The sequence below is a fragment of the Halobacteriovorax sp. XZX-3 genome, from assembly GCF_043196495.1.
In the GTDB taxonomy this organism is placed as follows: Bacteria; Bdellovibrionota; Bacteriovoracia; order Bacteriovoracales; family Bacteriovoracaceae; genus Halobacteriovorax_A.
The window spans coordinates 403701-461371 of record NZ_JBEBMO010000001.1; the positions used below are offsets into that span (position 1 = coordinate 403701).

Here is a 57671-nt window from a genome sequence, read left to right on the forward strand (position 1 = left end):
GCTCATTACAAGCATTGCTGTCATCTCAAAAGAAAAGCAAGTGATTGAGACTGTCGTCTCTAAAATGAAGATGAAACCATTAACAGATGAACAGATCAAGCGCTATATCGAAATTGATGAGCCACTATGGAGCTGTGGTGCTTATAAACTTGAAACACTTGGAATCGCGCTTTTTGATGAAGTCGAATGTCCAGATCACTCTTCAATAATCGGGCTACCACTTATATCACTCTCAAAAATCTTAGAAGATTTCGGTATCAAGGTTCTATAAATAACTGAAAAAACTAGTAAAACAAATATCTGACTAAATAACTCCCTCAACATTACCGATGAATAATTGGTATTGATAAATATGAGGGAGTTATCATGATGAGAAAGAGTGCAATAGTTGCTCTTATGGCAACCAGCTTATTCGTTTCGAGTTGTACGAAAGACTATGCAGACATAAATAGAAAAATATCATCAGTAAGTCTCTACGGCCCAGAGGTCGAAACCTATTATGATCATGAAGAATTAGAAAATTATCAAAATAGAATCGAAGAAATTCTAGTCTGGCGCCACAACGCTATTGATTTCATTATCGACATACAAGAACAGAAAGTCTTAAAGAGTAGTCAAATCACTACAATGCACGAAGAAGGAACTGAAACCTACAAACGATTTAGAGATTCGGTATGGCCAAAAATTGATGAAACCAAATGGATTGTTGATCGCTATAACGAAGTAATTATCACAACAGATCGTCCATCAGAAATTTTAAAGAAGAAAAAGAAAGTAAGAACGAATCATAATCAAAAAAGAGATGCCCACGAAAATTATCGTTGGCAGAAATACAAAGAGATTACAATTAACCCAACTGATGAATTAGGTAAGGCCCTTATCTATGACATGAAGATGTCTATCGCTACAGCTCTTGTTATGTACGATAATTACATGATTGTACTTTCACAAATACAAGAGATGAAAAAGATTCGCCACCTCATTAACTACGATAATGCTGAATTAAAAAATCAACTAGCAAAGATTACATTTAGCTACAACAAATATGACAATTACAATCGCGTTGAACGAGGCTTAGAACAATACCAAAACCTTCTAAAGTTCTATGCTGAAAATAATATTGCAACAGACCGTGCTAATTACTACCTAGATTCTCTCATTCAATCATCTATTAGTTTTGATAAATTAAATAAGGAATTTAAAAAAGGAATTCTTGGCAGAAAGATTTCGATGATCTGGCGCTATATTGGCGACTACTTTAAAGAGAGTAAAAATAATGCCACCCATGTTATTTCAAAAGGTTTTGGAAACACTGCAGGTCTTGTTCAAACAAGACGTGGAAAGCTTTATGATCCATCTCCAGAAAAAATTCAGGAGCTTGAGGCACAACTACAACCTCTTGATGTTTTACTAGAAAAGACACCATTTAGACTTACAGATAAATTCATTCCTGGTCACTGGGGACACGTTGCCATTTGGACTGGAAATAAGGCCCAGCTTCAAGAATTAGGAATATGGGATCATCCTGAGGTCGTCCCTTTCCACGATGAGATCGAAAATAAAGGAAAGCGAATTATTGAAGCACTTAGACCAGGTGTTCAGTACAATACTCTTCATCACTTTATGGACATTGATGACCTAGCAGCTGTTCGCTACCAAAGAGAGTTAACTCGTGAGCAAAAACAGGATTACTTAATCAATGCTTTCAAACAAGTTGGTAAGGTCTATGACTTTAACTTTGATGTTGAAACTGATGAGAGAATTGTTTGTTCAGAACTTGCTTACGTCACTTTTGATGATATGGAGTGGCCTGTGGCCAAGGCCGCTGGACGCTATACAATCTCACCTGATAACGTTGGTGAAAAAGTTGGAGATGATAAATCATTTACAACAGTTCTACTGATTCACGACGGAAAAGAAGTAGCAAAGGATCTCAATGGAAACTTTGCTCAACTTATGAAAGATAGTACTTTAATTAAATAGATTACAATCGATTTAAAACAGAGAATTTCCAAGCTGGGGAATTCTCTGTTTTTTCAAAGAATACCTCATCACTTACACTAAATTCACTTCGGTCAAACTCAGGAAAGAACACATCGGCCTCTCCTTCAAAATCAACTTCAGTTAAATAGATTCTATCAACCATTGGTAGGTAATATTCGTAAATGAATGAGCCACCAATAACCACGGCCTCTTCTACTCCTGCAGCTTTTAAATTATCTAAGACTTCTAGTGGATTAGAAAAAACTTCGCAACCTTCTATCGTTAAAGAAGGATCACGAGAGACGACAATATTGCGTCTTTTTGGCAGAGGCCTGCCGATTGAATCATAGGTTTTTCTTCCCATAATAATCGGCTTGCCACTTGTTATTTTTTTAAAATTTTTAAGGTCCTCGCTAATATGCCAAAGCAGATCATTGCCCTTGCCTATTTCACGATTCTTCCCTATTCCAACAATTAACGAAAGGATCAAACTGAAACCTCTCCTGCAATATGTGGATGGGCCTCATAGCCTTCAAGCTTGAAGTCTTCATAAGTAAATTCAAAGATTGATGTGATCTCTGGATTTACCCACATCTTTGGAAGTGAATGTGGCTCACGCGTTAGCTGAAGCTTTGCTTGATCCAGGTGATTTAAGTAAAGGTGAGCGTCACCCATTGTGTGAACAAAATCACCAAGCTTAAGACCTGTAACTTGCGCAAGCATCATTGTGAATAATGCGTATGAAGCGATATTAAATGGAACACCTAAGAAGATATCTGCAGATCTTTGATAAAGCTGACAAGATAATTTCATATCAGGTGAAACATAGAATTGAATAAATGAGTGACACGGTGGAAGTGCCATATTATCAACATCGGCCGGATTCCATGCAGTTAAAATATGACGACGAGAAAATGGATTTTCACGTAAACCTTTTACAAGATTTGCAACTTGGTCAACTTCGTCTCCATTTGGAGTTTTCCAGTGACGCCATTGGTATCCATAAACAGGTCCAAGATCACCGTTTTCATCTGCCCATTCATCCCAGATGCGAACTTTATTTTCTTTAAGATATGCAATATTTGTATCACCTTTTAGAAACCAAAGAAGTTCATGAATGATTGAACGAAGGTGACATTTCTTAGTAGTAACTAAAGGAAATCCTTCTTCTAAATTATAACGAGCTTGATAACCAAAAACTGAAATTGTTCCCGTACCTGTGCGATCTTCTTTCTTTTGACCGTTTTCAAGCACGTGTTTCATAAGATCTAAGTATTGTCTCATCCGTGTGTCTCCCAAGGTTGTGTGTGTTTTCTCTAAACTCAATTATAACGAAATAAGCACGATTTTAATAGCTTGCAACTCGTCAAAAAGGCCCATAAAATATTACAAATAAGGAAATATATTATGATAAAAATAGGATTAGAGCGTCTAAGAGATGACGCAAGTTTACAAAATAAAATTACAGGAAATATTGCATTACTTTGTCACAGCGCAAGCGTCGATACAAACTTCAAGGTTGCCCCAATTATTTTCAAGGAAATTTTTGGAGATCGATTCAAAAAATTATTTGGCCCTCAACACGGCTTCGTTAGTGACGTACAAGACAATATGGTTGAGACTGATCACTACACTCACCCATTCTTTGGTGTGCCAGTTTACTCACTTTATAGTGAAACAAGAAAGCCGACTTCTGAGATGCTTGAAGGTATTGATACTTTTGTTGTGGATCTTCAAGACGTTGGAACACGTGTCTACACTTATATTACAACAGTTACATATCTACTTGAAGAATGTTCAAAGCACGGTATTAAGGTCGTTATCCTTGATCGTCCTAATCCTGTGGGACTTGAAAAGATAGAAGGAAATATATTAGAAACTGAGTATAAGTCATTTGTAGGTGCACTAGAAATTCCACAACGCCATGGACTTTCAATGGGAGAATACGCACTCTTGGCCAAAAAGAAGCTAGGTATTAACGTTGAACTTGATATTATCGAAGTTGAAGGGCTAACAAGAGCAATGTTTTGGAAAGACACAGGACTTGCCTGGGTTAATCCATCTCCAAACCTTCCAACACCTGAAGGATCACTTACATTTTGCGGAACCGTTCTTTATGAAGGAACAAACTTAAGTGAAGGACGAGGAACAACTCGCTCCCTTGAAGTTGTTGGCCACCCAGCAATAGAAGCCTACTCTTTTGTAGACTCACTTAAAGAGACACTTAATGAAATTGATAACGGAAGCTTTATTCTACGTCCGGTAAACTTCATGCCGACTTTTAATAAACATGCAGGAAATGCATGTGGCGGAGTTCACATTCACGTGACGAATGAAAAAGAATTCAATTCATGGCAAGTTTCTCAATATCTTTGTCGTGAGTTTAAGCGCGCCCTAGGAGACAAATTCCAGTGGGATGCTAAAGACTATGAATATGCGTTTGGCAAGCTGGCCATTGATCTTATTAACGGAAGTGAATTTGTCAAAGACTGGGTAGAGCGTCTAGGTAGCATGAGTGAACTTCGTGAGTTTGAAATTAAAAATCATAAAGAGTACTTAGAAGAAATTGAATCAATAAAAATTTATAAATAAAAATGGCCTCTTTCGAGGCCTTTTTTATTAATTATAAGTTTTCATCTGACCAGACTTAAAACGTGTAATATAATCATCCGCTTTCGCTTTAAGAAGATTTGAGAAACAAACCATTCCGATAATATTAGGAAACGCGATTGAAAGAAGCATTAAGTCTGCAAAGTCTAGTACGTGACCAATTTCAAGAACTGGACCTAAAATAATAATAAATACGTAACAAAGACGATAGAACTTCACACTTCTAAAACCAATCCATTTCTCAAATAGAAATAAAGTTGCTCTCTCACCATAATAAGACCAAGAGATAACTGTCGAGTAAGCAAAAACACAAATGGCCATTAATAGACAATAAGGTGCCCAATCACCAAGAGTCGCAAAAGCATATGCCGTCATCTCTACACCTTTACCTGCAACACTAGGTTCAATGTGAGCGTTAGTAACAAGAAGAGTTAGGGCAGTAATTGTACAAACAATATGAGTATCAATAACTGGCCCAATCATCGCAACAACACCTTCTCTAACAGGCTCACTTGTTTTGGCCGCAGAGTGGGCAATGGCAGCTGATCCAAGCCCCGCCTCATTTGAAAAAGATGCTCTTTGAATCCCTACAAGCATAACAGCGAAAGCACCGCCAAAAACAGCGTCAGGTGTCATTGCCTCTCTAAAGATCATCGAAAACATATGAGGAATATTACTATAATTTGAAAGAATAATTGCGAGACAAGTAAAAACATAGAATGCGCACATTATTGGAACTAGCTTTGAAGTAACCGTTCCGATTTTTTTGATCCCACCAATAAGAACAACACCTGCTAAGAATGCAAGGATAATCCCTACGATCCACGGTGAAGTACCAGGGTGCTGGTCGGCAATAATTTTGAAAGTTTGGTTTGCTTGAAATAAGTTACCACCACCAAATGATGCTCCAATAGTCATTATGGCATAAAAGATACCTAGGAACTTCCCTACCCAAATGAGCTTAGTTTTCTTAAACATTTCAGTTAAGTAAACCATTGGCCCACCTAACATATCTCCATTTGAAGTCTTATGCTTAAACATCTGCCCAAATGTAGAAGAAGCAAATTTCATCGACATACCAAAAAAGGCGATAATCCATAGCCAAAGCACAACTCCTGGACCACCTTTACCAATGGCAAGAGCAACACCTGCAATATTACCAAGACCAACAGTTGCTGAAAGTGCGGATGTTAGCGCTTGGAAGTGAGTAATATCCCCTTCATCCTCAGGGTTATCATACTTTCCACGAATTACATCAATGGCGTGCTTAAAAAGTCGAATATTAATAAATCCAAGTCTTAGCGTGAAGAATACACCACCAAAGACCATGACGAACAAGATTAATGGCATATCAATAATTGGAATATTCCAAAAAAGAAATGGATAGTATTTTCCATTTATGACACCAAATATATTATTCACTTTATCTTGTAGATCAAGCTCGCTTTGAGCATAGTCTTGGGCGTAGGTACTTAGGGTGATGATAGAAAAAATAATCCCCATCAACGTGCGAGACATTGCGATTTTAATCATTAAACAATCCTTTGTTTTAGTTTACTCTCTCAAAATTCGTATGCGTTTTTTATTGTGTCACAGTAAATTTTATAGAAACTTTATTGATCTTGTCACCTTTTTTATTTTCGGGCCCATTAAAATCGTGTATTCTTATTTCTTATAAAGATTTAAAAGGAGTAAAAAGTGAGTAAGTTACCAACGCTTGAAGAAGCGATTGAAATCGTAAAACCACTTGTTAAGTATTCAACAATTGATAATCAAAAACATATCGATCTAACAGTTGCTACGGCCGATAAGAGATTTATTAGCCAGCAGGCGCTAATGGTTATTAAGACTTCAATCGAAGCAGGCCAAGCAGATGAAAAAGAAGTGAACGCTCGCCTAGGGCTTTAATCTTCAAATCAGTGCAGATTCTTGTCTAAGTCATGAGAAAGACCTACAGGAATCTGCGAAACTGAACCCACTCGCTTATTTTCTATACACCCTTGTAAGCCTTACACCAAACAAAGAATCCCAACCGCTTAAGTGCTAAAATAAACCTATGAAAGCACTACTACTAGCTCTATTCATTTCAACTCATACACTAGCGGCCATTCCACTAAGTGGAGATGATGAGAGATCAATTAACAATATCTCTAAGATGGCCATGCAGAATGTGCAGCTTAAAGAGATGACAAAAAAACTAAATCTAGCAATTTTTGAATATGCAAAAGTTAGAGACCTAGCTGATCAGGACTACGCTTTAGAGTTAAATAATATTGCATCTGAGTTAACTCATTTAAATGACCACACAAGTGAGCTTTCACCAGAGTATTTAAAAGCATTAGAAGAAGATATTGACTATATCCATCAAGATTTAATCGAGATGAGATAACCCCTCCCCCAAAGAAATAATAAGACAAAAAAAGACCGAATTAATTCGGTCTTTTTTTTAATCAGCTCTTAAAAATTTTTGATAAATTAATCGATAGTCTTTACCAGAGTGATCACTAATGAAGATTTCACTTTGTTCGATGGCCATCCCGTAATAACGAGAATCCTTATTGATATCGAAACGATACTGATAAGAACGATAAAGGTAGTATTTAGAGTCGTTGTGCTTTGTATAGATACCTACATCAAATCGATCATCAGAAATGACATTATAAACGTAATACTGAGATCCAACTAATTGCTGAACTTTCGGTGGCGCACCGACATTATTGAGCGTGTAATCACATAGTGATGCCATATAGAGATTATTTTCTGTTGGAATTTTAGTGATAAAATTCTTAACAACACCCTTCGTCCCCTTAAAAGTTGGAGTTGTATTGTAGTCATTAGGCACTTCAATATAAACACCGATATTTGAAATATCTCTTATCGTTGGGTCCCCATAAACTTTTTGACGACGTGAAAATATAAAGTCTTCTGAAAATACTCCACGTAAAATATTATCGTGATACTCTTCAAGTCCTTCACACATTCTAGTTAGTCGAGTTAAACTAACTTCACTTAAGGCCACATTCGATATCTGCAACGCCTCACCCGCACGGATTACACCACGATCATTTTGTTCATCCTTTCCATAATCTTCACAAGAAGATAAAGTTAAAACAAAAAATATAGGCCATAGTAAAACGACAAAAAGGCTCTTAAACATCAAATTCTCCAATAAAATAGATCGTTATATTATTCTAACGAATAAAAAGAAATTGAGTTCTGTTAATTTCTTACAATTAATCAATCGATAATGCGATAGTCGGCTTCAATCACATCTTTATCACTAGCTGGGCCTGTACCAGATTGATTTTGACCTGAGCGATAAGAGGTATGTTCATGTTGTTGGTATTTTTGAGTCGTCGGCTTAGAACCAGACAAAACGCCAGTGTTTCTAAGAATCTTTCTTATCTGAATAAAGATAAAATAAAAAATGGCGGCCTTAATTAATGCTGCAAACATGCTTAAAATCTAGCATAAAAGTAGCAAAAATATCATTAAAAATCTTAACTACGTGAAATTATTTTGTTATAGTGTGAGCGATTTCGAAATTATTATTTAAGCAGTAGGTATCATATGACAGAAAAACTGAATCTAGTTCACTGGGCCGACATGACGGCAGACCGCATCATTCGTCAACACGGCGATAAAAACGACTATGTAGTCGCAAGTGGGATCACACCATCAGGTGTTGTTCACTTTGGTAACTTTAGAGAAGTAATCACAACTGACCTTGTTGCTCGAGGCCTTCGTGCTCGCGGCAAGAATGTTCGCTTTATTTTCTCATGGGATGATTACGATACATTTAGAAAGATCCCAGCAAATCTACCAAAACAAGACGAATTAGCTCAGTACTTATTCCAACCAATCGTTGATACTCCAGACCCATTTGGAGAGCACGAAAGTTATGCCGCTCACCACGAGCATAATTTCGAAGAGCAACTTAAGAAAGTTGGAGTTGAAGTAGAACCAATCTATCAAGCAAAGAAATACCGCGCTGGTGATTATAAAGACCAAATCAAACTTGCACTTAATAAGAGGTTTGAAATTCGTGATATTTTAAACCAACACAGAAAAGAGCCGTATGGTGATGATTACTATCCAGTATCTGTCTACTGTGAAAAATATAAAACAGATAAGACGACAATCCTTTCATGGGATGGTGAGAGTAAGTTGCGTTATAAGCACAATGAGCACGACTATGAAGGTGAAATCGATATCAACACAACAAGTCTAGTGAAACTACCATGGCGTGTCGACTGGCCAATGAGATGGGCATTTGAAAAAGTTGACTTTGAACCAGGTGGTAAGGATCACTCTTCTCAAGGTGGATCTTTCACAACGGCCAAAGACATTGTAAAAATCTTTGATTGGGAAGCACCAATTTACCTTCAATACGATTTCGTATCGATTAAAGGTCTTGGTGGAAAAATGAGTTCATCAAAAGGTAACCTTGTTACAGTTAATGATATTCTAAAAGTATATGAGCCAGAAATGGTTCGTTGGATTTTTGCTTCTTATAAGACCAATGTAGATTTTGCGATCTCATTTGATTTAGATGTACTAAAGACTTATGAGGACTTTGATCGTCAAGAGCGTCTAGCTTATGGGCTTGAGCCAGGAAACGAGAAGAAAGTTGCAATGGCAAAGAGAGTTATTGAACTTTCTCAAATTGGAGAGCATCCAACTGAGTGCCCTTTCCAACCATCTTTTAGACACCTTTGTAACGTTCTTCAAATTAATGATGGAAATATTGAAGCTGCACGTGCCTACTATGCTGATCAAATCAAAACTGAAAGAGACGAGAGACGCTTTAGAGAAAGAAGTACTTGTGCTCTTCATTGGCTACAAGAGAATGCTCCAGAAGAATTTAAATTTGCTATCAATAAAGAAGCAGTTGAAATGGAGCTAGAAAGTAATGTTCGTTCATACTTAGATAAACTTGTTTCACTATGTGAATCTGAATGGGATTCTATTGCAGACGATAAAGAATTCAATGATAAAATGTATGAGATTATGCACGAGCTAGAACTTAAGCCAGCAGATATCTTTGCACCGATCTATCAAAAACTAATTTCACGTGAAAAAGGCCCTAAGCTTGCTGGTTTCATCCGTACTATCGGGAAAGAGCGTGTAATTAAACTTCTTAAGTAAGAATACTTAAAAAATCTTTTTAAATACTAGGCCATCCTTAGCGATGGCCTTTATTTCAATTGGGTACTCTCTAAATTGTTTTAATCTTTTGGCCACTTCAAGGTCATTCTTTGATAATAAGCATAGTTTAAACTTTTTGCGATCAATATAGCATGAGCTTAAATGAGTATGTGCTATTTCGGCCTTTATAATCGCAAGGCCACACTTTCTGGCTTCACTTTCAAGTTCAAGCATTGTATTCATTATCGTTTTATAGTCAGAGACACTACGAGAAGAGCCTTTAAATATCTTTGACTCGAGAATGATATTTCCTTCCAGATGAAAGCGAATCTGCATCACTTCCCTTTTAATTACTCCGTATAGTGCATATGAGTGTCTTAATAATTTCTTGTCCCAACGAGTAGGGCCACAAACCATTTGATCATTGCAGTATACCTGCTGCCCCACAGTTTTTAGGTTGACGTACTCATTACTTAAGGCGTGAATTTTAACTCTTTCAAAGAAGCTCATTTCCATAAATAAGTTTTCGGTGAAGTTATAAATCAATGTGAATAAATCTTAAATATTGGTCACAATGGGAAAAATAGTGGCATTAGGGGCCCAAAAATCTTGATTTTTTGTAAAAACTCCTCGATTTAAATGTCATTTTTTGTGAAAAATCTCAGAATTTCTTACAATGGGCCTAAATATTGCGCCTCTAAATTATTGAAATTGTCACACTTCTTCTTTGTTCATAAAACATAATTAACAAAATAAAAAAAAACGAGAGGGGTTTTATTTATGAAAAAATTTTTAGTTGCTGCAGCTTTATTCGTTACATCTGCAATGGCCATGGCCGAAACTTGTCATGTTGATATGGTTGCCAGAAATGGCCGCTCAATCGATAAATTCTCATCTTATGATTATGATTTTGAAGCCGCTTGCCGCCAGGCCCTTAGGCAATGTACACGCGAACAAGATAGAAGATCATATGATCCAGTTGTTTCAAGAGCGACTTGTAATGTAACTTCAAGAAGGCCAGTTCCACCACCACACCAGAGAAAAGAAGTTTGTTCATTCAACTTAGTTAACACACAAAACGGAAGAGTTGTTGATACATTTACAGCTCAAGCAAATAACGAGCACCAAGCTTGTCGTAAAGCAGATGATAAGTGTTTTGATGCAAGATACACAAAGCAAAACCCATGGAAATTCTCATGTGAAAAAATCCGTGGAGGTTCAAGACCAACACCAAGACCAAACCCAACTGTAACAAGATTTTGTACAGTAGATAGAATCGCAAATGGATCAATCTCAGGACGTGTCGTACAAACTTATACGTCAAGTGCAACTGCAATGTCAGCATACGAAGCAGAAAGCCGTGCTTGTCAAAAAGCAACAAGTGACTGTGCAATGGATGCCAGATATAGCCAACGTCGTGATACTTGTATGAGAAGATACTAATTACCCAATTTTTATAGAAAATCTAATACTCCATTAGATTTTGGTTGTAGCAGAGGGCGCCTTTTCCAGGGCGCCCTCTTTGCGTTTTGGGCGTAATTTGATATGATGCCAATCATAAAAGTGAGGTATCAAATGACAAATAATGTCTATAGTAATCGTCGTAAACAACTTCTAAATATGATGGATGATGGAATTGCCATTATCGCTTCAGCTAAATATGCACATAAAAGTAATGATACGGAATTTCCATTTCGCCAAAACTCAAACTTTCGTTACCTAACTGGATTAACGGAAGCAGATAGTGCACTAATTCTTTCTAAAAAGAATGGTGTTGAAAAACAAATTATCTTCGTTCGTCCAAAAGATGAAATTGCTGAGATGTGGGCCGGAAAAAGACTTGGGCCACATAAAGCAAGTGAACTTTTAGGAACAGATGAAGGTCACTCAATTGAAGATCTTGATAAGAAATTAGAAGAACTTCTTCCTGGACACAAAAGCCTATACGTTCACCTAAGTGAGCGCACAGATATCGCTGACAAAGCTAGAAAAATTGCGGCCTCTTTATTTAGCAAGAAAAGAGCACAACAAGAATTGCCACCAGAGACATTTAAGAATGTTGGGCATTTAATTGAGAAAATGAGATTCATCAAAGATGAAACTGAAATCGCACAAATGAGAGAGGCCATGATTGTTACAGATCGCGCCCATCGTGCGGCAATGGCCCTTGCAAACCCAGGTGTTTCAGAGCAGGAAGTAAACGCCCTGATGACTTACCTTTTCATGAAAGGACCAACTCAAGGAAGTGCTTACGATAATATTATTGCAGGTGGAAATAATGCTAACTGCCTTCACTATATTAAAAACGATGAAATTCTAAATGCAGGAGATCTGCTTTTAATTGATGCTGGTAGTGAGTTAAATGGTTATGCGACAGATATCACTAGAACTTTCCCTGTAAGTGGAAAGTATACTGGAATTCAAAAAGAAGTTTATAATATTGTTTTAGAATCACAATTAGCGGCCATTGAATTATCTCAACCAGGTAACAACGCTACAATTCTTCATAACAAAGTTAGTGAGATTCTAACTCAAGGACTAATTGATCTTAAGGTTCTTGAAGGAAGTGTTAGCTCAAATATTGAACAATCGAATCACAGAAAGTTCTTCCCACACGGAACAGGACACTGGTTAGGTCTCGATGTTCACGATCAAAACCCATACCTAGTTGATGGAACAAGTGATCCGATGCCATTTACTAAAGGCTGTATCTTCACTATTGAGCCAGGACTTTACTTCTCAAATGAATTCACAAATATTCCAGAAGAACTAAAAGGAATTGGAATTAGAATTGAAGACAATATTCTAATTACAGATAATGGACATGAGAACCTATCTCACATGATCCCTAAAACTGTTGAAGAAGTTGAAGAAGCTTGTGCAAAAGATGTAAAGGACTTCCTACTGTAATGAAAACGACAAATCTTCTTTTAGTTACACTATTTATTTTCTTAGGTGCTTCATGTGCTACTAATGATAGACGAGATGATGAAATTCATCTCGTTCATTGGAATATTAAAGAACTAGACAACACAAAACTTAGTAAAAAAAATGATCAGCTAACAAGTGTTAAGAATATTCTGGAAAAGCTAGACTTTGATGCCATTAGTGTAAATGAGATCCAATACGATCTACCAAATGGAAAAAACCTAGAAAAACTTTTAGGACAATTAAAAGAAGATACGAGTGAATTTGCCTTTAGCTTCACTCAGGCCAACACAGGAAATAAAGCAAAGAAAGTTAATGGCAAGTATTCAAAAGATAGAAAGAATGCCGATCAAGTTAACTACGGCCTATTTCCTGGACAGTACTCAACTGGTTTTGCCTCAAAGCATCCAATCAAAGAGGAAATTATTGTAAAAGATCTTCAGTGGAAAGAGTTTAACCCGGCCGCTGACTTTTCAAAATTTCGTGATGGTGCAGGAAAAAAACTGCCTAAAGAAATGGAGCTTTTTGATAAGAGCTTCACTCACCTAGTTGTTGAAGTGGCCGATCAAGATGTACACATCATTCTTCTTCACACTGTTCCAAGTTATCACTTTGGAAACCGCCAAACTCCAAACTATGAAAGAAATCGCGATCAACTGCGATTTCTAGAGTGGTATGTAACGGGAGCAACAAACTTCAATGTAAAACTTCCAAAGAAGTATGCACACTTAAAACCAATTCATAAAGAAGATCGAGTCATCATCATGGGTGATTTCAACACTTCAATCTATATGAATAATCCAGGTTCTGTTGTTCTTAGAAGATTATTTAATCACCTAAATCCTTGGCTTAAAAACCCAGGGCCAACAAATGAGCGCCAAACTTTTGCGGCCAATCGCAATCCACTAACACTTGATTACATCGCATACAGAGGGCTGAAGCTAATGGATGCAGGAATTTATAATCCTGAAACACTTGTGAATAAAGGCAATGTATTTTGCACGCCACCAAGTCAGCTGCCAAAGTATATGGTTAAAGGATTAGATAAGCGTGTAAGTTGTATCGATGACGATGCAATTGAGCTTAAGAAAGCAAGCGACCACTTCCCTATCTGGGCAACGTTTAGACTTTAAATGAAAGGCCAAGCTAAAGCTTGGCCTTAAATATTTTGTGAGTAATATAATTATCAAACATTAGACAGTTAAGTATCTTAAACCTGGCGGTTTAGAATAAAGCCACCAATAAGCTCAAGAGGCTTGATCGTTTCAGCTAAGCGCTCTTCATTGAACCCACGAGAAATTAATTCTGTGCGAATTTCGTGAAGGATATCATTAGCTTCATCAATAAGTGCTGTGGCTTCATTTTTAATATTAGAAACATTTTCTGAGATTTCTTCGAGATTAACGATATCCTTAAGCTCGCCACCTTTTTGATACTCATCCATCTTAAGAGGATTTGCCGCAAGATAGTCATAGACAACTGAGTTAACTAAATTCTGCTCTAGATCAAGGTGAGCATCCTTTAGGCTTTCTCCATCACTGAAATCAAGTGTGTCATCTACCATCTGGAAAGCAATTCCGATTAGGTGGCCAAAACGTGCAGCTTTAGATGCAAGCTCTTCATCCTCTACACCAAGGTAAGCTCCAGACCAACAGCACCACCCCATAACAGAGGCCGTTTTATGAAAAGCAATTTTTTCAATAATTTCTTTCGAGTACTTACGAGAATCGAGAGCATCAGACTGAACCCATTCACCAATTGCAAGATCTTGAATTACCTGAGACATGCTTTGAAGAACTTTGATTGAGCCAATTTTAGAAAGGCTTAAGATAACGTCTGCTAGCAGATAATCTCCAGCAAGAACGGCCTTCTTATTTGATGCCTCAACATTAATTGAAGGATTCCCACGCCTTTGCGTTGCGCCATCAATAACATCATCATGAGCAAGTGAAGCAGCATGAACCATTTCAATTGCACGAGCACATATTGCGACATCCTCTTTTTCGTGCGCATTAAAAAAATCTGCCATTAGATATGTCAGCATAGGACGCAGGCGTTTTCCACCAGATAAAACAGTTTTAGCAAGAACTTCCTTAATTGCTTTAAGGCAGTTTTCGGACTTAATTTCTAGGTCAATATTGACCGCTTTCTCTAAAATTTGTGGAGGGATGCTTTCAAAAAATTCGTTCATAGTTTTTTCCGTTTTAATAGTAATACCACTTGTCGAAAGGGGCCGTAAATGATTAATATAACGCAAATACTATTGATAAACACTGCACTGCAGAAGGACTGATTAAATATGAGCAATAAAGAGCTTGCGACAAGAAAAACAAAGTCATTTGAAATCTTTGATAAAATTGCCGGAACATACGATTTACTAAATCACATCCTTTCATTTGGTATCGATATCTACTGGCGTAAGGTGGTTATTGCCAACCTTCCGAAGAGAGAAAAACTTCAGTGTCTAGACCTTGCTTGTGGAACTGGAGATTTAACAATTGCACTTGCTCGTGCAAAAAATGTTGAAAGCGTAACAGGTATCGACTTATCAAAAGGTATGATCGAAATCGGAAAGAAGAAAATTGTTGCTAAGAAATTAGATAAAAAAGCCAAAATGCATATTGGCGACGGAGTTGAAATCCCAGCGGCCGATGAAACATTTGATGTAACAAGTGTAAGCTTTGGTATTAGAAATTTCCCAGACTTCAAAAAATCATTACAAAATATGTACAGAGTGATTCGTCCAGGTGGAAGGAGCTTTGTTTTAGAATTTTCTATTCCAAAGAACTTTCTTTTTCGTGGAATCTACTTCTTCTACTTTAGATACTTACTTCCATTTGTTGGAAACCTAATCTCTAAGCATAAAGATGCTTATACCTATCTAAATCAAACTGTAGAAGATTTTCCATATGGACAAGAGTTTGCAGATGAGATGACAAAAGCAGGTTTTAAAAACGTTAGATTTATTACTCTTACATTTGGGATAGCCACTCTTTACATTGGAGAGAAGTAATTGCGTTTATCTGCTAACAACCTCCAAATTGATATCATCAACGCCCTGATTAAACTTGATTGTTCAAGTGAAGATTTAATCAAGGGTAGTGAATATAGTCTTGTAAAGTTTGAGGCCGGGTTTAATAATATCTCATCTATTATTGACCTCTTTCAAACTTCAAAAAAGTTTTACTTTCTAAACAAAGACAAAGATACAGAGTTTCTGGCCCTTGGTTCTTGGCGTGACTTTAGCTCCCTTTACCACTACGAAGATATTGAGAGGCTAATTGAGTCTCATGATTTTCTTAAAATTTGTGGTGCTCAAAGATTTAAAGCTGAAGCAGATTCGCTTGAGTGGCATGGACTTGAAGACTGCTCGTACTTTGTTCCTAAGGTCTTAATCGAAACGACACCTCAGGGTGTTGATATCAATGTAATTCTTCCAAACTCATTCTTTGCGGATGAGCAAAATAAGAAAGAGGCCCTTCATGAATTGGCCATTACCCTTGATCCAAATCCTAGGCATATGCATAGTGACTACAATCATATAACAAAGAATATTTCTGAGACGAGTAAGAATCAGTGGAGTAAAATAGTTGAGGCCGCAGTTTCTAAGATTAATCGTTCACAAATTTCTAAGATAGTTCTTTCTAGAAAACTTAAGGTTTCATTTAAGAACCCTATCAGTTCATATGAACAATTTAAGACACTAAAAGAAAACAATAGCTACAATAGCTATAATATCTTATTTCAATTTTCAGCACACCAATGCTTCTACAGTGTAACACCAGAGACTCTATTTAAGCTTGATGGCAGAAAAGTTATGATCGACAGTATTGCAGGAACGACGAAAAGAGGCGCCAATAAGCAAGAAGATGACGCACTAGAGGAAAATCTACTATCTAATACAAAAGAGCTTGAAGAACACAGACATGTTTCAAGTTATATTGAAGAGACGCTAGCTAATTTAGCGAGTGATATTGAAATTACTAAAAAAGAACAAATTCTAAAACTTAAATATATTCAGCATATTCATACGAAGTACGAAGCGACTTTGAATGATAGTGCTAAACGCAGTGATCTAATCACTAAACTGCACCCTACTCCTGCAGTTGCGGGACTTCCAAAGCCACTTGCAATTAGTCTTATTAGTGAACTAGAAACTAATTCTCGCGGGCTCTACGCTGCCCCAATTGGTTATTTTTCAAAAGACAAAACTGAGCTTGCAGTTGGTCTAAGGTGTGCACTTGTGGATAAATCAGACCTACATATTTATGCTGGTTGTGGAATCGTTAAAGATTCTTCAGCGGAAAAAGAATGGAATGAAACCACAAACAAAATGAAAAACTTCACTGAAGTTATCAAGGCCAAATCATGGACAAATTTCCAGTAACTGAAAATCTTTCAAGACTTTGGGCATCAATCATTGTTGATGAATTAGCAAAGAATTCAATCACGCAATTCTACGCGGCCCCAGGAATGAGAAATGCACCAGTTCTTGCCGCTGCTCACTATCATGAGCTTGTTGACACATATTCATACTTTGATGAAAGAGCACTTAGCTACAGGGCCCTAGGGCGATCTAAAGTCTCAGACTCAATTCCCCTGCTTACATGTACATCGGGAACGGCCATGGCCAATTTTGCGCCGGCAATTATCGAGGCAAATAAATCAGGGCTACCATTAATAATATTAACAGCTGATAGACCTAGTGAATTAGTTAAAACGGATTCAAACCAAACAATAGATCAATTAAGTGTTATTGCTGATCACACTTGTTATAATTTAAGTCTTGAGGCACCAAATGAAGCGCTAAGTGCTACGAGACTTAGAACTCTAATTTCAACGGCCATAGGACGCGCAAAAATCAATAAGAGGCCTGTACACATTAACCTTCCTCTTAGAGAGCCACTTGACTCAACACCAATGCCTATTTCAAAAGAGTATCTTGAAAAAGCGCTAGAGAGTTTTAATAATAACGGTGCCAAGGTGATCTCAAGTGCTTATCAAACTTACCAAATGGAGTTTGAACTAGGACAAAAACTAGTTGAGGCAAAGAATGTCTTACTCGTTATTGGAAAACTTGATGGAAAAAAAGATCTTGAGCATTATCAAGACGCGCTAATGAAAATCAAGGTGCCAAAGTATCTTGATATCACAAGTGGACTAAAGTACCAGTTCTGTCTCGAAGACTATCTGACACCAAACTTTGATCATCCAGAGGTTTTGGATGTCTATGAACAAAGTCCACCGGAGATTATCATTCATATCGGTGGCCGCTTAGTTTCAAAGCATTATTATAATTTCTTAGAAAGAAATAAGTGTGAACTTATCCATGTAACAAATGTGGACTTTGATCACGACCCAGGATTTTCAAACACACATAAAATTATTTGTGATCCTCTTTCATTTTTAAATGGACTCGTAAAACTTGAACTGAATCAAGCGCCACCAGTTATGTGGCATGATTTCGTGGAAAGAAAGAGGGCCGTTATCGAAGAAGAAGAGCTGACTCAACCTTTTATCTCTAAGAATATTATTGAAAATATTGATGAAAACTATGATCTTCTTGTAGGTAATTCAACAATTGTCAGAAGCTTTGATAACTTTGTATCAAGTAATTACAGATCAAATGTAAATGTTTTCACTAACCGTGGCGTTAGTGGGATTGAAGGGTTTGTTGCAACATTAGTTGGACTAAGTGATGAGAATGATAAACCAAAGCTACTAGTTCTTGGCGATATTTCATTCAAGCATGATCTAAACTCTCTATATATGCTAGAAGAAGCTGCCAAGGCCGGAAAAAACCTAAGTGTTATTATTATTAATAACTTTCAAGGCGATATTTTTAATCTTCTACCTATTGCTAAAGAGAAGGAATTTCTTCCTCTTTTAACGACTCCACACAACGATCGCTTTGATCGCTTAATAAAAGCATTTGATGGCCTATCATATGAGTGTTGTGAAACGAAAGATGACTTCAATAAACTTGTGGCAAAGGCCCTAAGTTCTAAAGGGGTCAATATTATAGAGGCCATAACAAATAATGAGTCGAATATGGCACTCTTTAAAAAATTAAAAACAGTAAAAAGGTAAAAGAATGAGTCAACTTGTAAAAGGCTTTATCATTGCAGCAAGGCCAAAGACATTACCAGCGGGAGCTTCACCAGTAATACTAGCGACAGCACATGCCTTTTTTGACCAAGGCGAGATTAGCTGGATTATTTTTGTTATTACTCTGCTTTGTACATTACTTTTACAAATCTCATCAAATCTAATCAATGATTACTATGACACTCAGACTGGTGTTGATACGCAAGAGCGCCTCGGTCCAGAGCGTGTCACAAACACCGGCCTAATAGAGCCGCAAACAGTTAAAAATTTCTTTATTGGAACGTTGGCCTTAGCATTTCTTCTTGGAATCTTCCTGATGAATGTTGGGGGTATGCCCATTGTTATTCTAGGTCTGGCCTCAATCGCTGGTGCATATCATTACACAGGAGGGCCATTTCCTCTGTCACACTATGGAATGGGAGAACTACTTGCTCTTATTTTTTTCGGAAATATTGCAGTTTGTGGCACTTACTATCTTCAGACCTCAACGATTAACGACGCAGTCATACTGCTGAGTCTTTTTCCTGGCCTTTTAAGTGCTGCTATCATGGCCATTAATAATGCACGTGATATTGAAAGTGATGCTATTGCAAAAAAGATGACTCTTGGTGTTTTACTTAATCGTGCACTCAAAAAGAAAGCGTCAAGCTGGCTTCCATTATTTTTTGTTGCTCAAGCCTTTATCATTCTATGTGTCCACTCATACCTAGTTCTAAATCAAGGACAATCACTTGCTTTTATGATGGTGTTTCTAATCATAACTCTCATTTTTTTAAAGACATGGACTTTCTTAATTAAAAATGGGCCATCTCCAGCTTATAACGATAGTCTAGCTCGTACAGGTAAGTACCTATTTATTACATCACTTATCTATAGTGGAATCTTGTGGCTAAGCTAATTCTTAGACCTATATACAAAGAAGTTCACAATATGCGCTTAGCACTTAAGGCGCGAGCAAAAGAGTATAAGAAAATCGATTACTTTGAAGTTGAAGTATATATTGAAGAGGAAGTATTCACTTCTTATATTACTCAGTTTGCTTTCTTCTATGAAAACCAAGAACTTGAGCATGAGTACGAAATTGACTATCCTCTCGAGCAATTTCTAAATGGGGACTTATTTGAAGCGCCTCTTATTGATGCCAAAGATATTCCAAATAACGTTATTCTTGCTTTTGAGTATGCCCTCATAAAATATTATCGTAAGAAAAACTTCAAGCAAGACAATCACGAAGATTACTTTAGTAAAAATAATAGCGTCAAAATCAATTTACTATTTCAGAAAGGATTAGACTTAAAGTTTGGCACCTCTGATATTTTAAAATATAAAATTTCGACTAACTCTAATACCCATGAAGTTATCACAGACCTTAATTCACTTGCAGCAAAAGGAGTTAAGTTACGCCTTGATGGCAATAGATCCCTTGATAGCTCAGTCTTAGAAAGTATTCTCTATAACCTCGATTCAAATACAATTGATGCCATCGAATATATTGAAGAACCATTTAGTGACCTTGGGCTTTGGGCCCAAAGTCTATGGAGTGATAAGATCACTCTAGCTCTTGATGAAAGCTTTGAATTTCAATTTAGGGACTCAATACCAGAGGAAGTAAGTCATTTAGTTCTAAAGTTTGGTGTCAACATAAGTGTCTTTGAATTCTTCCAGTTAAGACGTGATAAAAGAAATTGGCAAATTATCGTCACAAGTGGCTTTGAGTGTCCTAAATTATTTAACTTTATTATTCATCTTGCAGCTTTAGAAAATAATGCCGCAGGCCTTTCTACGTTCAACTTCTACGAAAATGGGTTAAAATTATTCAAAGAATTTCAACCTCAAAAGAGTTTGCTAATTGCAAGGCCTCTTTAATCTTTGTGTTGAAGATTATTAACAAATTTTAAGGAGAAGTTATGTTTAAAGTACTTGGTCTAACTGCATTGTTAGTTATGGGATCTTGTTCATCATTGAAAACTGGTGAGTCATGTGATCGCTCACAAAAGAGTTGTTGCGCTAAGAAGAAAAAAGACTGCAAAGACTCGAAAAAATGTGATGGAAAATCATGTGATCGCAAAGACAAGAAGGGCAAAAAGGCCCATAAGTCACACTCTTAATAATCGATTCTATCGATCATGTAATAGAGGGCCTGCACATTTTGCAGGCCTTTTTTTTATCCTAATTCGAGTTATAATATTTGCAGGAAAAAGGAGTTTTTCATGAAAAAAATTATCTCTCTACTTGCCCTGTCTACACTAGTTTTATTTAGCGCCTCGTGCTCTTCGAACTCAACTCGTGATGTCGCTTCTGAGCGAAAAGACTGTAAGGAAACATCAGTTCCTGACTACGAACAATATTACGAGAATTACGAAGACTGCAATAAGCTTTAAAAAACAGCAAAGGCAAAATTATATTGTAAGTAATTCACACTTAACACAATTCTGTTTTTACAGTTTGTCACTTAATTGATACATCTCTCTTATTAAATCGCCAATTTATATGTCATTTTGATAAGAGAGAGTAGACAATGTTTAAAAAATCCCTACTAGTTTCACTATTACTACTTAGTAGTATTACTGCCCAAGCCTACGACTTCAATGTTCGTGCCTTCATGGTTTTAGACCTAATGACACTTGAGAAGATCGGTGGCAACAGCACTCGTGCTGAAATGGGTTATGGTACTGCTGATATTAAAGTTTACTTTAACCACGAGCAGTGGAGTGCAAAGTTCAAACTTGATATTGATGCAACTGAAGAAGCTGGGACAACTGTTGATCTAATGGAAGAGGCCCTACTTACTTACCGTTTCAATAGTAATTGGAAACTAACAGGTGGTAAGGGTAAAGTTCCTTTCTACACAATGCACTTTGGTATCACTGAAAGAAACCTAATGGACGGTGGATACCTTACGCAAACTTACTCTGGGATGAGAGCTGGATACTTTAAAAGAAAGTATCTTCTAACTCTACGCTACGGTGGATGGAGACAAGGTCAAATTCACGATGTGACTTTCTTTGGTTCAAACCAACAAGTAAGACGTGACAGAGACAATCAATCAATTCCATACCTTGGTGGAGACCCGACGTCTGAGCTTTCTTATGATACAGAAAGAACTTTTAACACAAACTTTCAAAGAGGTTTTGCTTATAAAGGTCGCTATATCCCTTCTCAAAATCATGAGATCATCGTAGGTGCTTTCACTTACTGGCGCGATATCGATCCAGAAGCAGATCACGGTTATTCTGTAGCATACCAATATGAAAATAATAGTTGGGCATTTTGGACAGAAGGTCTTTTTGGTTACTTCTCAAAGCATCCAAACGATCGCTACGCAACTCTTAAGCAAGAAACTTACAATGCTCAAGCTGGCTTTCTTTATAAGATCGATGACAAGTGGGCCGCGGGGATTAACGCTGAGTACTCATTTGTTTACGACCTAGCACACGATGCAGCCGACTACCCATCAACAGAATTTGGACAGTCGAGATATAACGATGGAAATGTAAGTAGAACAACGATCTACAAACTTGATATCGGTGCTCAGTACAAGCTATCAAAGAAAGTACAACTTAATGGTGGTTTCCTAGTAGAGCGCCAGCTAAGAGAAGAAACAAATACATCAACAGATGGTAATGCGGACGAGACGAACGGATACGCAATTAACTTCTCACTAAGTACTTGGCTTTAGACCCAGTACTTAGAGCTTAAAAGTTTTACTTATTTAAGTTATCTTAACTAACAATCAGTACGATACATCTCCTAAAATGAATTAATTTAGGAGGTGTTTCGTGGCCATCGAACAATTTATCATAATTTTATTTATTGGTGCTATCTCAGGCTGGCTAGCTGGAAGTCTCTATCGCGGAGAAACCTTTGGCCTTGTCGGCAATATCATCGTGGGTATCATGGGCTCCTTCGTAGGAAGCTTCACATTCCATCTGGTTGGCTTTGCAGGCTATGGCCTTATTGGAAGTATCGTTATTTCAACCATCGGCGCTATCGTCTTTCTAGCGACTCTCCAGCTCTTGCAAAAACTATGAACAAAAGTTAATGCGAACAAGGCAATTATCTGTAGACTAATCGCAGGCCTGTGACTAAAATACGCCACATGGGCCTAATGTTTATATTTCCAGTATCAAAAGAAGAAAAAGATCGTATCACAATCAATGAAGAGGGTTTAACTCTTAAAACCTATGGACTACCAATGGTTTTCTGGGGCTATCTTCTAGCTGCGGCAACAGTTGTCTTTGCAATGTTCATTGGTGTTAAAGGTCCAATGGTTAAGCTTTACAACACAGGTGATAGTATCAATCAGGCACTTGTAATTGCAGTTGCGGCCACTCTATTTCTAATTCCATTTATTACGCTATGTTTTTATATGTATGAGAAATTCATCGTTAAGCAAGATGATAAGCTTGTACTAAAACATAGACTGTTCTTTATTCCAATTTATAAGAAGACTTATAAACTAGAGTCAAAGGATTCCTTTTCAATCGATCACTTTATGGACTCTCCAAATGTGGCAAAAATGAAGCAAGATCCTACAATGCGTGGATTTGAAAACAAAGGTTACTTCCAGCTTTTTGCAAAGCTTGAAGATGGAAAGTATATTTTTGTTGATCGCTCAAATAGAAAAGCAGACCTGAAAAAGATTCAGGCCCTGCTGTCGGAATTTTAATTTTTAATCGTCTTTAGAATTTTTATCGTCTTCTTCTTTGTAGTTTTGACGAATTGTTTTAGGACGGCGTCCGCCACCTAGGCGCTTTTCTTTAGAGTTGTCGCGTCCATCACGCTCCCAGTGGTTTTTCCATTCCTCTTTCTTAGAGTTCTTTTCTTCCCACTTAGCTTGGCGCTCAGTCATTACTTTCTCAACTTCATCTTTCTTTCTAACTTTAAAGTTTCCAGATTGCTTAAGCTTTGAAAGTTTATCATTAACAACTTTTTTATTCTTAGCTTCGCGCTTTGCCTCAACACCAGCTTTAGAGTGTCCTGACATATCCACAGTAACTTCACCATTTACGATTGTCTGACATGACATACGCTCTTTAGTGATGTGAAAAACATTACCGATAAGCTTTTTTTCAACTTCTGTTGGTTCATTAAGATTATCTGAACCGGCCATTACACGAACGATACAATCTGTACAAGTTCCGTGTCCGCCACAACTAGAGTTAACATAAACTCCATTCTTTTTTAGATGCTCTAATAGAGACATCTCATCATCAACATAGATTGTCTCATTTGATGGAGTAAGAGTAACTTTGAACATTTTAAGCCTTCATTATTTTTATTGAGTTAGATAAAGAAGGATTAAACCGTCTTCTTAATCTTATTCTCAATGGTTTCTAAAATTTTTCCTTTAAGAGGCTTTAGCATAAAAGATAGGTCAAGATCAACCAGACAGTAAGATTCTTCAAACTTTAGCTTCAATTCAAAGCCTTTTCCTTTAGCTTGCATGGAAAAATTACCATCATCAGTCGTCACATCAGCTTTTACATTGAATTTTGCGACGTATTCAGGTGTTACGGCCTGCTTACCTAGATTGTAGGCTTCTTCTTGAGATGAAGCTTGGCTATAGTTTACTTTTAAACTCATTACAATAATCCTTATTTTACTACTTTGTCCCTGTTGAGCCGAAACCTCCAGCTCCTCTTTCAGTATCAGATAACTCATCCACGGCCGAAATTCTGGCCTGCCAAACCGGGGCCATAACCATCTGAGCAATTCGCTCACCATGCTTAATGATGAAATCTTCTTTTCCAAAATTTCCAAGAATGATCTTAACTTCTCCGCGGTAATCACAATCGATTGTCCCAGGTGAGTTAACAACAAGTAGGTCAGTCTTAAATGATAGTCCCGAACGTGGCCTAATTTGAACTTCATACCCGTGAGGGATCTCAAAACTAAGTCCTGTTGGAACTAAGACACGAGCACCTGGAGCAATCACAAGGCTATCTTTGTTCTCAAGATGAGCACGAAGATCCGCACCTGCAGCTCCAGTTGTTTCATATTGTGGAAGATCGAAGCTAGAGTCGTAATGCTCTAGCTTCTTTACTTTTAAATCAACTACTCTATCGATCATAAAAATCCTGATCTAACTAACTAGTCTTTTTTCTCACCACGAGGCTTTCTGTCACCTCTTGGCTTTCTGTCATCACGACGAGGGCGACGATCACCTCTATCACCATCTCTTGATTCACGTGGCTCGCGCTTTGGTGCATCTTTTTGAGCTTCTGCTTCAGTTTTACCATCACGACGAGTTAGTGCTTCAACAGCTTTGATTGAAAGCTTTGCACGTCCCATTTTATCAATTTCAAGAACCTTGATCTTAATTTCTTGACCTTCTTCTAGGTAGTCAGCTGCATCAGTGATTCTATCTTCAGCGATTTCAGAGATGTGAACAAGTCCACCAACACCAGCAGCGATATCAACAAATGCACCGTAGTCTTTAAGAGAAGCAACTTTTGCTTCGTAAACTTTACCAACTTCTGGTCCATTAAGTTGTAGGCCAACAAGTGCCATACACTCATCAATCATCTCTTGATTAGTTGAGATGAATTTAGTTGTTCCATCTTCATCAATCTCGATAGTAAGTTCGAAATCTTCTTGAAGCTTCTTAATATTCTTCCCACCAGGACCAATAAGGCCACCGATTTGGTCTTGCTTAATTTGCATAGACTTCATTACAGGAACACCCTCTTTAAGAGTCTTTCTTTCAACAGAAATAGTCTTTGCCATCTCTTCTAGGATGTGAAGACGTCCTTCTCTTGCTTGTGCCATTGCACTTTCAACGATCTCTTTAGTAAGACCTGTAATTTTGATATCCATTTGAATTGCAGTAATACCTTCAGTAGTACCAGCAACTTTAAAGTCCATATCACCTAGGTGATCTTCGTCACCAAGGATATCTGTAAGAATCTTGAATCTTTCACCATCAGTTACTAGACCCATAGCGATCCCTGCAACAGGAGCAGTTAGAGGAACACCAGCATCCATAAGTGCCATTGAACCTGAACATACAGAACCCATTGAAGAAGAACCGTTAGACTCTAAAACCTCACATACAAGACGAGTTGTATATGGGAAGTCTGTTGGGATAACTGCTTTAAGAGCACGCTCAGCTAGGTTTCCGTGACCTTGCTCACGACGTCCAACACCACGTACACCACGTGCCTCACCTACTGAATATGGAGGGAAGTTATAGTGTAGATAGAATTGATCTTCTGAAGTACCAATAATACGGTCACTCATTTGAGCACCTTTGCTACCACCTAGAGTAACAGCGGCCATAACCTGAGTCTCTCCACGTGTGAATAGAGATGATCCGTGTGGAACTTTAAGTACATCAATCTCAGTTTCGATTTCACGTACTTCAGCAAGTCCACGACCAGCAATACGCTTATCTTCATTTAAGATATCTCCACGAAGCATTTCATACATTAGTTCATCTACACCTTTGTATGCTTCTTTTCCGAATGCATCGTTTTCAGTTAGACCAAAAGCTTCTGGTGCGTCTGCCATTGCAGCTTTAACTTGAGCTTCAATAGCTTTAACAGCTTTTTGTCTTTCTAGCTTATCAGTAATCTTAAGCGCCTCACGAGCTGTTGCTGTGTAGTCTGCTCTGATTTTTTCAAGCATAGTATTGTTTGCAGCTGCTGATACGAATTCACGCTTAGCTCTACCAACTTCTTTTTGAATATCTTTAAGGAATGCAACAAAGCCTTCGATTTCTTTTTGACCAAAAAAGATTGCATCTAGAACATCTTGCTCAGGAGCGACTTTCGCTTCCCCTTCAACCATAAGGATTGCATTGTCACTTGCTGCAACAACGATTTCCATATCAGACTCTGCCCATTTGTCATGGTCAGGGTTGATAACAAATTCACCACCGATACGACCAACTTTACAAGTACCAATTGGACCTTCAAATGGGATATCAGAAATAGTTAGAGCTGCTGATGCACCAAGTGCAGCAAGAACCTCTGGGTCACCTTCTGGTGAGTAAGAGATTACAGTTGCAGAAATAACTGTATCAAACATATATCCGTGTGGGAAAAGAGGTCTTAGTGGCCTATCAATTAGACGAGCATTTAAAGTCTCACCAACTGAAGGACGACCTTCTCTTTTTAAGAATCCACCAAGGAACTTCCCTGCTGAATAGAATTTTTCTGTGTATTCAACTAGAAGTGGGAAAAAGTCTTGTCCGTCTTTTACTTCTGTTGCAGATGTAGCAGTAACTAGAACTTGTGTACCACCACTAGATACGATAACTGATGCGTCAGCTTGTTTTGCCATACGACCAGTTTCAATTGTAACTTCCTTACCACCAAAGTTGTAAGTAAACTCTCGTTTGTTGTTTAACATAAATAACTCCATTTATATTTTTGAATGTCTATATTTAGAAATGTGTTAGTTGGAATGTATGTGAGAAGAAATCCAAAGAATATGAAAATCTAAAACCACTGAGATCAGCGTGTTTTTAAATTTTAATATCCCTTAAATCTCAAACTCTCCTCTTAACCATTTCCGTACTAAAATTTTAACTGCTTAAATAAAAAAAAGGAAGCATAAAGCTTCCTTTCTTTTGCCTTGATATATAAAGCTTACTTTCTTAGACCAAGTTTCTTAATTAGTGCTTTGTAGTTTTCTTCGTTGTTTGTAGCAACATACTTAAGAAGACGACGACGACGTCCAATCATCTTAAGAAGACCACGGTTTGAAGAATAGTCGTGAATGTGTGCACCAAAGTGTGTCTTAAGGTTGTTGATTCTTGTTGTAAGAATTGCAACTTGAACCGCTGCACAACCACTGTCTTTTTCACCTGCACCAAATTCTTTACCAAATTCTGCTACGATGCTTGCTGTTTCTGCATTTGAAATCATATTTTTCTCCTAAAACTTACCCAAAACCGAGCAAGGAAGTTATTTTCCAGGCCAAGAAAGGGGCGCTATAATTTTGAGCATACTAACGTATTATTTCACTCATGTAAACCTTTAAATTCTCGAGCAAACGGGCCTCAATTTGACGAATTCGCTCACGAGAAACCCCATAATCATCTGCGATGGCCTGTAGAGAGCGCGGAGCATCATTTAGAAGCCTTTCACGAAAGATTTCCTGGTCACGAGGCTTTAGGCCTTGGATAAAATGATCCAGATTATCTTGTAATAATTTCAAGGATTGTTGGAACTCGATATCTTCGGCAAAATCACCAGAATCAGGCAGTAGGTCTCCCATGGTCGAAGACGACTCTCCAACCGGAGTATCAATACTAACTTCAGAGCCACCTTCACCCAGGCGCATATCCATCAGGGCCACGGCCTTTTCACTAACATCAAGGTTCTGGGCAATAGTCTTATGATCAGGCTTAATCCCTTGGGCCTCGAGACGCTCTTTTTCACGCATCAGGTTATAAAACAACTTCTTTTGTTCATTTGTTGAACCAAGTTTAACTAACTTAAAGTTATCGAGAATAAATTTTAGAATGTAAGATTTAATCCACCAAGAAGCATAATATGAAAGCTTTGCGCCTTTATCTGGTTCAAATAATGAGACGGCCTTCATAAGGCCAATATTCCCTTCTTGAATCAAATCCATCACATTGGCGTGAGCACTTCGGTACTCCATAGCGATTTTGACAACTAGGCGAAGATTAGAAACAACGAGTTTCTTTGCCAAATCAATATCACCTGATTCACGAAATTGCTTAACCAGCAGCTTCTCTTGTTCAGGAGAAAGTAGCTCATAACGTGAGATATCTTTTAGATATTGGTTTAATTTATTATCTAGTTTTGAAGGAACAGGAAGATTTGAGGCCAGGGCCGGAAGAGTCTCTTGAATGAGCTCAACTTCTTCATCTATCGTAAGTTTTTTAGGACTGATATCAACATACTCGAGATCATCCTCGATTACTTCGACATCATTATCAAAAAGATCAGAATCCTCAACTGATGGGAGAACCTCAACATCATAATTAGGATCTGACTGATTGTTATTCTTATTATTGTTATTAATTTTTGCCATTAAGGCTATTTATCATTTTTTGGCTTCCGAGGCCATAGAATCGATATTATTTAGAGTTTCTAAAGACTTAATTTCACTTAAATCTCTACTTGATAGATCAGATACAATTCTTTTATTTCGTATTGCAACAAGAGCAAATGGTGCAATTCTAATATTTACGCCAATCTTTAGTTGTCTATTATCTTCACCCTTTGGTAGCTCAATCATATCAATTATATCAAATTGTCTAAAAAGCTCATCTGTTATTATTTGCGTTAAATCAGCATTTACTGAAAACTGCATCAGCGTATCTTTAATATCCTTGTAATCATTTTCGACATAAAGGGCCAAACGCTCCTTTAACTTCTTGATCGACTTATCATCGTTTCCAACATGAGCGATTTTGTATTGCTCATAAATCCATTTGATATCAGTACGAGGAATATTAATATCAAAATGTAGGCCTAACATATTATTGATATCACTTGCCTTATCAAACTCTCCATGAAGAACATTGAAATTAATCTGAGGAAAGCTTTTATGATAAACAAAGTAGTTATTTACTTCTTTATCAACTTGCATAACTAGGGCCTCTTCGTAAGAGAGCTTTTTAGAATTTGATTTCAGATAATCTGATGCCCAAAAATCCCATAGGCCATCATTTGACAATGAAATATAGTCCTTAATTGTTTTTGAATCATGAGTCCATACATTAAAATCAGGTATGCGAGTAACAAGGGCCAAGAACTGACCAATTAAGCGCGGCCTCTCTTCTTTAAATTCATCAAGAGCACTCACTAACTCAGGACTAACTTCTGTCGAATATTTAGGAGAAGAGAAACGAAATTTTTCACAATACGCTAGTTTGAAATCAAAATTTAAATTGGCAGAACCAACTGGTCGGATGATTCCATTTTGAATTTTTGTGATTTCTTTTGGACGACAAATTTGATTGCGACAAAGCGCCCCTTTTTTGTCAGACAATTTATCATCATAGCTATTAGTATCTAGGCCACTTAATTCACGGATGATAAAACTCATAACAGCGGAAGAAGAAAGAAATTTTGAAAGCTCTCTAGGATACTCAACTTGACCTCCCCAAGAGCATGCGTGTGAAAAAATCCCTGTCGTATAATAAAGTTCATTAACAAGAATTTCATTTTCACTTTGTAGCTTATTAAGTTTATCTGTAAATAATTTCTTTCTTTGATCTATTGGCAAGAATATTTCGCCTTCGTCTTTGAAGTAATTATCGAAATGATACTTTATAAGACGATGTCCCATTAAAGTTATATTTTGCGAACACTTTGAGATGAGAGATCTTACTAAATTATCATATTGCTCGCTATCAAATTGAAGTTTCTTGGCATAAGTCGCTATTGCATGCATCGAATACGTCATCATCTTATACTGAAGAGTTGCCATGATAGTGCGATAAAACTCGTCTCTTTCAAGGCCATTTTTAAAGTATAATTTTGCGCTATTTTCACGACAAAAATAATCAAGTTTCTCATCTTCAAGATAAAATTTTCTATAATCATTTAAGAGATCAAAGTTTTCTTTTGAATTTTTAACGCGAGATTGTTCGATTGATTTACTCAGATTATCAAAAATCATATCCCCTTGCTTGTTTAAAACAAGGCTATCGGCAGCTTGTGAATAAAGAGACAGCAGACCAAATAAGCTCACAAAAACAATGCGCATATAATTTAAGAATTTTGCGAAAACATCCATGTAAAATCCATTTAAAGTTTCCCTTAAGTTATCGGAATTATTCCCGAAAGGTTTAATAGGAAATTTAAAAGAATTAAAATATGAAAATAATTTCACTAAAGGCCATTCTTATACTCATTAGCTTATCATTACTAAGTGAAATGATTCGTGCCCAATCGTATTCTTCGATTATTTCCAGACAAGCAAAAAGAGAACTTAATCCTCCATACAATATTTATCATGAGATTGAGGCCGCCTACTTTAACGAAGGCCTACAACTTGATGATCGTAAAGACTTTCTCGATCAATTACGCGTGGCCAAGTCACTTTTAATAGACGGCCATTCCAACGATGCCATATTGGTATTAGAAAAGTTACTTGCAAAGACTAATAGTTATAAGAAAGAACTCCTTATTAAACGCTTCCTTGTTCTAGCATACTTTTCAGATGCTAGAGCAAAGGAGACAAGAGATACGCTTGCCTCTCTTCAAGATAATGCATCATGGTTTTATCAAAACTGTACACTAAGAATGGTTAGTGCCCTTTCTATGCCAAAGGAAATGGATTCAAAGGTTGAAGAAATATACAATAATTGCATTATTAGAGTACATAATAAAAACCCTTATCAAGATAATACATGGCTTAACTTGGTTTTAGAAAAACGCTTGAAAGGATATGTGAGATCAACACAAATACGAGATCTCATGGCCAGCAATAACTTAGATATCATTAAGACAGTTCTAAGATATGGAATCTTTTTTAAAGAACATGAGAGAGTGTTAAAGCATTATGGAAAAATCCCTGTTGATTTCTATGCTGATCCAATGCTTAGAACTTTAGTTGCAGTAAACCTTTATAATGCAGGAAAATATGATCAGGCTTTAAAACTTGCGCAATCAATAGATAATACGAATACAAACAAGATTAAAGGCCATATGGAAGTTCATAAAGGTGACATTAAAACGGCCTATTCACACTATATCTCTAACTTGATTTTAAAACCTGAATCAATTGTAAATAATAAGTTACTATTAGCTGCCGCATGGCTTAGTGGTAACTTTAGAAACGCAAGGGTTGCCCTATCAAAGATACCCGTATCAGACTCTTTATCGAGAGAGAAAGAGTTATTGAGAATAAATATTCTTATTAAAGAAGGTAAATTTAAGGAGGCCGTCTATCTGATGAATAATCTTGATATTCGTTACAACAAAAGACTTCCTTATGAAGCAGCTATTTTAAGTACATATTTAAAACTGTTAAATAACGATCAAAACTGGGTACAATTGAGTGATAAATCGTGCCTGAATAAGAATATCATCAGTTGTTGGTTACACATGCAATCGAAACTTTGGAATAACTTTACAACTGAAGTCATAAGAAAAGACCAAAAAATGGAATCTAAAACAATACAGGACCGACTTGAGGCGATGATAGCACCTGTCTCAGATAAGAAATTCGAAGAGCCTGTCTTAATTTATCAAAAAGATATTTACGAGCTTGATCTAGCTCAGTACCCAAAACTTGGGCACTGATAAAAATCTTTTCTTAAAAAGAATAGCGATAGCCAATATTTAATACCGCTCCACTCATATCAACATCACTATCATTTCCACCACCAGAAATTGAATATGAATGGGCCAGATAATCAAATTCCGCAAAAATGAAACTAGCACGATTTAGCCAGTAATCGGCCTTAGCTCCAAAATAGAAACCAATCCCACTATCAACATCAAATCCATCATCAGCATTAGCAAGATTATACTTAGCACCGGCGCGTGCAAAAAGATCTAATTTATCTAGATTAATTACTTTTAGACCAAACTCCCCGATAAAATTAGTTAGAGTTGCACTTACAATACTTGAACTAGCACTAAGTACGATAGGCTCCTCATCAATTGACAGTTGTCCGCTAAGATAGAAAATATGGCCGAATTGATAATCAAGACCTAAATTCATTTGATAAAAACGTTCGATATTATTTGAAAAAGCAGAGGTTTCAAAATTTTCATTTAATAGTCTAAATTTTGCAAATGGCCTAAAACTTCCATTACCAATCAAAGCTAAACTTAGCTCAATACCACGCTTACTCAGTTCAAAATCACCTGAACCATAACCGTAAGTATAACCTTGGTTAACGAGTGAAAGGCCAATGATATTTGAAGAAAATCTTTCTGCCGTAGTCATTTTCTTTCCACTTACATTTTTATAACTGGCCAATAAGAGATTTGACTTTAAAAGATTATTTAATTGATTTTGCTTCTCAATTGACTCATGAGTATTGTTGAGCACAACAAAGCCACGATTTGGATCAAGAGTCAGATTTTTAGGTGCAATAAAGTTTCCATTTGAACCATTAATGCGGCCGATTTCACGGGCCTCATATACTCGGTATTCTTCGTTAAAAGTGGCATCTTTTTCAGGTGGAATATAAATTCCAGAAACTAAATCAATAAGGCCACCTGCCTTTGGCGCGTATCTTCTTTGATTAGCAGAGTACTGCCCGCGGTATGAACTAACTTGTTCTGCAGGCTTCATTAAGTTAGAAACTAAAGGATATGGTGCAATATTAAAATCATCACTATCAGTATCTTCAGAATAAACTGTCATATCAAGAAGTCTATTACTGTATAATCTTGATAATTGCAGAGGATTGATTTTTACAGGCATTGACACTGGTCTAGAATCGTGAAAAGTAGCACTATACTGTCCTCTAGCAACAGTTGAGACGTCCTTTAAGTTATCCCCAAAGAGAACTTCATTAATTTCCATGCTAAAGTTTTGGAGTTCATTATTTGTGCGAAACTTAAACTTGATCTTTTGCTCTTTAACGCTTCTTCTAAAAACAAGTCTTTCACCTGCACTAAATTTATGAGAACGATTAACTCTTTTCATATTGGCCTTACCTGTAAAAGTAAGAGCACCTGTTACGTTATTATAGATATTGTAGAGGATAAGAGAGTCAGAGTTTTCAAGTCCTACAAGAGCGCTATTAGTGCGCACAAAGACGCGATCAAATCGCCCCTCTCTTACCTTTCGCTGCTTTTTTGCCATGATTCTAACAAGGCCAGCATGAAGCGAAATAAAGTCACCTTCTGTCGCATTAATTAGTTCAATAGTAACCTTCGAATTTGGCCCTATAAAAATAGTATCACCGCGATCATTAACAAGGCGGGCATATGAATTATCTTCAGTAATGATAAGAGTGTCTTGAGAAAGTCCTATCTCTTGGGAAATTTTTGTTGCGTCAATTTGGCGTGAGCCATTCTTGCTAACGAGTGAAATATCACCACGTCCAGAATTTAACTTTATCGCTGCAAAGGTTTGAATTGAAAAGATTAACGATAAAACGAAGAGGGTACTTTTTGAAAGCATGAATATTCCTAAATTGACTTAAATTCTTATATCTAAAGATACTTCAATTTTACTTGAAAGTAATTTTAGGTCAATAAGCAATATAGATTACTCGTTAGTTATCTTCTTTAAACTCAATCCCATCAAAAAGATAAACAATGGACTTATCTTCAACGATAGTAGTGATTGAGACAGGTCTCTTCCAAACCTTGTAGATATTGGCCATTGTATCCTGGGCCTGCCCAACGTCAAGGTCTACTCCCTGGTGTACATGACGAAGAAGAAGCTCACCACGATTCTTATAATTTGCCGATTCCACTTCAATAATTGGTGTACCAAAATTTGTTAATTGATTAAGAAGCTTTGACTTAATTTCTTTGAAGTCACGCGTTTCAATTTCATTGCGTCCTGTACGCGAGTTATACTTATACGTAAAAAGCTGCATACGATTACAGAATTCTTCAGTAAAGAACTCATCAATGAAAGTAATATCATTATGAGTGCGTCTTACTTCGAAGATTTTCTCACGTCCCATATTTGTTTCAATATGCCAATTTTCTTTTTTATGAAGGTCTGTGCAATCTTGATACTCTTTTCCAAATTTTCCAGTATCCCAACGGTATTCAATGTCACGCATAAGCTCAATGCCGATCTTATATGGATTGATATTTTGCTTACTCATGGCCATTACACCAGAATGAATATCAGCAAAGTCGATAATTTCAGAACTATTTAAGGCCTTCTTAGTAAGAATCTTAGAGTGCCAGTAAGATGCCCACCCCTCATTCATAATTTTAGTCATTCTCTGTGGAAGAAAGTAATAAGCTTCCTCTCTTAGAATTCCAATGATATCCGCTTGCCAGTCTTCAATTGGAGCGTGATCAATTAGAAATTTCATAATATCACGTGTTCCACGAATTTCTTCATCAAGAAGCTCTAGTGGTGTTTTCTTAACTTCCACCTTATCGCTATCAAGGCCTGAGCGTGCCATTTTAGAATTCATAAATGACTTAAGAACTTGCGAGCGGTCATCCTTAAATTCAAATTCATCATCAGCAGATGTTCTTTGCTTCTCTTCACTTTGGAAGAGCACATTAACATCAAGTAGGTTTTCAAATGATAAGACTGTATCAATAAATTCTTCGACACGGTCTTGGCCATATTTATCCATATAACGACGAACTTTCGTTCCATGATTGGCCATAACATCCATCATGCGACGATCTGTTCCTCTAAACCAAGCATTATTCTTAAAGAAGTCAGCATGCCCATAAACGTGGGCCATAACAAGTTTCTGATCAACATAGCGATTAGAGCTTAAAAGATATGCATAGCAAGGGTCAGTATTGATTACAAGTTCGTATATTTTTTGAAAACCATAACGGTTTCCTTTAGCAAGACGATCATACTCGAGCCCGAATCTCCAGTGCGGGTAGCGAGAAGGAAAACCTCCATTTGCTGCTAAAATACAAACTGTATCGTAGTCACAAACTTCAAAAACAACAGGATAGAAATCAAGGCCATATTCTACTGCATAGCTATGAACCTCATCTCTTAATCTTGCAAGTTCTCCACTTAGTGGTTTAGTTCTTTCCATACTACTTATTACTGGAGTCACGCCTTACTTACCTTTTCCTAGAAAGTCTTTAATTGAATCTAGGATTGCTTCTTTATTTTTAATTTTACTCAAAATAACATCTTCGTGTTTTTCACCGAATTCTTTGGCGAGGTCCTTATAAAACTGACCTGAACCATAACGAGACTCTACTTGTCCGTAGAAGAATGCATTTGAGTTTGGAATAATTGAATTCTTTAAAATATCAAGACAAACCTTAGTGTCCTCTGCAGACCAGTTATCACCATCCGAAAAATGGAAAGGATAAATATTCCACTCATCTGAATTATAATCGCTAGCAATCATATCCTTACAAAGTTTAAGTGCCGATGAAATAAGAGTCCCACCACTTTCACGAGTTCTAAAGAATGTTTCTTCATCAACTTCTTTTGCCGTTGCATCATGAATGATATAGCGAATTTCAATATCTTTATACTGCGACTTAAGCCAGAGATTGATCCAAAAAGATTCTGTGCGAACAATTTCTTTTTGTTCATCCCCCATTGATCCTGAAACATCCATCATGTAGATTACAACTGCAGAGTTTTCAAATTCTATCTTTGAATCACTTGCACGGTAGCGCATATCACTTTTGATTGGAACAACGACAGGATTCTTTGGATCATATGTCCCCATTGCGATTTGTCGCTTTAGGGCCTCTTTAAAAGATCTCTTGTAATGCTTAAGTGAATCTGGTCCAACTGTACCGATACTTGTGTAGCGATCAACAGTTGACTGCATATTCTTCTTACCTTTAGGCTCGATCTTAGGAAGTGCTAGCTCATTTCCAAGAATTGAAGCAAGCTCATCTAAGCTCATTTCAACATCGAGGGCCTTATCACCTTCCTGCTCACCAGCTTCACCTGGCTCCCCTTGACCTTCTTGCGGTTCACCTTGTCCATCGACTGGATCACCTGGCTGGCCATCACCCTGTCCTGTTCCTCCTTGGCTTTTATCACCAAAGCGAAATTGAGGAGTGTTGATTGAAGGCATTGGAACTTTAAATTGCCCATTGCCCTTTGGAATTGGCATCTCACCGCCAGCAATATACTTTCTTAGATTATCACGCACCTTTCCTTTAATAATTTTTCGAAAACGTGCGTGGTCTCTTTTAATCGGGTGATCCATTAACTCTCCAGTTGTGGAGGTGCTAAGTCCTAAGATTTAGCACTGTCTCCTTTTGCAAATATACTAGCGACGTAATTAAGAGCGTCAGTTGCTGAAATTTCACAGTAACCATAGTTCTTAATTAGACGAGACTTGATAACATCAATCTTCTCTTGTGTTTCTTTATCAACAACATTAGAGATGATTGTTGTAAGTTTAATCGCATCTTTTTGATCTTCAAAAAGCTTAAGCTCAAGTGCACGGTGTAGTCTTTCATTCATTTTGTAATCGAATTGTTTACCTTCGATTGCAAGAGCACCGATGTAGTTCATGATCTCACGTCTGAAGTCATCCTTGCGAGATTCAGCAATGTCGATCTTCTCTTCAATGCTTCTCATGAAACGCTCATCCGCTTCTTCAAGTTTACCTGTGTACTTGTTGCGAACCTTCTCTTTTTGAGTGTAGGCCTTAACGTTATCAATATAATTTGCACATAGAGTCTCAATTGCAGTTTCATCAAGAGAGATAGCTTTTTGAACATCATTTTTAACAATGTCTGTATACTCTTGGCGAACGATTGCTAGCATCTCACGATACTTATCTACTGCCTCTGGATTATTTGCCATAGAATTTTTAAGTCCAGACTCAAGTTCATTGAAAACCATAAATGGGTTTAGTGAACCAGTGTGTCCATACTTAACAAGAGCGTTAGAAATTTTATCTTGGATATAACGAGGAGAAATACCTTCTAAACCTTCTCTTACCGCTTCTTTACGAAGCTCTTTTACGTTGTCTTCATTATACCCAGTAAGAGTCTTACCGTTATAAAGCTTAAGTTTTTGAACAAGAGTAAGGTCTGCTTTCTTTGGCTCTTCCATTCTTGTTAAAACTGCCCACATTGCTGCCATATCTAAAGTATGTGGAGCGATGTGAACATGAGGGATTTTTTCAGCATTAAAATCACGCTGATAAATTCTCACTTCATTATCAAGACGAGTAATATAAGGAATATCAATTTTTACAGTACGGTCACGTAGAGCTTCCATAAATTCGTTATTTTGAAGCTTTCTAAATTCAGGCTCATTTGTGTGACCAAGAATGACAAGGTCAATATCTGTTTGAGCAAATTTCTTTGGCTTAATTGACTGTTCCTGAGACGCTCCTAGTAGGTCATAAAGGAAAGCAACATCAAGCTTTAACATTTCGATGAATTCGATAATACCACGGTTAGCGATATTGAATTCCCCATCGAAGTTAAAGGCGCGAGGATCTGAATCAGATCCGTATTGAGCGATTTTTCTATAGTTGATATCACCTGTTAGTTCAGTTGAATCTTGGTTTTTCTCATCTTTAGGTTGGAAAGTACCAATACCTAGACGATCCTTTTCAGAAAGAATAAGTCTCTTAACACGGATGTGATTTTCCATAACTTTCATGAAGTCACCGTCATATTTAATCATGTACTCATTTAAGATATAACGGTCAGCAGGACAAACTTCTCCGCGAATTTTAATTTTTTGTTCTTTATTACCCTTATTCATTGCTTCAATGAATTCTTTTCTTACTTCATGTGGAATTAGCTTTAATGGGTCTTCATGCATTGGAGATGGAAAAACTTTTTGACCACCAAGAATGTCTGATTCTTCTTCGTCATACCATTCGAAAGTATAAAGAGCTCCCTCATCTGTTCTTGAGTAGTGTTCAAGACCTTTTTTAAGATTTCTTGCAATTGATGATTTAGCAGAACCTACTGGACCGTGAAGTAGTAATACCCTTTTTTCAGTTCCGTAACCAAGAGCAGCGGCCTTGAAAAAGTTTACTAATTTCATTAAGTGTACATCAATCCCAAAAACGGCATCTTTACCATTTCCAATTGGATCATCAAAGAAGTGATATCTAGTAATTTCTTTTTTATATTCTAGGTATGTGCTCGTTCCAAAAGTCATGATCATATCAAAAATTCTTTGGAATGAATTACGTGCGATTCGAGGATCTTCAGATACAAGATCTACATATTCTTGAAAACTTCCTGTCCAGTGTAAGTGAGCAAAGTCTTCAACTTTGTAGTTCTCACTCATAAAGTCTTTCATATTCATTTTAGTCATATTTTCTCCATCCATGATTTGCATTCTCTGCAAGCTAAATTCCTAAATATATTATAACGTGAAAAACTAAGTAAGATCAAAGGTAAGTATAAAAAAAATATGTAGTGACTTTTTGACACCGTAAAACAATCAAGTAATCACTAAATTTACTAGGCAAATTCTTGGCAAAATTGAAGTCAAACAAAAGCATTTGACTAAAATCTGTATCCATTTGAAAATATAAGAATTACAGATTAAGAATTGTTGAGGGATTACAAGGGTGAACATGGAAATTATTTGTGCCGGCGTATCAGATATTGGCCGCAAGAGAGAAACCAATCAGGACTCTATTTACGTTGGAAATTCAAGTAAACTCTATATTGTAGCAGATGGCATGGGTGGACACTCTGGAGGTGAACTCGCTTCTACAATGGCAATTAAATATATTGCAGAGAAAGTTAAAGAACTAAAAGCTGCCAGCACTGATATCTCAGAAGTACTTAAAGATTCTGTTCACTTTGCAAATGAAAAAATCAAAAACTATGCGGATGAAGAACCATCGCTAAAAGGAATGGGAACAACTGTTGTTGGAATTCTTTTTGGAAAAGATAAAGCAAGTATTGCAAATGTTGGAGACTCTCGTGCTTATGTCATTACTCAAGGTCAAATTTTTCAACTAACAAAAGATCATTCAGTTATTCAAGAAAAAATAAATTTTGGAATTTATACCCGCGATCAAGCAGCAAATGATCCGAATAAGAATTACTTGTCTCGAACGGTTGGTTTTGAATCAGGAATTGAAGTCGACCTTTATGATTACAAACCTAGTAAAGGTGATATTTTTCTACTCTGCTCTGACGGACTTCATGGAAAGCTAAGCGATGAAGATATTCTTTTCATCATTAATGACATGATCAAAAAGAACGACGATCTAAGTCATCAGCTCATTCACGACTGTGCACAGACACTTGTTAGACAGGCCAACGAACACGGTGGTCAGGACAATATATCTGTAATCTTAGCTGTAGTTAATTAATCTTAACTTTCACTACTTGAGAGAAATATTTCGTCTCAATGTGTCATAGATTAATGTCTTGCAAACTGTTATCAAGAAACCTACAATAAACATCAGAAATTATTGAAAATTCAAGGAAGTAATTTTGAGTCGTTTTTACACAATTATGGTAATTCCTGAAAAAGAAAAAGGAGTTAAGTCATTTCGCATACCGCGCGTGATCTTCAACTCTGTATTATTCTTCATAGTTATCATTGTAGCAGTTATTGGAATTCTCACTTTTGACTATATAAAGATCCTTAAGCAGGTATACGAAAATCGTCACTTGAGTATTGAAAACCGTCAGCTTAAAGAGCAAATCCAGCTCTTTAATATGAAGCTCAATACTTTAACCGATGATATTGAACGTATTCAAAAAATCGAAAGTAAATTAAGAGTCATCTCTGGTTTTAAAGATTTTGATCTGACAAAGCCTGTAATGCAGAACTCTGATGAACAAGAGGCCCAAGAAGGTGATCACGGCCATAATCATTCGGCACCATCAAATCCATCTCGTAACCCACAATCTGTTCTCATTCCGCAAAGAGACCAGGAGTTAATGGACAAAGTTAAGTCGGAACTAAAGGAACTCAAAACAGTTGAGGAATTTAGTGACATCAATGATCTGTATGAAAGAAAGATCGCTACTAATTTTGGTCTAACTTCTGGTTATAGCTTCACAAAGGAATGGAGTAGCTTAATTAAACAAAGTTTTAAGTTAGCTGAAAACTTCGCGTTTTTTGATTATCGATATTCAATTCTACGCAAGATTTCAGGTGACTTAGAGATTCGTGTTAATGAGCTCGATCAATTCTTACTTGATCGCGAATCTTTTTTAAGATCAACGCCAACTCTACTTCCGGCCCGAGGCTGGATAACTTCGTACTACGGTCCACGTATGAGTCACTACTCAAAACGTGTAAAGATGCACGAAGGCCTAGACGTCGGTGCACCAATTGGAACAATCATCTTAGCGCCAGCGGATGGTATCGTTAAAGTATCAAAGAAAAATTACGGTTTTGGAAACCACGTTGAAATAGATCATGGATACGGTATAACTACAGTTTACGGACATAATTCAGAAAACATCGTTGTAAAAGGCCAAAAGGTCAAACGGGGGCAACCAATTGCAAAAGTTGGAAACTCCGGTTTATCGACAGGCCCCCACTTACACTACGAAATTCGTGTAAATGGAACGCCGGTGGACCCTCTCTATTATGTACTGGATTAATTAGGAGAAATTTAAATGTTTAATCCGCTTAAGTCTTTTTTTGGCACGAAACACGATCGTGACATCAAGAAAATCATGCCAATTGTTAATGAAATCAACTCACTTGAAGCACAGATGGAAAAGCTTAGTGATGAGGAACTAAAGGCCCAAACGACTAAGTTTAAGCAACGCCTAAGTGAAGGAGCAACTCTTGAACAACTTCTTCCTGAAGCATTTGCGACAGTAAGAGAAGCTGCAAAGCGTGTTCTTGGTATGCGTCCATACGATGTTCAGATCATTGGTGGTATTGTTCTTTTTAAAGGGATTATTGCGGAGATGAAAACAGGGGAAGGTAAGACTCTTACTGCGACTCTGCCTCTTTATCTAAAAGCTCTTGAAGGAAAAGGTGCTCACCTTGTAACAGTTAACGACTACCTTGCTAGCCGTGATGCTAAAGAGATGGGTGTTCTTTATAACTGGCTTGGATTAACTACTGGTTGCATCATTGCAGACATGGAAGATGAAGAGCGCCAAGCGGCTTACGCTTCAGACATTACATACGGAACAAATAACGAATTTGCTTTCGATTATCTAAGAGACAATATGAAATTCTCACTTGAAGAATATGTTCAAAGAGATTTTCACTACTGTATCGTGGATGAGGTTGACTCGATTCTAATCGATGAGGCCAGAACTCCCCTATTAATTTCAGGTCCAAGTGAAGGTGACTCAACACTTTATGGTGTTGCAAATAAAGTTATTCCACAGCTTACTGTCGAAAAACATTTCACGATTGATGAAAAATCAATGTCTGCTGTTTTCACAGAAGAAGGAATTTTAAAAGTACAAGAGCTAATGAAAGTTGATAATCTTTACGATATCGAAAACTCAGCTCTTCTTCACCACTTAAATCAGGCCCTTCGTGCTCACCACTTATTTAAAAGAGATGCTAATTACATCATTAAAGATGGTGAAGTCATTATCGTTGATGAATTCACAGGGCGTCTTAAAACAGGTTCTCGTTGGTCAGATGGACTTCACCAAGCGATCGAGGCGAAAGAAGGCGTAGAGATTAAGCAAGAAAACCAAACTCTTGCATCAATCACTTTCCAAAACTACTTCAAAATGTACTCAAACCTAGCAGGTATGACAGGTACAGCAGATACGGAAGCGGAAGAATTTAAAAAGATCTATGATCTCGATGTAATTGTTATTCCTACAAATCTTCCAATTGCTCGTGTTGATGAAGCTGATGTTATCTATAAGAATAAGCAAGCAAAGTATAGAGCAATTATTAAGCTTCTAAGAGAATTAAATGAGAAAGGTCAACCGGTTCTAGTTGGGACAATTACAGTTGATTCTTCTAACCTACTTTCTCAAGAACTTGAAAAAGCTGGTATTCCACACAATGTACTAAATGCTAAGCAACACGGTAGAGAAGCGGCCATCATTGAAAATGCTGGTCAAAAAGGTGCCGTTACTATTGCAACAAATATGGCAGGTCGTGGTACCGACATTAAAATTAATGACGAAGTAAAGGCCCTTGGCGGTCTATATATCCTTTGTACAGAAAGACACGAGTCACGTCGAATTGACAACCAACTTCGTGGTCGTTCTGGACGTCAAGGAGACCCAGGACGTTCAAAATTCTTCCTATCGCTTGAAGATGATTTAATGAGAATTTTCGGAAGTGATCGTATAGCAAAGGTTATGAACACTCTTGGGATGGAAGAGGATGAGCCTATTGAGCACAAGATGATCACTAATGCGATTGCTAAAGCTCAAAAGAAAGTTGAAACTCATAACTTTGAAATCAGAAAGCACCTTCTTGACTTTGATAACGTTATGAATGAACAACGTCGTGTTATCTACCGTATCCGTCGTGACATCCTTTCAGATGAAGACAACCTTGGATTCGTAAAAGAGATGACAGAAGATGTTGCAGATAACTTATATGAAAATTATCGCCCGCAAAAGAAAGTTCCATTAGAAGACCTTCCTTGGGAAGATATGAAGTCTGGCTTTAGTGCAACTTTTAACACTGAATATGAAGTAAGCGCTGTAGAATGTTCAGAAAAATTTGAAGGAAATGTTAGTAAGTACTTTGAAGAAAGAGCTAAGGAAATCCTAGAAAGCAAATTAGCTGGATACGATGATAGACAAGTAACTTTAGCTCTTAGAGAAATTCTACTATCAACTTTTGATCAACACTGGAAGGATCACTTAAGAAATATGGATCACCTTAAAGAAGGGATCAATCTTAAGGCCTACGCACAAAAAGACCCTCTTACAGAATATAAGAGAGAAGCATTTAACCTTTTTGAACAAATGCGTGTTGATGTAAAAGCAAGTGTTGTACGCAACATGTTTACTGTTCGTCTTTACACTCAAGAAGAAATTGAGGAACTAAGACGTGAGCAAGAAGAAGCACTACAAAGACAATTAGAACTTCTAAAAGCACAAAGAATTGCTGAAGAAGAAGGTCTAGATGAGCCTGTACAACAACAAGCTCCACGCTCTCGTGGCCAAGTTAAAGTTGGAAGAAACGATGCTTGTCCATGTGGTTCTGGAAAGAAATTTAAACACTGTCACGGATCATAATTAATATGTCAGATGGCGATAACAAAAACGATTTAACACGTATTGAAGACTTGTCAGAGTTTCTTCATCAAGGTGATGATGAACTCGACAAGCTTCTTGCTGATCTCGATGAGTCAGATGATGGCCAATCAAATGAACAGGAAGATGAACAAGAAGATGAGGCGGAAATCGAGTTAGCGCCATTTGAGTATTCTAATAATTCAAATGACTCCGAAAACGAGTTTGAGGATGAAGCCGAAAATTACGAAAACTTCTCAGAAGAAGAATCGTATGACGAAGCCGATTACGCGTTTGACGGGCCAGAGCTTGAAGATGAAGAAAGTGACCAAGAAAGTGATGAAGAGCAAAGCTTTGACAACTTTGACAACTTTGACAATTTTGAAGAGTCTGACAACTTCGACGAGGTCGACGACTTTGAAGAGTCTGCTGACTTAGATAGTGTTGAAGAAGAGCAAAGTGACGATGAAGATTCAAGCTTTGAAAACTTCCCGACTTTTCAAGAAGATCAAGAAGAAGATCAAGAAGAAGATCAAGAAGCAGACCAAGAAGCACACGAAGAAGCTGAAATCGAGCTCTCACCTCTTGAAGAAGACCAACCAGAATACGAAGCTGAGAGTGAAGTTGAACAAGAAGATTTTGTAGCACCACAAATTGAGTCCTATGAACAAGTTGAAACACGTCTTACGGCGACTCCTGAAACAGTCGCACCTGAAATAAGGCCGGCCCAAGACTTTAGAGAAGTTAGAGATTTTGCGGCCAATTCAACATATGGAAAGGTAGCGATTGGAGGCAATCCTCCATTTTCAATTCTTATGCAAGGAATAGTTCCTGGAGAATACGACGAGAGTATTCTTGCTATTTTGAATGAGCACGGACTCTTAGGTGACAATGAAGAACTTTATCGAAAAAGCTTAGAGAGTGGACAACTTCTCATCGCCCAAATTGGTGAGTTTAGTGCAATTTACTTAGCAGGAAAATTACGTCGCTTTTGTCGTGTGATAAAACTAGGTCTTGCTCATGAAATTCATGCTAGTCCAAACTATGACCATAGCGATCAAAGAGGATTAACAGGGCCACGCTCAATTAATCAGAATCAGACGAAGCACTTTATAAGAAATGACAGGGATTTTACGCAAGAAGATGTCTTATTAAGCTCTTCTCACTTCGTCCCGGGATATTTGATAACACATAGCCTTGGACCAATGCAAATCAATGAAGTTATTGATGGCAATGAGTTTAATGATATTAAATCCATTAACCTAATTGAATATTTCAGCGAATTGTTTAGGGAAAGTGCGTTTAAAAAGGGTGCTAATGCAATTATCTCAATTCATTTTACAGTTAATCACCAACGCAGTGATTCGACATCAAATAATATCATTATCATGGCCCATGGGGACTATGTCGTTCTAGAAGAGAACAAAGCATAGCTAAATAGACAATTATGATTAGCAATTTAAGCGAAACAAAAGATTTTTATAGCACTATTATTATTGGTGGTGGCATCGTTGGAGCGGGAGTTTTTAGAGATTTAAGTCTCCACGATATTGATACTCTTCTTATCGATAAGAAGGACTTTGCCTCTCAAACAAGTTCAAAAAGCTCGAAGATGCTTCACGGAGGAATTCGTTATCTTGAAAACTTTGACTTCCCTCTCGTCTGGGAAGCACTACATGAGAAGAATCTTTGGTTAAAACTTGCACCGCACCTTTGCTTTGAAGAAAAATTCTATCTACCCATATACTCTGATTCGATTCGTCCAAAGTGGATGATTAGAATTGGATTATTCTTATATGATTTACTATCAAGCTTTCAAAATTCTCCTTATGAGATGAAAAACAAGATTGAAACGCTTGAAATAAATGCAGATCTTAAAGAAGAGGATCTAAAAGGAAGCGGTGTCTACCACGATGCTGTTGTACATGACGGACGCCTAACCATTGAAGTTTTAAGAGACGCTGCAATCAATCCACGCTGTCATGCTCTTAATCATATAGGACTTGAAGATTATGAATTTCTTAATGATGGTAGAATTCGTGTCATTTTGAAAGATGAGATCGAAGGTGTGACTAAGGAAGTTTTCTGCAATGACATCGTTTTTGCAACAGGGCCTTTTACCGATAAAGTTCTAGCAAAGTCTGCGCAAATACATTGGAATCCACAACTTCTACCATCACGTGGAAGTCATATTTGGATCTCAAAAGAGCGCCTTAAGATTAAAACAGCAATTCTACTAACACCAAATGATGGAAGAGTAATCTTTGTCATTCCACAAGCTGATCGTATACTTGTAGGAACGACAGAGTCTAAAGTAGAAGAAGAATACTTTGATTTACAGCCGACTGCAGAAGAGATCACTTACCTATTAGCAAATTTAAACCAATATTTTCCAAAAGCTAAAATTCAAGAAGATGATATTCTCTCATCATTTGCAGGAATAAGACCTCTTGTTAAAGATGACTCGACAGCAACTCTTGGAAAAACAGCACGCGTACACAAATACTTTCAACCACTAAAGAATTGCCATGTTCTAGTTGGCGGCAAGTACACAACATTTAGAACGATGGCCCAAGATGTTGCAAGATCGATAGTACACAAACATAAGAAGGCCTATATTCAAGATAAGACCCTCGCTGAATTTCGCTTCAAAATGCGCTACAACCCATTTAAGCAAAAAGGTTTTACTCCTGAGCAAGAAGCGCAAGTGAGAAAGTATGAATTTATTCGTTGTGAAGAAGACTTTAACAGACGCCTCTAATTTCCTAGCTGCGTCTGTTAGAGAAGTAATTAGAAACGTAAATAAGCACCTGCGATTGCTCTAAATCCACTTAAAGAAATTGTATTCTCAACTGTTGAACCGCCGGTTTCGATGCTAAAAGTTGATGAGCTACTGAAGTAGTCACCTTTTGCATAAAAACCAAATCCTGAATCTAGTGTATACTTAATCCCACCACCAACATTCATATAAGTACCTGAACCTGATAGACTCTCAGTTGTCGATGATCCAGCATTTTGTGGAATTTCGTTAAGTGAAGTCATCGATAAACCAAATCCTACTTCTACGTATGGGATAAAACGATTCGTCGCAAGAGGGTTGAAAATGTGGAAGTTAACTGCTCCACCAAAGTCAATTGAAGAAGACGTTGAATCTGAAATTCCATTGCTTCCTGAATAGTAACCAACACTGGCCTTTAAAGAAAACTTTTGTAAAAAACTTTGCGACTTAGGAAAGAACAACTCGAACTCTCCAGCAAAGCCCAGTGTACTTAACTCAGCATCAGAGCTAACTCCAACGTTATCATAAGTACCACTTAGCATATTAAAGCCGGCCGATACATTTAGGGCCATATTTTTATCTAGAATCTTACTTGGTGTCGGCTTTGACATCGTTTGATTACTAGAAAAAGAAGTTGTTTTAATTGCATCAAGCTCACTTTCTTCATCAAAGCTTTCTGACATTGATTTAGAAGGTTGTGAATAGGCACTTCTTTGCTCAGGAGCTTGACGATTAATATCAACAGGCTCGCCCATTTGTCTTCCTGCAGGAAAAGTTGCTTGTAGAGATTTAGAGCGATCACTTGTCAATTTTACAGGTGATGAAATTTTTAAATTTGCAACCTTATCTCTTTGAATTTCACTAGGCTTAACAATGCGGTAAATACTCCAAACAGAGCGAGACGGTGTCGCTTTAATACAGACGGCCCTTGCAAATACACCAGTTGTGATAAAGAACTTAGCGTGATCTCCAATGACTAATCCATCTTCTAATCCTCGATTCATTAGAATCGTCTTCTTTGAAGATGATGTTTGAAGAATTCTGAAAGTTAACTTCTCATCAATATCGAGAGCAAGAACACTCGAACTCAACAGAGTAATGAGTGAAATAGAGAGAATTTTTAATAAACGTCCTGTCATATCATTTCCTTAAAAAAATATACTTAAACTAGCTATAAATTTTAAATTATTAATTGTTTGATTAAGTTCAAAGTTAGAAGCATCTGTCGCATTAACCTCACTAATCGGGCTTAAACTAAGAAGCTCATAATTTAATTTGGCACCTATTCCATAGCCAAACATATTACCCTTTTCATAATCTCTAAAAGTTGAAATACGAGTTTTAATACCTAGTGAAATTGAAGGTAAGGCCACTAATTCATAGTCATAGCTATAATTAGTGAGTCTTGGCGAAGTTGTCTCACCTGTACCACGCTTTATCCCTAGGCCAACATAAGCAAGCAGTTTATTTCGAACATAAGGTGCGTTGTAAAAATAGTAATTCACGTGGGCGCCAAAATTCATATAAGTCATGCGGCCATTGATCCCACCTAAATCAACATTTAGATTCGAAAGATCAAGCCCAAAGTCAACGCTCCATTTTTTTAATGAATCATGTGCTCTAATAAGATGAAACTCATATGAAGCGGCAAGGCCATATCCAAGATTCTGATGATTGCTATCAGAGTCTGTATAATTTGGCATAAGGTTAGAGATAAAACTTAATTGCACTTCATTACCACTTTCAATTGAAAGTACATTTTCTCGCCTAAATTTTTCGCGAGCAATTCCAGAAGATTTTAAGTAGCGACTAAGTTGTTCACTATCCATATCGGCAGACCACAGGGGGCCTTCTTTATCTAAGACGGCCTTAGCTGACTTCGTCACTCGATTCTTTGCTCTTTCTCGTGCAAGACTTTCTTCCATAGCATTTGGAATTGATAAATTTGAATTTGCACCGGTTAGATCTGGCTTTCCACTATAAAGCATTTCCTTATATCCATCTTGTGCAGCAGAAATTTTAATTAATTGATCTTTATTTTGTGCTCCCATTTGAGCATCAAATTCTTGTGCAGATAATTTTGAAGTATCAACAGGCTCTAGCTGGGAGTCCACATACTTATAGCGAAGTCTGCCATCCTTTACGATAATTTCATCACCGTTTCTTAGTTGCGTCTCTTTTGTCACTTTATAGATCGTCGAGTCATCAATATCCTGAGCATAATTCTTATCACTTGGCGTTTCTTTATCTTGAATTAAGTCCGTAGGAACCTGTCCATCAATTGCATGCTGATTATTAAATTCAGTTTTTTTCGACTCATATGCCTTAATTTCATAAACAGGCTTTTTCTTATAGCGGCCACTTGCAGTTTGAGAGCGAATTTGTAGAGCAAGTGTCGCATCAGGCGCGAAGTTTGCACGATTTATCTTATCTCCAGAAATATCCTTGAAGTACCAGTAAGATTCGCGATCAGACACTTTTAAGAGTTCAATGCTACCTAGATAAAGATACTTAGGCTTTTGGTAGTCACCAATGCGCATTGACACATCGGCCACGTCACCAGTTTTAAGTCCGGTAAGCTTACCGACAGAAAGCTTTAAGGTGCGTCCAGATTGAGAAAGGGCCACAACTTTTGCCTGCATCATGGCATAAGTATTTGCCATCAATAAATTTAGCAAAAGTATCATTACGAATTGTTTATATTTATCCATATATTTAATTATAACGAATGGAAGTATTTGAAACAATATGGTAAGGTATGTATATTTTTACAAAATTATGCCACGGTGCACCATGAGTGAACGGAGGAAGATATGGCCAAAAGAAAGAAGAATATTCAAATTTTTCGATACGAATGCCAAATGACTGGCGAAGTTTACAAAACAACAAAGAAAGCAGCTAATCCAGATGACCTAGTTAGCGTAAATGCATACTACGATATGCATCCAGAAGAAGATGATCGCCCTGAGGAAATTAAGAAAGAATTAGGAATTGAGTAAAATTTAATAAAACGGAGTTTTTAAATGGCACACCACAAAGTCATTATTATCGGATCAGGTCCTGCTGGTTACACAGCGGCCCTATATGCATCTCGTGCAAACCTTGGACCTCTAGTTATTGAAGGACATGAGCCAGGGGGACAATTAACGACAACAACTGACGTTGATAACTTTCCAGGATTCCCAGAGGGAATTATGGGGCCAGAGCTTATGGCCAATATGAAGAAACAAACTCAGAGATTTGGTACTGAATACCTGAGTGGTTTCGTCACTAATATTGATACAACAAAGAGACCATTTACTTTAACAGTTGATGGTGACAAAACTTATACTGCTGATGCAGTAATCCTAGCAACAGGTGCCTCAGCGAAATACCTAGGCCTTCCAAATGAGAAAGAACTTATTGGTAAAGGCGTAAGTGCTTGTGCAACTTGTGACGGATTCTTCTACCGCGACCGTGTCGTTCACGTTGTTGGTGGTGGAGATACTGCAATGGAAGAAGCAACTTTCCTTACAAAGTTTGCTTCGAAAGTTTATGTTGTTCACAGAAGAGATGAGTTACGTGCATCTAAGCCAATGCAAGAGCGCGCTTTCAATAACGAAAAGATTGAATTCGTATGGGATAGTGCTGTAACAGAAATCATTGCCGATGCAACTGGTGTTACTTCAATCAAAGTTGAAAACTTAAAAACTGGTGAAGTATCTGAAAGAAAAACTGATGGCCTATTTATGGGTATCGGACATAAGCCAAATACTGATTTCCTAAAAGGAAAAATTGAACTTGATGATCATGGGTTTATCGTGACTCAAGGAAAGCACCCTGATACAAGTGTTCCAGGTGTTTTTGCTTGTGGTGACGTTCAGGACTCTTACTATCGTCAAGCAATCTCTGCTGCTGGTTCTGGTTGTCAGGCGGCGATCAGAGCAGAAAGATTCATCGAAGAAAACGAATAATCTTAAAAATAAATTGTGGCCTAGTCTATTAACTAGGCCACATTATCTGAAATATACAACTCTACCCTTTCAACTGTTTCATTAAAAAGTCGCTTTACAACCTTACTACCATTTTTAAGTCGCTCAACCATATCTTCATATTCAATTAGCGATCCCTTCGCAACAGACTTTAGGCCAACAGCGCCTTCTTTTAATTGTTTTGCCACGAAAAAATATAGATAAAGATCAGCACACTCTTTTTCGTTTAAATCATGCTCATCAAAAGCATTAATTTTTAAGTCATTGGCCTCAATTGAGATTTGAGGTTGAAAATCTTTTTCAAATAATGGAGTGATCTCACTCGTACGAATAGTAAGATTTCCGCTACCTTTATTAAAGATCATAAGTCGTGCAATACAGGCCTTAAGCTCTGAAATATTTCCTGGCCAATCATAATCAAGCAGCATTTTTTGAACACGATGAGAAAGTCGCTTCTTTGCAGTATGATTCTTTAAACTATATTGCGATATGAAGTAATTTGCGAAGAAGAGAATATCTTCCTTTCTTTCAACTAATGAAATTGTTTTAAAACTTGGTATGGCCAACTCTGGAATATAGTCAGTACCTGTAAACATAGTTCGATAAGACTCTCTCTTATCAACTGTATTAATAATATAATTGGCAACACTAGTTGATAGCTTATCAAGGCCCTTAAATATAACGTGGCCATTAATAACGCGATCCCTGATCTTGTCCACGATATCATCAATATCTTTTTTGGTCATTTTGGCATAGCAATTAACAATTTCAATATGCGTGTTAGCGGTACTTGATTGCCTTGCAATTCTTTCACAGAGAAAATACTTTCCACTTCCTTCACCACCATAAATATAGACAGGGCCTCTCTCATTTGGAGCACTATATTGCTCAAGAAAAGATTGGGCACCCTTTGCAAAAACACTAATCCCCATAGATGTGTTGAAGGCAACATCCGCCTCATAGTCATCGCTGTGATATTCTTCATATTCCTCAATTTCATCACTCTTATAAAAGTAAAGAAGTCCAATTACTCGGGCCAAAAACATAGCCTGCTTAAGGTCATTATCCGTAAATAGCTCATTCTTTTCTTTATTCGAGAAATTTAAAATACCAAAGATATTTTCATTGTGATCAAAGATCGGACACATCATATATGTTGAAATAGTCGTATTATTAACGACTTCATACATATTAAAAAATTCATCACTAGAAAGAGATTGAGAAAATTTTGATTTGATTCCACGAGGATGATTATAAAGCTCTTCTAGAATACCAACGATTGGATATTCAATTTCTTTCAATTGATTTGTCTGAAAATCAAATTCACTGAATGTATGCTCATCGTGTCCCACAATAAATGCTCGTGCATCGCGGGCCTTTACTATTCTTTGAACTTCTATGATAAATAATTTTATTAATTCGACTTTGTTACGATAATTTTTAAAAATATGAAACAAATCAAGGATCATAGAAACAGAAACATTATCATCAATATCCTTATCAAAGTTATTATCAGAATCATAATTTCCAGCAACAGCTTCATTTAAGACCATGTCATACATGAGATTTCTTAAGCGTCTTTTACCCATTGATGAAACGAGCTCAGTCATAAGATTCATAATATTTTCGACTTCATAATCAATAAACTCAAGGCCAAGGTAGTTATCGCCAATATTGTTAAAATTTGGCCTATAACGTCTAAGCTTTACTGTTTGAAAAAGACGAATTTTTTTGAAACGAATTTCGATTTTGAAAATTTGACTATCAACATACTCTCCTATGAGCACACCAATACCAGTTGTTGAAATATTATCGACAATGACATTAAAAGAATTTGAAGTAGAGTCTCCAATCATTTCATAGAGAATACACTCAATATTATCTGACTCTTTTAGTTTGATACGATAGTTTCTTAGCTTCTTCATATGAATAGTTATCGACTAGTAAAATTACTAACTTTAACTACAAGACATATAAAAATTCTAAAGAAATCGTCGATAAGGGAGTATCTCCAATCGAGCTAAAAATTGAGGAATAATTGAAGTTTAATATTCAAAATTACAAATTTTTCAAATCATATCGTTTTCCAATACATGAAGACGACAAAGTTAGTGCAGAAGTTAGCACAATTGAGCGTGAAAACATAAAGCATAACAGTGTTAGAATCGACTCAATCAACTTATCTGGATTAAATTTCATCTGCTCTCAAAAATACACATTGGGAGAGAAAGTAAAAATCAAAATTCAAACGAAAAGACTATTTAATAACTGGGACTTCGAGCTAACAGGTATAATTATTCGATCTTTCATTTACTGTGAGGATGTAACAAAGACAATCTATGGTATCTCTATTGAACCAAATTCTCAGACAACAGTATTAAAGTACTTCTTAAAAGACTTTTTATCACATTACAGAACCGCAAAACTCAAAGATAAGCTCTTTCAAATCTGCCAAAACAAAATTAAGATCAACCGAGATGACGGTGTTGAACTATTTTCACTTTTTCAAAGTTTGATTCAAAAGACTTATAGTGGAAAAATCATTGATATTTTAAATGAACTTCCTAGCATCTTTCGTTGTGAGAATTATCACATCTTTCTTTTTGATGCCAAAACTGGTGAATTTGAAATAGAGCGAACAAATAGTGACGTGACTCCAAGGGATCACAGCTTTAATAGTATTTTAAAAGAAGCCTATTTCAACAAAGTCATTATCAACAAGAGCTTTCATGAAAAGAAGGCAACGGGTGTTGACCTTGAAATAAAAAACATTCTTATGTCTCCTATCGTGAATCATAATGGAGAAAGCATTGGTATCATTTGCATGTCAAATAGTGTCTCTGGCGGAAAGTTTAATTTCACTATGATTGAGAATATAAAGATCATCGCAAGTCTTATCTCTTATTTCTATGAAGGTAAGAAGCATACAATAAGTAGTGAAAAAGTAGAAAATAAACTTCCTGATCACTTCATATTCAGCGATAAATCACAAACTGGACAGTCGATTATCAACACATTAAACACCATAAAAAACACAAGAGAGAATCTCTATATTCACGGTGAAGTTGGACTGGGAAAAAGCGCCTATGCTCGATATATTTGCGGAGACAATAAAGAAAATATTATCGATTTTAATGATGAAGAAGTGGCCAACCATAAGAAGTTAGAGCAAATAAGTGATCTTACAAACAAGGGAATCAAAGACCTCATTGTTAAAAATATTGAGATGCTAGGCTATGAGGATCAAGCGACTTTCTATAATATTATTAGATCCCTAAAGATTAGAATTGTTACCATTGCCACTAATGATCTTAAGGCGCTTGAAAAGAATGATATTATCCTTACTGATCTTTATAATCTAATAACAACAGTTAAACTCAATGTACCGCCGCTACGTCTTCGTCGAGCTGAAATTGTTGAAATAGCCAAGCACTATATCAAATACGAATGTAGTAAAAGAGCAATACCGATAAAAAAACTATCTCAAGAATCGATAAATGAATTAGAGGCAGCAAACTGGGACTTTAACAACAGCACACTTCATTCTTTAATTGTAAAGGCCATTCTAAAGACCGAGTCAAACGAGCAAGTAATTCATCTTATGCTTAAAACAAGGGATTCCAAAAGAATCGTCAATAGCGACAAAAACGCTCAACTACAAGAGTACATTCTTAACACCTTAAATTCATGTGATAAGTCCATCTCTTATAAGAATACTGAAAGTATTTTTGTAGAAAATTTAATGAGAAAAAAAGCTTCTTAGATTTGACAGACCCAGGCCAAAATTGAAATAATTTTATTAACAGATCACGGATCGATCTGAGAGTTTACATTTAGTAACTAAAAATTGCATCGGATAGCAATTTTAATAAAGACCAGGGAAGGTATCAATGAGTAATTTCTTTAAGTACAATACACTCAATATTTCACTATCTAGACAAACTCGCACTTGTAACGTTGTTGTTGCTAACAATGAGCAGTTTTTCAATACTTCAACGTACTTAAATGAACTCGAACACTTCTTTGATTGGTTAACTAATAAAATTGAAATTCATTCGGTAGTTTTTAAATTTGCTAGTGATGATATTGAATTATTCAAGAAAGAAGAATTAAGATTCTTCGATGAAGTAAACCTTGGTAATACCCTACAGCAACTCGCAAGGTTAAGTTGGGGACAACTATTATTACCACAGACGATCCTTTGGTCATTTCAAAAATCAGCTTGCCCATTTAGTCTTGAATTAGCTATGGGTGGTGATATTCGCTACTGTGCTCCTTCTTTTAGTGTGACATTTAACCAACTTGATAAGGGAATCACACCAATGGCCGGTATGAATACCCTTACTAATGAAAAAGCAAATAGTGCAAAGCTTATGCAATACCTACTATCTTCTCAAAGCGTAGGTGCCGATGCTCTTATAAGCGCAGGCCTCATCGGTAAAATCCTTTACAGCGAAAATGAACTTGAAGATATTGTAACTCGTATTTCTAAACAGTCTCCTACTGCAAGAATTCAAACAAAGAGATCATTTAACAACGCTCTTATTAAAGCAATGGAAGATGACCTTTTAGAGGAAATTACTTTTGCTAACTCAACGTTGGCCACAGGTGACTTTAAAAACTACGCAAATGGGAAGGACTTCATTAATCCACGCGACTTTGCCCGTGTTTTAAAGCAAACTCCTACTGTTGCAGAGGCCATCTAGCCTAAGAACGGCCCACCTCCTCTCCAAACAGGTGGGCCAAATAACTGATTTCACGTGAATTTCTCTAAAAAATGTAGCTCACCATAAAATATTTACACAAAACCACGTAATACACTTTTTTCGTGTTATAACGTCCTCGAACAAGAAAACAAAAATATTGAATGAGGAGAGAATATGAAAAAGTTAATGATTGCACTTTCACTACTTACAGCAGCGAGCTCTTTTGCAAACTGTAAGCAGATTTCGAAACACGTTAAAATTTATGAATGTAGAGATGTAATTGCCAAGCACGTACTTAAAAAAGGTAAATGTTGGTACAACGATAATATGTATATCGAATCATATAATGCCTTTGCAGGTGTAGCTTTTGTGGAGGAAGTATATTTAAAAGATGAGAATCATAATCTGCTTACTGAAAGAAGAACTGTTCTTAGCACGACAAGTGGAACAAGTGCCGGAGTGCAGGCCATGGACTCATACTGGGATTGTCGTAAGGCCATGAATAATCTTGAAACTTACACTCTAGTAGAAGTTAAAGATCTTTATGGAATTGAACAGTAACAAATCAAATTAAAAAATAAAAAAGTAAACGGAGAAAATTATGAAGAATATTATTTTACTACTATCTATACTAGCAACTACAAATATCCTTGCAAGCACATGGTGTGAAAAAGGTAAGCATGATGAGAACTACAAGTGTCGTGTTTCTATAAATGAATATGCATTATCTGTAGGACAATGTTCTCCCTTTCCATGGCCAAATGGAGATGTTGAATATAGTGCAAAAGCAATGGCCGTCGAAGTATTTCAAGAGTTTGAAGTAAATGACAAGAATGAAGTAGTTTCAGATATTAGATATAACTATATTACAAAACAATCAGTATTCTCTGGAGTCTATGCAATGAGAACGATGAAAATTTGTAATGAAAAAAGAAAAGCGACTCCTACTCACAAGCTCGCTGATATTAGAAAAATGTATGGATTAAAATAATTAAAAACTAGGCCCATTTTAAGTGGGCCTTTATTATACTGGTCTTAATTCAAAATTAGCGAGCTGTGTAGGAAGCTTAGAGATATCTCGGGCCAAGCCTAGAAGAAATCCTCCCCCTCCGGCGCCACAAAGCTTTAAATAAAAATCATCTGACTCAAGCCCCTCGCTCCAAAGATCACGATAGAGAGCAGGAATCATCGGATTAAAATGTTCAAACTGAAAAGATGACAGCTCTTTAAACTTCTTCCAAAGTTGTTCGCGATCATCAGCAATATAGTACTTAATGCACTCATCTGAAATCGGTGTTAAAACACGATCACAAAGATAGGCAAAATCCTTAGATGAACACTTTTCCATAAAAAGATTTACCAATGGCTCAGTTCTTCTTGCACGGCCAGTATTTAAAAGGAAAAGCCCTGGCCCTTTGGAATCATTTTTAAGAACGACTTCAGTTAGTTGCTTCTTACTATCAATTAATAGTGGAACATTTAAATAGCTTATAAGCGGATCAACTCCAGATGAAGAGCCATGAAAATGCGACTCCATTTCTTTAAAGCAATCTTTTAAGAATGCGATATCATTTCTTTGTTCATCACATATACGAGCATAGCGATCGAAAACGGCTGCACAAAGAGCACCAGAGCTCCCAACACCATAGCCTTGAGGGATAGTCGATTTAAATCTAATACCGCTAGAAATATCAAAAGAAAAAGATTGATGATCAAAGTTAAAGCTTAGCTTCCCTTTCTCATTTTGTTTTTTTAAGTATTGAGAAAATGCAGAAAGCTCAGAATCAATTCCAGTATTTTGATCTTCTGGAAAATTTAATTTCCCATCAAAAAGAGCATAAGGCATTGCTAATGCTTTTGAAGAACGAATAATTGAATACTCACCAAAAAGAAGAATTTTAGCACTGAAGCTTCCGATATTTTCCATTATGATTCTCGATTTAGAAACTCAACCTCAACACCATTACCCATGTGATCATGGATAACAATCTCATTATGACACAGCTTAGTTACTTCTTCTTCGATGAATTGACGTACCTTCGCTTCATCTTCTTTCAAATAAAGAATGTGAACATTTGGACCAGCATCAAGAGTGAAACATATCTTTGCGCCTGATTGTGCTCTGAAGTTTCTAATCTTTGCAATGATGGCCAAAGTATTCGGCTCCATAAGAATAAATGATGGTTTTGAATTCATCATCAGGCCATGTAGTTCTAGCGCCTCGGCCTCAACAATTTCAGCAAAAGAATTAAAATCACCACTACTTAGAGCAAAGCAAAGTGAATTAAAGTTATTACATGCATTTAAAAAACGCGTCTTTGCAAATGGATGTGTATTCATAAGAGCGTGACCAGCTGTTGAACTAACGGCCTTTTCACTTGCACTTACAATAGCAATAGAATCACAGATACCTTCAAAAGACTTATCAAAGCTATCAAGCCCAATTGCATAGTCTTGAGAACTACCTTGAACAGATTTTCCCCAAATCGACATTTTTGGAAAAAGCGAGCGAGAAGCACTCCCTGATCCTAATCTGGCCATAAAAGAAGCTTTCTTTAGATAGTACTCTTCGTCGTGATCTTCTTCAGTAACAAGCTTCTCGATTTCACATAGTGCACTTGCAAAGTTAGACATTGAAGCAGCGGAAGAAGCAATCCCTGAAGAATGAGGAAATGAGTTCATTGAATCCATTTCAATATTGCACTCATTAATGAAT

54 protein-coding genes (2 of these 54 cut by a window edge) are annotated in these 57671 nt (G+C 36.9%); 31 read left to right on the forward strand and 23 right to left on the reverse strand.

The genetic code is table 11. The features are described from left to right. A protein-coding gene (locus tag ABMA70_RS01840; RefSeq protein WP_103217278.1) for a nucleoside triphosphate pyrophosphatase crosses the window boundary here: on the forward strand, nt 1-271 show its 3' end. 305 nt of this gene lie to the left of the window's left edge; only the last 271 of its 576 coding nucleotides appear in the window; its start codon lies off the left edge, out of view; its stop codon occupies nt 269-271. 95 nt (nt 272-366) lie between these two features. Beyond that, a complete protein-coding gene (locus ABMA70_RS01845) occupies nt 367-1983 on the forward strand; it encodes a YiiX/YebB-like N1pC/P60 family cysteine hydrolase (RefSeq protein WP_103217279.1) in 1617 nt (538 codons plus the stop codon). Between the two features lies 1 nt (nt 1984). Here the strand turns inward: ABMA70_RS01845 and ABMA70_RS01850 are convergent, their stop codons facing one another. Both ABMA70_RS01850 and ABMA70_RS01855 read right to left on the reverse strand, forming a co-directional pair. After that, entirely contained in the window at nt 1985-2473 is a 489-nt protein-coding gene (locus ABMA70_RS01850) for a dihydrofolate reductase (RefSeq protein ID WP_392991877.1), read from the reverse strand. Further along, the gene (locus ABMA70_RS01855; protein ID WP_392991875.1) at nt 2470-3267 is read right to left on the reverse strand and encodes a thymidylate synthase; all 798 of its coding nucleotides are present in this window, start codon (nt 3265-3267) and stop codon (nt 2470-2472) included. Before ABMA70_RS01855 ends, ABMA70_RS01850 begins: the two co-directional genes overlap by 4 nt. A 123-nt stretch (nt 3268-3390) precedes the next feature. On the opposite strand from ABMA70_RS01855, the gene ABMA70_RS01860 reads away from it, so the two are divergent. Beyond that, complete coding sequence (locus ABMA70_RS01860) at nt 3391-4575, forward strand: exo-beta-N-acetylmuramidase NamZ domain-containing protein (RefSeq protein WP_103217281.1); 1185 nt, start codon at nt 3391-3393, stop codon at nt 4573-4575. A 27-nt stretch (nt 4576-4602) separates the two neighbouring features. On the opposite strand, the gene ABMA70_RS01865 is transcribed toward ABMA70_RS01860, so the two are convergent. Next, nucleotides 4603-6126, reverse strand: coding sequence for a sodium:alanine symporter family protein (locus ABMA70_RS01865; RefSeq protein WP_103217282.1), 1524 nt, complete (start codon nt 6124-6126; stop codon nt 4603-4605). Between the two features lie 165 nt (nt 6127-6291). Between ABMA70_RS01865 and ABMA70_RS01870 the strand changes: the two genes are divergently transcribed. Next, a complete protein-coding gene (locus ABMA70_RS01870; RefSeq protein WP_103217283.1) occupies nt 6292-6501 on the forward strand; it encodes a hypothetical protein in 210 nt (69 codons plus the stop codon). A gap of 148 nt (nt 6502-6649) precedes the next feature. Then, a complete protein-coding gene (locus ABMA70_RS01875) occupies nt 6650-6982 on the forward strand; it encodes a hypothetical protein (protein WP_392991872.1) in 333 nt (110 codons plus the stop codon). Between the two features lie 57 nt (nt 6983-7039). On the opposite strand, the gene ABMA70_RS01880 is transcribed toward ABMA70_RS01875, so the two are convergent. Both ABMA70_RS01880 and ABMA70_RS01885 read right to left on the reverse strand, forming a co-directional pair. Further along, nucleotides 7040-7750, reverse strand: coding sequence for a hypothetical protein (locus tag ABMA70_RS01880; protein ID WP_103217285.1), 711 nt, complete (start codon nt 7748-7750; stop codon nt 7040-7042). Nucleotides 7751-7830: 80 nt separating this feature from the next. Then, complete coding sequence (locus tag ABMA70_RS01885; protein ID WP_103217286.1) at nt 7831-8049, reverse strand: hypothetical protein; 219 nt, start codon at nt 8047-8049, stop codon at nt 7831-7833. A 114-nt stretch (nt 8050-8163) separates the two neighbouring features. On the opposite strand from ABMA70_RS01885, the gene lysS reads away from it, so the two are divergent. After that, on the forward strand, nt 8164-9741 hold the full coding sequence (lysS, locus tag ABMA70_RS01890; RefSeq protein ID WP_103217287.1) for a lysine--tRNA ligase: 1578 nt from the start codon (nt 8164-8166) through the stop codon (nt 9739-9741). Nucleotides 9742-9747: 6 nt separating this feature from the next. Here the strand turns inward: lysS and ABMA70_RS01895 are convergent, their stop codons facing one another. Next, nucleotides 9748-10257, reverse strand: coding sequence for a hypothetical protein (locus ABMA70_RS01895; RefSeq protein WP_146037802.1), 510 nt, complete (start codon nt 10255-10257; stop codon nt 9748-9750). A gap of 264 nt (nt 10258-10521) precedes the next feature. Between ABMA70_RS01895 and ABMA70_RS01900 the strand changes: the two genes are divergently transcribed. From ABMA70_RS01900 to ABMA70_RS01910, 3 genes are all read left to right on the forward strand, one after another. Beyond that, complete coding sequence (locus tag ABMA70_RS01900; protein WP_103217289.1) at nt 10522-11184, forward strand: hypothetical protein; 663 nt, start codon at nt 10522-10524, stop codon at nt 11182-11184. Nucleotides 11185-11316: 132 nt separating this feature from the next. Continuing rightward, nucleotides 11317-12651, forward strand: a complete 1335-nt coding sequence (locus tag ABMA70_RS01905) for an aminopeptidase P N-terminal domain-containing protein (RefSeq protein WP_392991869.1) — start codon at nt 11317-11319, stop codon at nt 12649-12651. Beyond that, nucleotides 12651-13802 (forward strand): endonuclease/exonuclease/phosphatase family protein, encoded by a 1152-nt coding sequence (locus ABMA70_RS01910; protein WP_103217291.1) that lies wholly within the window; start codon nt 12651-12653, stop codon nt 13800-13802. Before ABMA70_RS01905 ends, ABMA70_RS01910 begins: the two co-directional genes overlap by 1 nt. 77 nt (nt 13803-13879) lie before the next feature. Here the strand turns inward: ABMA70_RS01910 and ABMA70_RS01915 are convergent, their stop codons facing one another. After that, the gene (locus ABMA70_RS01915) at nt 13880-14860 is read right to left on the reverse strand and encodes a polyprenyl synthetase family protein (RefSeq protein ID WP_392991867.1); all 981 of its coding nucleotides are present in this window, start codon (nt 14858-14860) and stop codon (nt 13880-13882) included. 108 nt (nt 14861-14968) lie between these two features. Here ABMA70_RS01915 and ubiE point away from each other — a divergent pair, with 108 nt between their 5' ends. The 10 genes from ubiE to ABMA70_RS01965 all read left to right on the forward strand — a co-directional run bounded on the left by ubiE (nt 14969) and on the right by ABMA70_RS01965 (nt 23446). Continuing rightward, nucleotides 14969-15682 (forward strand): bifunctional demethylmenaquinone methyltransferase/2-methoxy-6-polyprenyl-1,4-benzoquinol methylase UbiE, encoded by a 714-nt coding sequence (gene ubiE / locus ABMA70_RS01920; protein ID WP_103217293.1) that lies wholly within the window; start codon nt 14969-14971, stop codon nt 15680-15682. Continuing rightward, a complete protein-coding gene (locus ABMA70_RS01925) occupies nt 15683-17056 on the forward strand; it encodes an isochorismate synthase MenF (RefSeq protein ID WP_392991865.1) in 1374 nt (457 codons plus the stop codon). It begins immediately after the preceding gene. Then, a complete protein-coding gene (gene menD / locus ABMA70_RS01930; protein ID WP_392991863.1) occupies nt 17038-18759 on the forward strand; it encodes a 2-succinyl-5-enolpyruvyl-6-hydroxy-3-cyclohexene-1-carboxylic-acid synthase in 1722 nt (573 codons plus the stop codon). The genes ABMA70_RS01925 and menD overlap by 19 nt, the downstream gene beginning before the upstream one ends. A gap of 4 nt (nt 18760-18763) precedes the next feature. Beyond that, nucleotides 18764-19675 carry a 1,4-dihydroxy-2-naphthoate octaprenyltransferase gene (menA, locus tag ABMA70_RS01935; protein ID WP_392991861.1) on the forward strand — a complete coding sequence of 304 codons (912 nt, stop codon included), beginning with the start codon at nt 18764-18766 and terminating at the stop codon, nt 19673-19675. Beyond that, the gene (locus tag ABMA70_RS01940) at nt 19663-20643 is read left to right on the forward strand and encodes a hypothetical protein (RefSeq protein ID WP_392991860.1); all 981 of its coding nucleotides are present in this window, start codon (nt 19663-19665) and stop codon (nt 20641-20643) included. The genes menA and ABMA70_RS01940 overlap by 13 nt, the downstream gene beginning before the upstream one ends. Before the next feature lie 41 nt (nt 20644-20684). Further along, nucleotides 20685-20885, forward strand: coding sequence for a hypothetical protein (locus ABMA70_RS01945; protein WP_392991858.1), 201 nt, complete (start codon nt 20685-20687; stop codon nt 20883-20885). Between the two features lie 102 nt (nt 20886-20987). Further along, the gene (locus ABMA70_RS01950; RefSeq protein WP_158246822.1) at nt 20988-21158 is read left to right on the forward strand and encodes a hypothetical protein; all 171 of its coding nucleotides are present in this window, start codon (nt 20988-20990) and stop codon (nt 21156-21158) included. Between the two features lie 137 nt (nt 21159-21295). Next, nucleotides 21296-22456 (forward strand): hypothetical protein, encoded by a 1161-nt coding sequence (locus ABMA70_RS01955; protein ID WP_392991856.1) that lies wholly within the window; start codon nt 21296-21298, stop codon nt 22454-22456. Between the two features lie 100 nt (nt 22457-22556). Beyond that, nucleotides 22557-22808 (forward strand): GlsB/YeaQ/YmgE family stress response membrane protein, encoded by a 252-nt coding sequence (locus ABMA70_RS01960; protein ID WP_103217300.1) that lies wholly within the window; start codon nt 22557-22559, stop codon nt 22806-22808. A 68-nt stretch (nt 22809-22876) separates the two neighbouring features. Further along, nucleotides 22877-23446 (forward strand): hypothetical protein, encoded by a 570-nt coding sequence (locus tag ABMA70_RS01965; RefSeq protein WP_393022105.1) that lies wholly within the window; start codon nt 22877-22879, stop codon nt 23444-23446. Between the two features lie 3 nt (nt 23447-23449). Here ABMA70_RS01965 and ABMA70_RS01970 read toward each other — a convergent pair whose 3' ends face one another. The 7 genes from ABMA70_RS01970 to ABMA70_RS02000 form a co-directional block, all read right to left on the reverse strand. Next, nucleotides 23450-24037: a 2Fe-2S iron-sulfur cluster-binding protein gene (locus tag ABMA70_RS01970; protein WP_392991852.1), complete on the reverse strand. Its 588-nt coding sequence runs from the start codon at nt 24035-24037 to the stop codon at nt 23450-23452. 41 nt (nt 24038-24078) lie between these two features. Then, on the reverse strand, nt 24079-24363 hold the full coding sequence (locus ABMA70_RS01975) for a polyhydroxyalkanoic acid system family protein (protein WP_103217303.1): 285 nt from the start codon (nt 24361-24363) through the stop codon (nt 24079-24081). A 19-nt stretch (nt 24364-24382) separates the two neighbouring features. Continuing rightward, nucleotides 24383-24850 carry a dUTP diphosphatase gene (dut, locus tag ABMA70_RS01980; protein ID WP_103217304.1) on the reverse strand — a complete coding sequence of 156 codons (468 nt, stop codon included), beginning with the start codon at nt 24848-24850 and terminating at the stop codon, nt 24383-24385. Nucleotides 24851-24870: 20 nt separating this feature from the next. Continuing rightward, nucleotides 24871-27132 (reverse strand): polyribonucleotide nucleotidyltransferase, encoded by a 2262-nt coding sequence (gene pnp / locus ABMA70_RS01985; RefSeq protein ID WP_392991849.1) that lies wholly within the window; start codon nt 27130-27132, stop codon nt 24871-24873. Nucleotides 27133-27371: 239 nt separating this feature from the next. Further along, on the reverse strand, nt 27372-27650 hold the full coding sequence (rpsO, locus tag ABMA70_RS01990) for a 30S ribosomal protein S15 (RefSeq protein WP_103217306.1): 279 nt from the start codon (nt 27648-27650) through the stop codon (nt 27372-27374). Between the two features lie 82 nt (nt 27651-27732). Next, the gene (locus ABMA70_RS01995; protein WP_392991847.1) at nt 27733-28788 is read right to left on the reverse strand and encodes an RNA polymerase factor sigma-32; all 1056 of its coding nucleotides are present in this window, start codon (nt 28786-28788) and stop codon (nt 27733-27735) included. Nucleotides 28789-28800: 12 nt separating this feature from the next. Further along, nucleotides 28801-30501, reverse strand: coding sequence for a hypothetical protein (locus tag ABMA70_RS02000; RefSeq protein WP_392991844.1), 1701 nt, complete (start codon nt 30499-30501; stop codon nt 28801-28803). Between the two features lie 80 nt (nt 30502-30581). Between ABMA70_RS02000 and ABMA70_RS02005 the strand changes: the two genes are divergently transcribed. After that, nucleotides 30582-32012 carry a hypothetical protein gene (locus ABMA70_RS02005; protein ID WP_392991842.1) on the forward strand — a complete coding sequence of 477 codons (1431 nt, stop codon included), beginning with the start codon at nt 30582-30584 and terminating at the stop codon, nt 32010-32012. Between the two features lie 13 nt (nt 32013-32025). Here ABMA70_RS02005 and ABMA70_RS02010 read toward each other — a convergent pair whose 3' ends face one another. The 4 genes from ABMA70_RS02010 to ABMA70_RS02025 all read right to left on the reverse strand — a co-directional run bounded on the left by ABMA70_RS02010 (nt 32026) and on the right by ABMA70_RS02025 (nt 38658). After that, nucleotides 32026-33852: a hypothetical protein gene (locus ABMA70_RS02010; protein ID WP_392991840.1), complete on the reverse strand. Its 1827-nt coding sequence runs from the start codon at nt 33850-33852 to the stop codon at nt 32026-32028. Between the two features lie 94 nt (nt 33853-33946). Then, nucleotides 33947-35428, reverse strand: coding sequence for a SpoVR family protein (locus ABMA70_RS02015; RefSeq protein WP_103217311.1), 1482 nt, complete (start codon nt 35426-35428; stop codon nt 33947-33949). A gap of 24 nt (nt 35429-35452) precedes the next feature. Continuing rightward, nucleotides 35453-36574 (reverse strand): DUF444 family protein, encoded by a 1122-nt coding sequence (locus ABMA70_RS02020; RefSeq protein ID WP_103217312.1) that lies wholly within the window; start codon nt 36572-36574, stop codon nt 35453-35455. 29 nt (nt 36575-36603) lie between these two features. Then, on the reverse strand, nt 36604-38658 hold the full coding sequence (locus tag ABMA70_RS02025; protein WP_103217572.1) for a PrkA family serine protein kinase: 2055 nt from the start codon (nt 38656-38658) through the stop codon (nt 36604-36606). 265 nt (nt 38659-38923) lie between these two features. On the opposite strand from ABMA70_RS02025, the gene ABMA70_RS02030 reads away from it, so the two are divergent. From ABMA70_RS02030 to ABMA70_RS02050, 5 genes are all read left to right on the forward strand, one after another. Next, a complete protein-coding gene (locus tag ABMA70_RS02030) occupies nt 38924-39673 on the forward strand; it encodes a Stp1/IreP family PP2C-type Ser/Thr phosphatase (protein WP_103217313.1) in 750 nt (249 codons plus the stop codon). A 124-nt stretch (nt 39674-39797) separates the two neighbouring features. Then, nucleotides 39798-40922, forward strand: coding sequence for a M23 family metallopeptidase (locus ABMA70_RS02035; protein WP_146037805.1), 1125 nt, complete (start codon nt 39798-39800; stop codon nt 40920-40922). A gap of 15 nt (nt 40923-40937) precedes the next feature. Continuing rightward, nucleotides 40938-43502 (forward strand): preprotein translocase subunit SecA, encoded by a 2565-nt coding sequence (gene secA, locus ABMA70_RS02040; RefSeq protein WP_103217315.1) that lies wholly within the window; start codon nt 40938-40940, stop codon nt 43500-43502. A gap of 5 nt (nt 43503-43507) precedes the next feature. After that, nucleotides 43508-44932 carry a hypothetical protein gene (locus ABMA70_RS02045; RefSeq protein WP_392991836.1) on the forward strand — a complete coding sequence of 475 codons (1425 nt, stop codon included), beginning with the start codon at nt 43508-43510 and terminating at the stop codon, nt 44930-44932. A gap of 14 nt (nt 44933-44946) precedes the next feature. Next, nucleotides 44947-46260, forward strand: coding sequence for a glycerol-3-phosphate dehydrogenase/oxidase (locus ABMA70_RS02050; RefSeq protein WP_103217317.1), 1314 nt, complete (start codon nt 44947-44949; stop codon nt 46258-46260). 29 nt (nt 46261-46289) lie between these two features. Here the strand turns inward: ABMA70_RS02050 and ABMA70_RS02055 are convergent, their stop codons facing one another. Both ABMA70_RS02055 and ABMA70_RS02060 read right to left on the reverse strand, forming a co-directional pair. Then, nucleotides 46290-47417, reverse strand: coding sequence for a hypothetical protein (locus tag ABMA70_RS02055; protein ID WP_103217318.1), 1128 nt, complete (start codon nt 47415-47417; stop codon nt 46290-46292). 9 nt (nt 47418-47426) lie between these two features. After that, entirely contained in the window at nt 47427-48989 is a 1563-nt protein-coding gene (locus ABMA70_RS02060) for a hypothetical protein (RefSeq protein ID WP_393022108.1), read from the reverse strand. Nucleotides 48990-49091: 102 nt separating this feature from the next. Here ABMA70_RS02060 and ABMA70_RS02065 point away from each other — a divergent pair, with 102 nt between their 5' ends. Together ABMA70_RS02065 and trxB are read left to right on the forward strand one after the other, a co-directional pair. Continuing rightward, complete coding sequence (locus ABMA70_RS02065) at nt 49092-49277, forward strand: hypothetical protein (RefSeq protein ID WP_103217320.1); 186 nt, start codon at nt 49092-49094, stop codon at nt 49275-49277. A gap of 24 nt (nt 49278-49301) precedes the next feature. Further along, nucleotides 49302-50231 (forward strand): thioredoxin-disulfide reductase, encoded by a 930-nt coding sequence (gene trxB, locus ABMA70_RS02070; protein WP_392991831.1) that lies wholly within the window; start codon nt 49302-49304, stop codon nt 50229-50231. 32 nt (nt 50232-50263) lie between these two features. On the opposite strand, the gene ABMA70_RS02075 is transcribed toward trxB, so the two are convergent. Next, nucleotides 50264-52174, reverse strand: a complete 1911-nt coding sequence (locus ABMA70_RS02075) for a hypothetical protein (protein WP_103217322.1) — start codon at nt 52172-52174, stop codon at nt 50264-50266. 113 nt (nt 52175-52287) lie between these two features. Between ABMA70_RS02075 and ABMA70_RS02080 the strand changes: the two genes are divergently transcribed. The 4 genes from ABMA70_RS02080 (at nt 52288) to ABMA70_RS02095 (ending at nt 55946) form a co-directional block, all read left to right on the forward strand. Beyond that, nucleotides 52288-54012 (forward strand): hypothetical protein, encoded by a 1725-nt coding sequence (locus ABMA70_RS02080; protein WP_392991829.1) that lies wholly within the window; start codon nt 52288-52290, stop codon nt 54010-54012. Nucleotides 54013-54139: 127 nt separating this feature from the next. After that, nucleotides 54140-54955 carry an enoyl-CoA hydratase/isomerase family protein gene (locus ABMA70_RS02085; RefSeq protein ID WP_103217324.1) on the forward strand — a complete coding sequence of 272 codons (816 nt, stop codon included), beginning with the start codon at nt 54140-54142 and terminating at the stop codon, nt 54953-54955. A gap of 174 nt (nt 54956-55129) precedes the next feature. Beyond that, nucleotides 55130-55516 carry a hypothetical protein gene (locus ABMA70_RS02090; RefSeq protein WP_103217325.1) on the forward strand — a complete coding sequence of 129 codons (387 nt, stop codon included), beginning with the start codon at nt 55130-55132 and terminating at the stop codon, nt 55514-55516. A 40-nt stretch (nt 55517-55556) separates the two neighbouring features. Beyond that, the gene (locus tag ABMA70_RS02095) at nt 55557-55946 is read left to right on the forward strand and encodes a hypothetical protein (protein ID WP_103217326.1); all 390 of its coding nucleotides are present in this window, start codon (nt 55557-55559) and stop codon (nt 55944-55946) included. A 33-nt stretch (nt 55947-55979) separates the two neighbouring features. Here the strand turns inward: ABMA70_RS02095 and ABMA70_RS02100 are convergent, their stop codons facing one another. Both ABMA70_RS02100 and mvaD read right to left on the reverse strand, forming a co-directional pair. Beyond that, entirely contained in the window at nt 55980-56882 is a 903-nt protein-coding gene (locus ABMA70_RS02100) for a mevalonate kinase (RefSeq protein ID WP_233189699.1), read from the reverse strand. Continuing rightward, a protein-coding gene (mvaD, locus tag ABMA70_RS02105; RefSeq protein ID WP_158246823.1) for a diphosphomevalonate decarboxylase crosses the window boundary here: on the reverse strand, nt 56882-57671 show its 3' portion. The gene runs 296 nt beyond the window's last position; only the last 790 of its 1086 coding nucleotides appear in the window; its start codon lies off the right edge, out of view; it ends in the stop codon at nt 56882-56884. The genes ABMA70_RS02100 and mvaD overlap by 1 nt, the downstream gene beginning before the upstream one ends.

Excerpts from the sequence above, each read along its gene's own strand:
- ABMA70_RS01905 (WP_392991869.1), top strand. The coding sequence starts at position 11,317 with ATGACAAATAATGTCTATAGTAATCGTCGTAAACAACTTCTAAATATG.
- ABMA70_RS02085 (WP_103217324.1), top strand. The coding sequence starts at position 54,140 with ATGAGTAATTTCTTTAAGTACAATACACTCAATATTTCACTATCTAGA.
- ABMA70_RS01915 (WP_392991867.1), bottom strand. The coding sequence starts at position 14,860 with ATGAACGAATTTTTTGAAAGCATCCCTCCACAAATTTTAGAGAAAGCG.
- ABMA70_RS01865 (WP_103217282.1), bottom strand. The coding sequence starts at position 6,126 with ATGATTAAAATCGCAATGTCTCGCACGTTGATGGGGATTATTTTTTCT.
- ABMA70_RS02075 (WP_103217322.1), bottom strand. The coding sequence starts at position 52,174 with ATGAAGAAGCTAAGAAACTATCGTATCAAACTAAAAGAGTCAGATAAT.
- ABMA70_RS02000 (WP_392991844.1), bottom strand. The coding sequence starts at position 30,501 with ATGGATGTTTTCGCAAAATTCTTAAATTATATGCGCATTGTTTTTGTG.
- ABMA70_RS01845 (WP_103217279.1), top strand. The coding sequence starts at position 367 with ATGATGAGAAAGAGTGCAATAGTTGCTCTTATGGCAACCAGCTTATTC.
- ABMA70_RS01855 (WP_392991875.1), bottom strand. The coding sequence starts at position 3,267 with ATGAGACAATACTTAGATCTTATGAAACACGTGCTTGAAAACGGTCAA.
- ABMA70_RS02050 (WP_103217317.1), top strand. The coding sequence starts at position 44,947 with ATGATTAGCAATTTAAGCGAAACAAAAGATTTTTATAGCACTATTATT.
- ABMA70_RS01895 (WP_146037802.1), bottom strand. The coding sequence starts at position 10,257 with ATGGAAATGAGCTTCTTTGAAAGAGTTAAAATTCACGCCTTAAGTAAT.
- ABMA70_RS02055 (WP_103217318.1), bottom strand. The coding sequence starts at position 47,417 with ATGACAGGACGTTTATTAAAAATTCTCTCTATTTCACTCATTACTCTG.
- menA (WP_392991861.1), top strand. The coding sequence starts at position 18,764 with ATGAGTCAACTTGTAAAAGGCTTTATCATTGCAGCAAGGCCAAAGACA.
- pnp (WP_392991849.1), bottom strand. The coding sequence starts at position 27,132 with ATGTTAAACAACAAACGAGAGTTTACTTACAACTTTGGTGGTAAGGAA.
- ABMA70_RS01900 (WP_103217289.1), top strand. The coding sequence starts at position 10,522 with ATGAAAAAATTTTTAGTTGCTGCAGCTTTATTCGTTACATCTGCAATG.
- ABMA70_RS02095 (WP_103217326.1), top strand. The coding sequence starts at position 55,557 with ATGAAGAATATTATTTTACTACTATCTATACTAGCAACTACAAATATC.
- ABMA70_RS01910 (WP_103217291.1), top strand. The coding sequence starts at position 12,651 with ATGAAAACGACAAATCTTCTTTTAGTTACACTATTTATTTTCTTAGGT.
- ABMA70_RS02030 (WP_103217313.1), top strand. The coding sequence starts at position 38,924 with ATGGAAATTATTTGTGCCGGCGTATCAGATATTGGCCGCAAGAGAGAA.
- ABMA70_RS02010 (WP_392991840.1), bottom strand. The coding sequence starts at position 33,852 with ATGCTTTCAAAAAGTACCCTCTTCGTTTTATCGTTAATCTTTTCAATT.
- ABMA70_RS02065 (WP_103217320.1), top strand. The coding sequence starts at position 49,092 with ATGGCCAAAAGAAAGAAGAATATTCAAATTTTTCGATACGAATGCCAA.
- ubiE (WP_103217293.1), top strand. The coding sequence starts at position 14,969 with ATGAGCAATAAAGAGCTTGCGACAAGAAAAACAAAGTCATTTGAAATC.
- ABMA70_RS02025 (WP_103217572.1), bottom strand. The coding sequence starts at position 38,658 with ATGACTAAAATGAATATGAAAGACTTTATGAGTGAGAACTACAAAGTT.
- ABMA70_RS02100 (WP_233189699.1), bottom strand. The coding sequence starts at position 56,882 with ATGGAAAATATCGGAAGCTTCAGTGCTAAAATTCTTCTTTTTGGTGAG.
- trxB (WP_392991831.1), top strand. The coding sequence starts at position 49,302 with ATGGCACACCACAAAGTCATTATTATCGGATCAGGTCCTGCTGGTTAC.
- ABMA70_RS01995 (WP_392991847.1), bottom strand. The coding sequence starts at position 28,788 with ATGGCAAAAATTAATAACAATAATAAGAATAACAATCAGTCAGATCCT.
- ABMA70_RS01875 (WP_392991872.1), top strand. The coding sequence starts at position 6,650 with ATGAAAGCACTACTACTAGCTCTATTCATTTCAACTCATACACTAGCG.
- ABMA70_RS01970 (WP_392991852.1), bottom strand. The coding sequence starts at position 24,037 with ATGTTCAAAGTTACTCTTACTCCATCAAATGAGACAATCTATGTTGAT.
- rpsO (WP_103217306.1), bottom strand. The coding sequence starts at position 27,650 with ATGATTTCAAATGCAGAAACAGCAAGCATCGTAGCAGAATTTGGTAAA.
- ABMA70_RS01955 (WP_392991856.1), top strand. The coding sequence starts at position 21,296 with ATGTTTAAAAAATCCCTACTAGTTTCACTATTACTACTTAGTAGTATT.
- dut (WP_103217304.1), bottom strand. The coding sequence starts at position 24,850 with ATGATCGATAGAGTAGTTGATTTAAAAGTAAAGAAGCTAGAGCATTAC.
- ABMA70_RS02005 (WP_392991842.1), top strand. The coding sequence starts at position 30,582 with ATGAAAATAATTTCACTAAAGGCCATTCTTATACTCATTAGCTTATCA.
- ABMA70_RS01945 (WP_392991858.1), top strand. The coding sequence starts at position 20,685 with ATGTTTAAAGTACTTGGTCTAACTGCATTGTTAGTTATGGGATCTTGT.
- ABMA70_RS01975 (WP_103217303.1), bottom strand. The coding sequence starts at position 24,363 with ATGAGTTTAAAAGTAAACTATAGCCAAGCTTCATCTCAAGAAGAAGCC.
- ABMA70_RS01860 (WP_103217281.1), top strand. The coding sequence starts at position 3,391 with ATGATAAAAATAGGATTAGAGCGTCTAAGAGATGACGCAAGTTTACAA.
- menD (WP_392991863.1), top strand. The coding sequence starts at position 17,038 with ATGGACAAATTTCCAGTAACTGAAAATCTTTCAAGACTTTGGGCATCA.
- ABMA70_RS02090 (WP_103217325.1), top strand. The coding sequence starts at position 55,130 with ATGAAAAAGTTAATGATTGCACTTTCACTACTTACAGCAGCGAGCTCT.
- ABMA70_RS02020 (WP_103217312.1), bottom strand. The coding sequence starts at position 36,574 with ATGGATCACCCGATTAAAAGAGACCACGCACGTTTTCGAAAAATTATT.
- ABMA70_RS01965 (WP_393022105.1), top strand. The coding sequence starts at position 22,877 with ATGGGCCTAATGTTTATATTTCCAGTATCAAAAGAAGAAAAAGATCGT.
- ABMA70_RS02015 (WP_103217311.1), bottom strand. The coding sequence starts at position 35,428 with ATGGAAAGAACTAAACCACTAAGTGGAGAACTTGCAAGATTAAGAGAT.
- secA (WP_103217315.1), top strand. The coding sequence starts at position 40,938 with ATGTTTAATCCGCTTAAGTCTTTTTTTGGCACGAAACACGATCGTGAC.
- ABMA70_RS02060 (WP_393022108.1), bottom strand. The coding sequence starts at position 48,989 with ATGGATAAATATAAACAATTCGTAATGATACTTTTGCTAAATTTATTG.
- lysS (WP_103217287.1), top strand. The coding sequence starts at position 8,164 with ATGACAGAAAAACTGAATCTAGTTCACTGGGCCGACATGACGGCAGAC.
- ABMA70_RS01885 (WP_103217286.1), bottom strand. The coding sequence starts at position 8,049 with ATGTTTGCAGCATTAATTAAGGCCGCCATTTTTTATTTTATCTTTATT.
- ABMA70_RS01950 (WP_158246822.1), top strand. The coding sequence starts at position 20,988 with ATGAAAAAAATTATCTCTCTACTTGCCCTGTCTACACTAGTTTTATTT.
- ABMA70_RS02045 (WP_392991836.1), top strand. The coding sequence starts at position 43,508 with ATGTCAGATGGCGATAACAAAAACGATTTAACACGTATTGAAGACTTG.
- ABMA70_RS01880 (WP_103217285.1), bottom strand. The coding sequence starts at position 7,750 with ATGTTTAAGAGCCTTTTTGTCGTTTTACTATGGCCTATATTTTTTGTT.